Here is a 57,117-nt window from a genome sequence, read left to right on the forward strand (position 1 = left end):
AGTTGCAATTATAGGACCTTCTGGATCAGGAAAATCAACATTTTTACGTTGTATGAATATGTTAGAAGCACCAACGGATGGTCACATTTGGATTGGAACGGAAGAAGTAACGAATCCGAAAACGAATGTTATGCATGTTCGTGAAAATGTCGGTATGGTATTTCAGCATTTTCACTTATTTCCTCATATGACTGTATTAGAAAATATTACGTATGCTCCTATCAATGTAAAAGGGGTAACGAAGCAAGAAGCTGAAAAGAAAGCTGAGAAACTTTTAGAAAAGGTTGGATTAGTAGATAAAAAAAATACGTATCCGAATCGTTTGTCGGGAGGACAAAAGCAACGCGTAGCAATTGCAAGAGCGTTAGCGATGGAACCGGAAGTTATGTTATTTGATGAACCGACATCGGCGCTAGATCCAGAGATGGTGAAAGAAGTGTTAGAAGTTATGAAATCGTTAGTTACGACAGGAATGACGATGGCTATCGTTACACATGAAATGGGCTTTGCAAAAGAAGTGGCAGATCGTGTTCTTTTCTTGGACGGAGGAAAGCTTGTAGAAGATAGTGCGCCAGAAGAATTTTTTGCAGCGCCGAAAAGTGAACGTGCGCAACAATTTTTACAAAAAATATTGTAATATGAAAAGGTTATGTGAATAATAAGTAGAAAAGGATGACATTGTGTCATCCTTTTTTTATACTAGCTGTAAATACGTTTATACATATAGGAGCAATGATATGTTCAAAATTGGATACCGTACAGTAAAAACAGCAATAGGGACAGGCGCGGCAGTTTTTATTGCTCAGTTATTAGGATTAGAATTTTATAGTTCAGCAGGTATTTTAGTTATTTTATGTGTACAAAATACGAAGCGCAAATCGCTTCAAGTGTCGTTACATCGTTTTCTAGCGTGTGTATTATCAATGGTATTCGCGTTTTGTATTTTTGAAACGATCGGCTATACACCACTTGCAATTAGCATATTGTTACTTACATTTATTCCGACTGCAGTAATGCTTAAAATTCAAGAAGGTATTGTCACGAGTTCAGTTATTGTTATGCATCTATATTCATTGAAGCAAATTACATGGCTTATAGTTGGAAATGAAATTGCTATATTAACAATAGGAATTAGCGTGGCGTTATTAGTAAATATGTATATGCCGAGTAGTGAAAATAAGCTAAAAGAGTATCAGGATAAAATAGAGAGTAATTTTAAAACGATTTTGTTTGAAATGGTTGTGTATTTACGAAATCGAGAAAGTAGTTGGAGTGGAGCAGAACTCATTGAAACCGAGAATATGTTAAATGAAGCAAGAGATTTATCGTTTAAAAAACTTGAGAATGCATTTATGCGAGAAGATGATTATTACTATCGTTATTTTAATATGCGTATGCAACAATTTGAAATTTTAGAGCGAATGATACCATTAGCAGCTTCTTTATCGTGGACGTATGAACAAGCTGACATGATTGCAGATGTTGTTGAAAACATTGGTAATGCTATTAGCCCTGAGAGTACAGGCGTTATTTCCTTAAGGCAGCTTCAAGAAATGAGGGAATTATTTAGAGACATGCCATTGCCAGCTACACGCGAAGAATTTGAGATACGTGCGAAACTTGTTCAACTTGTGTATGAAATGGAACAATATTTACTCATTAAAAGTCGCTTTAAGGGAAAGGATAATATAAAAGAACTTATATAGAAGAACTTATATAGAAGAACTTATATAGAAGGTAGGAATTATCTATGCCGTATCTTCTCTCTATCATATTATGTCTTTCTTTATCGCCGATTTGGCCTCTTGGGGATAATCCACGTGCCGGAGATCCTTTTATTATTGTAAATAAAGCAACGAATAAATTAGCTTACATTGACGATGGAAAGATTCAAAAGGTTTTTCCAGTAGCGACAGGGAAAACGAATGAATTAACTCCAGAAGGAACTTTTGATGTTGTAATGAAAGCGAAGGATCCGTATTACATTGCGAAGGATATTCCAGGTGGATCGCCAAAAAATCCACTTGGATCAAGGTGGATTGGATTTAATGCAAGAGGAACTGATGGAAGTAAATATGGAATACATGGAACAAACCAACCGAGTTCAATTGGAAAGTATATTTCACAAGGATGTATAAGAATGAAGAAAAACGATGTGGAATATTTGTTTGATCGTATTCCAATTGGAACGAAAGTATGGATTGTGAAATCGAAAAAATCATTTCAGCAATTGGCAAAAGAAAAAGGAGCCGTTGCATATGAAGAAGCCAACGAAAAGGTTGGCTTTTTCTATTGTAATAAGTTGTCTTGACATGTGTACATAACCATGCGTTAATGAAAGTATAGAAAGATAAAATTAGATAAAGGGGTTGCTCATATGTACTTGAATCCAAAACTTTCGTATATGCAGTTTTTTATGGGATTTCTATTTGTTATTACATTCATATTGGCAACTTTTAATATATGTTCTTATCTTGTAGCGATTGTATGTATGGCATTACTTAATCTCACTTTTGTTATTGGGGCATTTCAGCAGAAACAATATACAAGTTTTGTAATAGCACTTGTAATGTCATTTTCCTTTAGTATTGTAGCGATTGTGTTTTATATAAAATAAACCATCTCGATGTCGAGATGGTTTATTTTGTCATGTGTAAAAAGTAAAAAAAGGACGAACACATCGCCCTTTTTACCAAAACATACTCGCGCCAGCAAGTAATGTTGTTACAAGCATAGAAATTAGCATCACATAAACCATAATTTTTTGAGCTTTTTTATGCATCGTTATACCTCCTTGCAAATCAGTACAATTTCATTGTAACGAGAAATGAAATTATGGACAAGGGGAGAGTAAGGACAAAATTCGGGAAGGGGTTGCAAAATATAACAGGAAATTTGAGTGTGTGTAGAGAATATAGTAAAAGGGTATATTGTTAATTTTTAGTTGGGCAAGCTGAAGAATGGAGATACGATGATGAAAATATACGAAACAGATCGTTTATATTTAAAGGAAATTGATGAGTCGTATGCTGAAACAGTTCTTCAATATTACGACAGAAATCGTGAGTTTTTAAAAGCTTGGGAAGAGTATAGACCGGATGATTTTTTTACGCTAGATTATCAAAAGAAAAAGTTGCAAAAGGATAGCAAAGAGTTCGAAGAAGGGAAAATCATCAGACTATGGATTTTTAAAAAGGGTGATGATACGAAAATAATTGGGTGTATTTCATTTAATTTAATCGTTCGTGGCATTTATCAATCTTGTGTACTCGGTTATAAATTAGATAAAGCAGAGTTAAACAAAGGGTATACGACAGAAGCACTTAGAAAAGCAATTCAAGTTGCTTTTGAGGGATTTCAGTTACATCGTATAGAAGCTCCGATTATGCCTCGTAATTTAGCATCTATACAAGTAGTGACGAAGATAGGCTTTCAATATGAAGGCGTGTCTAGGAAGATGTTAATGGTAAATGGCGTGTGGGAGGATCATATGCGCTGGGTATTGTTAAATGAGTAATAGAAAGCAGATGGTTATCTAGACATGTAAACCATCTGTTTTTTGTCTTGTATTTCGAAACTTTTGCGAAATTCTGTTATAATTAATAGTGTTACATACATAATGGTAGTGCAGGAGGCGCAGTCTTATGATTAATCAAGAACGTTTAGTAAATGAATTTATGGAATTAGTACAAGTAGATTCTGAAACGAAATTTGAAGCAGAAATCTGCAAAGTATTAACGAAGAAATTTACAGATTTAGGTGTAGAAGTATTTGAAGATGACACAATGGCTGTAACTGGTCATGGTGCAGGTAACTTAATTTGTACTTTACCAGCAACAAAAGATGGTGTTGATACAATCTACTTTACTTCTCATATGGATACAGTAGTTCCTGGTAATGGAATTAAGCCTTCTATTAAAGATGGATATATCGTATCAGATGGTACAACAATTTTGGGCGCGGATGATAAAGCTGGATTAGCATCAATGTTCGAAGCAATCCGTGTTTTAAAAGAGAAAAATATCTCTCACGGTAAAATTGAATTTATTATTACAGTCGGAGAAGAATCAGGTCTTGTTGGTGCAAAAGCTTTAGATCGTGAGCGTATTACAGCGAAGTATGGCTACGCATTAGATAGCGATGGAAAAGTTGGTGAAATCGTTGTTGCAGCTCCAACACAAGCGAAAGTGAACGCAATTATTCGCGGGAAAACAGCTCACGCTGGTGTAGCACCGGAGAAAGGTGTATCTGCAATTACTATCGCAGCGAAAGCAATTGCGAAGATGCCACTTGGTCGCATTGACTCTGAAACGACTGCAAACATTGGACGTTTTGAAGGTGGTACACAAACGAATATCGTTTGCGATCATGTACAAATCTTTGCAGAAGCTCGTTCTTTAATCAATGAGAAAATGGAAGCACAAGTTGCGAAAATGAAAGAAGCATTTGAAACAACTGCAAAAGAAATGGGTGGTCATGCAGACGTTGAAGTAAACGTTATGTACCCAGGATTTAAATTTGCTGATGGCGATCACGTTGTAGAAGTTGCAAAACGTGCAGCTGAAAAAATTGGTCGTACACCGTCTCTTCACCAAAGTGGTGGCGGAAGTGATGCAAATGTAATTGCAGGACACGGTATCCCAACAGTTAACTTGGCAGTTGGTTATGAAGAAATTCATACAACAAACGAGAAGATTCCTGTTGAAGAGTTAGCAAAAACAGCAGAATTAGTTGTTGCAATTATTGAAGAAGTAGCGAAGTAATAGAATAGAAAAAGCGTGTAAATCAATTGTGATTTACACGCTTTTTATTTTGATTCGATTGTTTTTACAAGGCGTATAAGCCAATACAAGAAAAATCATAGCAGTATATAATATTAGACGAGAGAAAAATTCAAACGTATTCATGTTGAAAATTGGAAGGAGTAAATAATTATGATGATTAATATAACTACAAGGAACATATAGTTAATTTCACCATAATCAGCCTCTTTCACATGTGTATCCTCTTTATATGGATTATAAAAAAGAACAAGTAATTATTATAACTATTGTGCAAAATTTGATATAATAAAAGAACGAACGTTCTGATTAGGGAGTGAGTACTATGCGAGAAATGTATCCGAAAAATGGTCGTGTAATTTTACATGTAGATATGAATTGCTTTTTCGCATCTGTTGAAATTGCTCATGATCCATCATTACAAGGAAAGCCATTAGCGGTTGCTGGAAATGAAAAAGAGAGAAAAGGAATTATCATAACATGTAGTTATGAGGCGAGAGAATACGGAATACGTACGACGATGCCCCTTTGGGAAGCGAAAAGGTTATGCCCGCAATTAGTTGTAAGGCGTCCTAATTTCACATTATATCGAGAAGCTTCATTTCAAATGTTTCAAGTCCTTTCCCGTTTTACAGAAAAGATACAACCAGTCTCAATAGATGAAGGATATTTAGATATTACAGATTGCTACGCACTTGGTTCTCCTGTTGAAATAGCAAAGATGATTCAACAAGCACTATTAACAGAGTTGCAGCTTCCGTGTAGTATTGGAATCGCTCCAAATCTTTTCCTAGCAAAGACCGCTTCAGATATGAAAAAACCACTTGGTATTACCGTGCTTCGAAAACGCGATATTCCAGAACTGATTTGGCCACGTCCAGTTGGAGCAATGCATGGAATTGGTGAGAAAACAGCTGAAAAATTAAATGATATTCATATACAGACAATTGAACAGTTGGCAAAGGGAGACGAGCATATCATTCGCGCTAAAATTGGCAAGCACGGTGTTGATTTGCAAAGGCGTGCAAAAGGTATGGATGATAGGGAAGTGGATCCGAGTCAAATGGGACAGCATAAAAGTGTCGGTAACTCGATGACTTTTTCAAAGGATATGGATGAAGAGAAAGAATTACTTGATATGTTAGAACGTTTATCAAAGTCAGTGAGTAAAAGGTTACAAAAGCGAACCCTTGTCAGCTATAATATTCAAATTATGATTAAATACCATGATAGACGAACAGTAACACGGAGTAAGCAATTGAAAAATGCGATTTGGGAAGAACGCGATATTTTTCAAGCAGCATCCCGTTTATGGAAGCAACATTGGGATGGTGATTCCATTCGTTTACTAGGTGTTACAGCTACTGAAATAGAGTGGAAGACAGAATCGGTGAAACAATTAGATTTGTTTTCATTTGAAGAGGATGCAAAAAAAGAACCGCTACTTGCTGTCATTGATCAAATTAATGATAAGTATGGAACACTGCTTTTACAACGAGGTAGTCAACTACTACGTAAGCAAGAGAAGTCGTTTCAACAAAAGTTAGAAAATAAATTTATGTAGAAGGTGTCATGAAGTAGTAAAAATCATGACACCTTTCCTATTTAACTCGCTTCTAAATCTAAAGAAGTCTTCCATCCAGCTCCAGTAACGCCAGATTTTAATAGCATTCTACTTACTATTTTTTCAATTAAGATAGCTGCATTTGTCTTGCAATGTAATATAGCCTGTATACAAACTTTTTGATTAGAATCTACATCTTCACTATACAACTCTTTTAAACTGAGCCCTTCTGTACTTACCATATGCATAAGTAAAAAACGAATATGTGCTTCAGTTTCTTCTGAACAAGTAAGGGAAAGTAAGTAGTTCGTTTGTTCAGGTGATTCTTCTTTTGATTTTTTATTCATAAAAAGAGCAATTGGGCGAAGAAGTATATTTGCTAGTAACACGCCGACTGCACCTAATATAGCTGCAACGAGGAAACCGGCGCCTGTAAGAGTACCGACAGCAGCTGCACACCATAAAGTAGCTGCCGTATTTAGCCCTCTAATACTAAAACCATCGCGGATAATAACGCCACCCCCTAAAAAACCAATGCCACTAACGACTTGAGCAGCAATGCGTGAGGGGCTAGCATCATGATCAAGCATGACGGATAATAAAACAAATATACAGGCACCAAGTGATACGAGAGCATTTGTCCGCAGCCCGGCCATTCGATGTCTCCATTGTCTTTCCATTCCGATGCAAGCTCCTACAATAATTGCTATAACTAATCTGAATATAATGTCGTACCATACCATCATGGTCACCTCCATATATAAATATGTGTTATGTCTTTTAGAATGAGCGGGGAATACCCACTCATTCTTATTTTTACAACCAGCTATGAAACTTTTTAATATAAAGCTTTTTCAGGAATTGTGTTAAAAAAGCGTAGTCTAATAGTATTCCTACTAACCAAGGGAAGTAGCTAAGTGGCAATGCTTGTAAACCAACGGCTGCACCAAGTGGTGAGAATGGAATATAAATCCCGATTGCCATAATAAGAGCGGTTAATAAAACGACGGGTGTTGATGCAGTGCTTTGAATAAATGGAATCTTCTGTGTTCGTATCATGTGAACAATTAAAGTTTGAGTTAACAATCCAACCACAAACCAACCGGACTGGAATAATGATTGCTCGCTCGGTGTATTTGCGCCAAATACATTCCACATGACTACGTATGTGATAATATCAAATATGGAACTAATTGGGCCGATACAAATAATGAAGTTTCGTAAGTTTGCAGTATCCCATTTTCGGGGTTTTTCTAGAAACTCTTTATCCATTTTGTCCCATGGAATAGAAAGTTGTGAAATATCATAAAGTAAGTTTTGAATTAAAAGATGAATGGCAAGCATCGGTAAAAAAGGAATGAAAGCACTTGCTACTAACACGCTAAACACATTACCGAAGTTAGAGCTAGCTGTCATCTTAATATATTTTAAAATATTTCCGAATGTAGTACGTCCTTCTACAATCCCGACTTCTAATATAGTTAAACTTTTTTCGAGTAGAATAATATCAGAAGCTTCTTTCGCAATATCAGTAGCAGTATCAACAGATATTCCGACATCAGCTTCACGTAATGCTACAGCATCGTTAATGCCGTCTCCCATGTAACCTACAGTGTGTCTGTTTCCTTGTAATGCGTGTATAATGCGAGATTTTTGCATTGGATTAAGCTTCGCAAATACAGTCGTTTCTTCAGCAAGTTTTGCTAATGCTTTATCTGGTAAAGAATCAATCTCGTAACCGAGGATTGGTTCGCCGATATCTAATCCAACTTCTTTACAAACTTTTCGTGTAACAATTTCGTTATCGCCAGTTAAAATTTTTACTTGTACACCATGCTTTTGTAATGCTTGAATTGCAGCTGCTGCAGATGGTTTCGGTGGATCTAAAAAGCCGATATATCCAGCGAGAATCATATCAGTTTCGTCTTTTACTGCGTACTCTTTATCATTTATGTTTCTATCTTTTTTATAAGCCACAGCAATAACCCGCATACCTTCACTATTCAATGTCTCGCTTAGTTTTTTGACATTTGAGCGTATTTCCTCAGTGAGTGTAACGATTTTTTTATCCACTTCAGTGTAGTTGCAAATTGATAAAATTTCTTCTACGGCACCTTTACAAACCATTGTATGTTCACCTGAAATATCTTTTACGATGACTGACATACGCCGGCGGGCGAAATCGAATGGAATTTCATCTAGCTTTTGAAAAGCTGATGGGTCAAATGTATTGTTTTCCTCTGTATGCTTAATAACAGCTTTATCTATTAAGTTTTTCAATCCAGTTTGATAGAAACTATTTAAATAGGCAAATTGCAAGACACGATTGCATTTATTTCCACTAGAATCTAAGTGACGAACAAGGACAACTTTATCTTCTGTTAAAGTTCCGGTTTTATCTGTACAAAGAATGTTCATAGCACCTAAGTTTTGAATAGAATTTAGCTGTTTTACAATTACTTTTTGTTTAGACATGTTAACGGCACCTTTAGCTAAATTAGTAGTTACAATCATTGGTAACATTTCAGGTGTAAGACCAACAGCAACGGCAATAGCGAAGAAGAAAGCTTCTTGCCAATCTCCCTTTGTGAATCCGTTAATGAGAAGGACGATAGGCGCCATAATAAGCATGAATGTAATTAAGAGCCAGCTTACTTTGTTTACACCTTTATCAAAGCTTGTTTCTACCCGCTTTCCGATTACCTTATTTGCTAAAGAGCCGAAATACGTATCAGTACTTGTTGAGATGACAACAGCTTTTGCGCTACCACTTACAATATTTGTTCCCATGAAGCAAAGGTTTTCCATATCGAGTGGATTGTAATTTTTTTTCATGTTTTTCGGTAAGATATGCTTATTTTCTGTATGGTAGCAGTTTTCGTATTTTTCTACAGGAAGTGCTTCCCCTGTTAAAGAAGATTGATTAACAAATAAATCTTTAGCGGATACAATACGCACATCGGCTGGAACGATATCACCTGCTGAAAGGGAAATAATATCGCCAGGTACAAGTTCCTCAATTGGAATTTCTGTTGTGTAATTTCGATTTAAATTCGTTACATTTTTTATTTCATGTACAAATCCATTTATTCTAAATACGCTCGCAGTTGTTCGAACCATAGCTTTTAATTTATCGGCAGCTTTTTGAGAACGAAATTCTTGGGAAAACCGAATCGTTGCACTAAGTAGGACCATTACAGATACGACAATTGTTCCTTGCATATCATCCGTGAAAAAGGAGAGTGCTCCAAGAGCTAATAAAACGAAAATAAATGGATTTTTAAATGCTAACAGAAGCTGAATGTACCACGGTGCCATTTTATTATGAGCTATTTCGTTCGGGCCATATAAAGAAAGTCTACGAGACGATTCTTGTTTAGATAATCCATCTTGAGATGTTTCTAAAAGTTTTAACGCAGAGCTTATATCTTGTGTTGCAACCTCCACTAATAATTCGTTATTTGTTTTCATGCTATCTTGCTCATAAGCATGCTTTGTTTCTTGTCTTTGTAAATTAAACATCGGTAGTTCCTCCTCTGTCATGAAGGAGGAAACAATCTGTTACCTAACTATTTGAAATGGTGAGGAACAGTTTCTTTCCTACCTACATGATGAAATATGAATGTAAAACGTATGGGTATCTGGGCCGAATCATCAATTGCCAACTGTTCCTCACCTCCGTACAATTTAGTAGTTTCTGAATATGCTATGTTTGTTTCATAGTAAGGTGCATATAGACGTAAAAAGACCTTTACTCAAAACGAGTAAAGGTCTGAATTCGCAGTTAAAAGAGTCCACAACAAAGACTGCTAGTAGACATAAATAAAAACAGTTTTTGTGTATGACAAAATACATGCACCTCTCCCTCGTTGAGTTTTAGCACTGTATAGCATAGGTACTGAAACCAGCTACGTTAAAAAAGGCCTTCATTCCGACCTTTCCTGTTGACCCATTGGCGTCTCTCGACATTTTTGGGCAGCAGCGTTTCTCTATACAGGAGCCTCACCTAACAGAGACCATATTCAATTACATGTTGAATGTTAGCACTGTAAAATCGTAGTGTCAATATCTTTTTTATCTGTGTTTTTAAAATATTAAATGGATTTATAATAGATATATGGGATGAAATGCATGATATTAATTATAAATAATGTGGAAAATAAATATTTTTATAAAAGGGGAATTTGTAATAGTACCACAAAATTTTATTATAAATATTGAGAATCAAAAGTGGTTGTTTAATGAGCAGGAAGATTTATGTTCTCACGGGGAAATTTATTTAAATGTGGATGGAACGATTATTACACAAACAGGTATGGATGAGGAATGGGGAATAAGTGAATCAGCTCTAGCTCTGTTACGAACTTTAGATAAAGAATATATTTGTGATATTGAAAATGAAGAGGGGCTTATTTTGCACGGATGTGGCACTATGCTCATGTTAGGATGCCCAATTTTAATTCATTGGACTATAAACCATATAGGTGAAAATGTGGTTTTAAAGGATTTTGTCAAAGTTATTTCTACTGATCAAAAGGCTATATACTATGAAGGGCTTCATATAGAAGTAAATGAAAATGAATATAGAAAACAAATTGTTTCTTTTGCGCTACAAGCAAAAGAATTATTCAATAAATCAAGTGAAAAGATAATTTTAGATGAGTTTGATCAAAGTATGTATACAGACTTTTGGACGGAATATAATCATTTGCTAAATAAGTATAAATAAAAAAGCACTGTAACCAGTGCTTTTTTATTATAGATTACGAGATTGTAGGGTTTTCAAAAATAACAATCTCTGAACTGTTTGTAGTTGAAACGCGTTGGGCGTAATATGTTAAAGCTGAAGAAATATATGCTGGTAACGTATCATTTGTATGTGATGTTGTATATTCATGGATTAATTCCTTTAAAGTTGTCCATTCTAATTGTGCTGGGTGATCAGACACGAAAGAACTTACCCAGCGATCAAATGAAGATGAAAAATCAGTTTGTAAACGAAATACTTCTTTCATAATAAAACGCTCCCTTAAAATGTAGTATAATCATTTTAACACAAAACACGAACGATTGCTAAATTTTTTAAGTATAACGTTCGTGTTATATAGTTGTCTAGATGATTGGTTATGTAAATTCAATTTGCCATTTGAAATAACATTCCGTAAGATGAGAGATAGAGTATATTTAGAGCTGGAGGAAAGAAAGTGGAATTTGTATTTTTAGGAACTGGTGCAGGTGTTCCTTCAAAAGGAAGGAACGTTTCAGCAATTGCTTTACAATTGTTAGAAGAACGAGGGCAAACTTGGTTATTTGATTGTGGCGAGGCCACGCAACATCAAATATTACATACATCTGTACGTCCGCGCCGCATTGAAAAAATATTTATTACGCATTTACATGGCGATCATATTTTTGGATTGCCTGGTTTATTAGGTAGCCGTTCATTTCAAGGAGGAACTACGCCTTTAACGGTGTATGGACCGAAAGGAATTAAACAATTTATTGAAGTGGCATTATCGGTAAGTACGACACATGTGAAATATCCACTTGAAGTTGTGGAGATAACAGAAGAAGGTACCGTATTTGAAGATAATGAATTTTATGTAGAAACGAAAAGATTGTCACACGGTATAGAATGTTTTGGATATCGTATTGTAGAGAAAGATATACAAGGTGCTCTTTTAGTTGATAAGTTGCTTGAGATGGGTGTGAAACCAGGTCCAATCTTTAAACGTTTAAAGGATGGAGAAGTAGTTGAATTAGAGGATGGCACGATATTAAATGGAAATGAGTTTATCGGCCCACCTCAAAAAGGAAGAATTATTACTATCTTAGGTGATACGCGATATTGCGAAGCAAGTAGGGAGCTTGCGCAAGATGCAGATGTACTTGTCCATGAAGCGACTTTCGCAGCAGAAGATGAGCAACAAGCGCATGATTATTTTCATTCCACATCTAAGCAAGCTGCGAGCATTGCACTTCAGGCAAATGCGAAGCGATTAATCTTAACTCACATTAGTTCTCGCTATCAAGGAGATACATATAAGGAATTATTGAAAGAGGCAAGAGAGTTGTTTTCTAATACAGAAATAGCGACAGATTTGAAATCATTCCCAGTAGAAAAATAATAATTTTGTAAAAAATGGTAACGGTGGGTTACCATTTTTTTATGTCTAAAAAAATTTAAAAATAAAACTGTTATTATTTTATACTTATACTTGGATGATACAGAAAATTAGAATGGTTTGAATATATACGATAAAAATACGAAATAATGATTATTTAGAAAAACTGTTATATAAGTCAGATGACATACAAGTGATACAAATAGCAGGAATGGACTTTTATTCAGAACTTTTAAAATTCAACAAAAGTAAGCGTTTTATAAAAAACAAGCTATAATGAGGGCAGATCATAATTTATGATAAGTCACATGCTTTTTAGTTATTATCGTAACAAGTGAAGTTGACTAAACCATGAGAGAGTAACATGAGAATTATAATAGGAAAGATATCGCTTGTTTATGCTATCCTTGCAATGGCTTCTGTGTTAAACTTTGGATTGCTACCAGACTTTATTGTGGATTATCTTATATCATTTTTTAATGAAAATAATGCTAAGATTCTTATGTATTATTATAACTGGTATTATTTCAGGTTATATTGGATTACTTTTATTTAAAAATTATCCAATTCATACAGCAGAACAAATTCGTGGTACAACTGGAAAAGCGACAGATGTAGCAGGTTAATAGAATAGTAGAATAAATTTTTGCATAGAGGTTTAGGGGGAGTTATGATGAAGTATCGCTCAGTATTTGATATTATCGGTCCAGTTATGATTGGACCATCAAGTTCACATACAGCAGGCGCGGCAAGAATGGGGCAAGTTGCTCGCCAGCTGTTTCGTCATGAACCAGAAAGAGTAAGCATTTCGTTATATGGATCATTTGCAAAGACGTATCGAGGGCATGGTACGGATGTAGCACTAATCGGTGGAATATTAGGATTTGAAACAGATGACTTACGTATTCCAGAGGCGCTAGAAATAGCAAAAGAGCGCGGAATTGAAGTGGAATTCATTGAAGAAGATGCCAATGCACCTCACCCAAATACAGCGAAAATTCGTTTGTATAAAGGTGAAGAAGAAATTGAAGTTGTTGCTTGCTCAATTGGTGGCGGTAAAATTGAAGTTGTAGAATTAAACGGATTCGATCTTCAATTATCAGGCACAAGTCCAGCACTACTTATTGTAAATAACGATCGCTTTGGTGCTATTGCAGCAGTAGCTTCAATCCTTGCTACAAACGAGATTAACATTAGTACAATGAGTGTTTCTCGTAAAGAAAAAGGAAGAAGAGCGCTTATGGTTATTGAAACAGATGAATTATTAGCAGATGAAGTGATTGAAGAAATAAAAGCGCAACAAAATATTTGTCAAGTAACTATTATGGATTAATTGCAGGGGGGACACACCATGTTTCGGAACGCAGCGGAACTAGTGGCGCAAGCTAAAGAACAAAATGTAAAAATCGCAGAAATTATGATTCAATGTGAAATGGAAACAAGAAGTATTTCACGTGAAGAAGTAATTGCTGGTATGGAAAAGAACTTAGTCGTGATGGAACAAGCAGTAGAACGTGGTATTCGCGGCGTGAAATCACCAACTGGTTTAACTGGTGGAGATGCTGTAAAAGTTCAAGCGTATATGAAGAGTGGAAAAGGCTTATCTGGAGATACGATTTTGGATGCAGTAAGCAAAGCTGTTGCAACAAATGAAGTAAACGCAGCGATGGGAATTATTTGTGCAACACCAACAGCAGGGTCTGCTGGAACAGTGCCAGGTGTACTGTTTGCGCTAAGAGAAAAATTGCAGCCTACACGTGAAGAAATGATTGAATTCTTATTTACAGCAGGAGCTTTCGGTATGGTTGTTGCGAATAACGCTTGTATTTCTGGTGCGGCAGGAGGATGCCAAGCTGAAGTTGGTTCAGCAAGTGGAATGGCGGCTGCAGCTGCAGTTGAGATGGCTGGTGGAACACAAGATCAAGCAGCTACAGCGATGGCAATTTCATTAAAGAACATGCTTGGTTTAGTGTGTGATCCTGTTGCAGGACTTGTAGAAGTACCTTGTGTAAAACGTAATGCAGCAGGAGCTGCAAATGCGATGATTTCAGCAGATTTAGCATTAGCTGGTGTAACGAGTACAATTCCATGTGATGAAGTAATTGAGGCAATGTTTAGAATCGGACAAACGATGCCAGTAGCACTTCGTGAAACAGCTGAAGGTGGACTTGCAGCAACGCCGACTGGTCGTCGCCTGCAAGAAGAGATTTTTGGGAAGAACAATAACTAAGTGTAATTATAGAAAAAGGAGCTCAAATAAACTTGAGCTCCTTTTTTTATTTTTCTTTTGTTAGTTGTTCTAATGTTTTTCCAAGATTATGTGATCGTTCCGTTGCCTGTGTAATACAAGAAATAAGTGCTTGTTGAAATTTATGTTCTTGTAATACTTCAATGCCTGCCTCGGTCGTTCCGCCAGGCGAAGTAATTTCCTTTCGCAAAACAGAAGGGTGTTTTTCGCTTGCTTTTAGCATTTCAGCAGCACCAATCATCGTTTGAAGAATAAGTGATTTTGCAACATCTTCTTTTAAACCAATTTTTTTTGCAGCTTCTTCCATAGCTTCCACTACGTAATAAATATAAGCAGGTCCACTTCCGGATAATGCAGTGACAGCATGCATATCTTCTTCCTCTACAACAGAGACGAGACCAATCGTTTCAAATAAAGATGTTGCAGTGCGAATATGTTCCGCTGTTGCATGTTTCGAAGGGGAGATAGCGGTAGCTGATTTTAAAATGGCTGCGGATGTATTTGGCATTGCACGAATAATTGGAACGTCTTTTTGAAGTAGTTTTCTAATTGAGTGAGTAGAAACACCTGCTAGTAATGAAATAATAAGCACGTTATTATTTATGTATTCTTTAAAAGGGATAAGCGCCTCTGCAACATCCTTTGGTTTCATTGCTAGAAAAAGAATATTTGCATCAGTAAGTAATTCTTTTTTATTATGAGTACCTTTGACACCGTATTTTTTATGTAGCTCTTGTAATCTTGTCTCGTTAGAATGATTACTTACAGTAATTTGTTCACATTTAACAACATTTGCATGTAACAAGCCACCAATAATAGCTTCAGCAATAGAGCCTGCACCGAGAAAGGAAATGTTTTGAATAGACATGATGTTCCTCCTTTAATTTTGGTTAGAAATTCTTATAAATGTACATACATTCGTTTTTTTATAGGAAACACCTCTTTTTATCTGAAAATAATGACAAATATATATAGAAGTTGTAAACTGAAGAAGTATTCATTTTTGAACCGGAAAGAGACAGGGGGGCTAAGCATGACGGCGATTCACCGAATGGAGATTCCTGTACCATTTGCAGTGGAAACTGTGAATGTGTTTTTAGTTGAGGGGGAGACATTAACATTAATTGATACAGGGACGAATACAGAAGAGGCAAGAAATGCGTTAGAAAGTCAATTAGGTACATTAGGACATACGATAGAAGATATTGAAACAGTAGTCATTACGCATCATCATGCAGATCATTGTGGACTTTTAAATATATTTTCTGAGAAGACGAATATTATTGGACATCCTTGGAATGAGCCTTGGATCACACAAAATCCAGAGTTTTTAAAGCGGTATCATGAATTTTTTAGAGAGACGGCCTTACAGTTTGGTGTGCCAGCAGCATTTTTGAAAGACGATTCGTTATTGACGACGAGGACACTTAAATATTCTTGTAATAGATCGTTAACGCATACTGTGAGAGAAGGAGATCGTATTAATTCTTTGCCTGGATTTACAGTGCTTGAAACACCAGGTCATGCTTCTACTCATATTTCTTTATATAGAGAATCTGATGGAATATTAATTGGTGGAGATGCTCTCATTAGTCATATTTCTTCGAATCCAATACTAGAACCACCATATGAAGGGCAAACAGAACGGGCACGCCCATTACTACAATATAATCAAACATTACAGCGTTTAAGCGAAATGAATATTTCACGCATTTTATCAGGGCATGGGGAAGATGTTCTAAATGTGAAACAACTTATTGAAACGAGATTACAAAAGCAAGAAACACGTGCTTTTAAAGTACTTGAGTTATTAAAGGAAAAACCAATGACAGCATTTGAAGTATGTGTAAAACTATTTCCGGTATTATATAAAGAACAATTACCACTTACTATTTCAGAAACGGTTGGACAATTGGACTATTTAGCATATAATCAACAAGTGATGATTGATGAGTCATCGCAACAATTGATTTATTATGCAAAGTAGGTGACAGCAATGACAGGACGTTTACAAAATAAAGTAATCGTCATTACAGGTGCTTCTAGTGGGATTGGTGAGCAAGTTGCAATGCAAGTTGCAGCACAGGGAGCGACTCCAGTATTAATGGCTCGAACAGAAGAGAAACTACAAGCGTTAGTAGACAAAATTAAAGAAACTTATAATACGCCTTGCTATTATTATGTATTAGATGTAAGTGAAGAGATGGAAGTACAGTCTGTTTTTTCAAAGGTATTACAAGAAGTGGGACGTATTGATATATTAGTAAACAATGCGGGATTTGGTATTTTTAAAACGTTTGAAGATGCATCAATGGGTGAAGTAAAAGATATGTTCCAAGTAAATGTATTTGGATTAGTAGCATGTACGAAAGCGGTACTACCTTATATGGTAAACAAGAATGAAGGACATATTATTAATATTGCTTCACTTGCTGGAAAAATTGCAACTCCGAAATCGAGTGCTTATGCAGCAACGAAACATGCCGTATTAGGATTTACGAATAGTTTACGCATGGAATTAGCGAATACAGATATTTATGTTACAGCAATTAATCCAGGTCCGATAGATACAAACTTTTTTGAAATAGCGGATCAATCTGGTACATATGTAAAGAATATGGGACGTTACATGTTAAAACCAACATACGTAGCAGAACAAATCGTAAAGTCGATGCACACGAAAAAACGTGAAGTAAACTTACCGAAGTGGATGGGAATTGGCCCGAAACTTTATGCTTTATTCCCAGGTTTATTTGAACGTGTAGCAGGTAAATCATTAAGTAAAAAATAGGAGATTTCCATATGGAAATCTCCTATTTTTTATTATTTTCCAGTTACATAATCATAAACAATATCCTCAATTTCAATATTTGAATGAGTCACCGTTTGAATATGTTTCACTAGCATTTCCTGATCTTCTTTTGATATTGGACTGCATTGATATTGTTGAAAACTTTTTATAATCATTTTCTCAATTAATTTTTCGTTCATATTTTTCCCCGCCTGTATGTACGTATGTATTGTTCTATTGTACTTGAAGTGAAATAAAAAAACTACTATGCACTATTTTTGTATAAAAATCCGGTTGAGTATATTGTTTTTCTAATAAAATTAAGTTTTTTTAGATTTAAAAATTTATAAATATTTAATTGACTCTATAAATATACAATATTATAATCATACTTAATTTAAAGAATCGATATGAGGAGGAACTTATGAAAGTCGCAATTATTGGAGCCACTGGATATGGGGGCATTGAGTTAATTCGTTTATTAGAACAACATCCATATTTTTCGATAGCATCTCTCCATTCTTTTTCACAAGTTGGTGAGTGTATAACAAATGTATATCCGCATCTTCGAAATGTCCTTTTTCATACGTTACAAGAGATTGATGTGGAGACGATAGGAAAAGAAGCAGAAATCGTATTTCTAGCAACCCCAGCAGGAGTATCGGCGGAGTTAACTCCCAAGTTATTAGCAGAAGGTTTAAAAGTAATTGACCTATCTGGAGACTTTCGTATGATAGATCCTTCGTCATATGAACTGTGGTATAAAAGGCCAGCAGCGAAAGAAGAAATTCTTAGAAAAGCAGTGTATGGGTTAAGTGAATGGAAAAGGACTGGGATTCAAAAGGCAAATTTAATTGCAAACCCAGGATGTTTTGCTACAGCCACATTGCTAGCGATAGCGCCGTTAGTACGTAGCGGCATGATTGAAGAAGATTCGATTATTATTGATGCGAAATCAGGGGTATCAGGAGCAGGTAAAACACCAACAACAATGACTCACTTTCCTGAGCTATATGATAACTTGCACATTTATAAAGTGAATGAGCATCAGCACGTTCCAGAGATTGAGCAAATGCTTACAGAATGGAATAGTGGATCACAGCCAATTACATTTAGCACACATTTAATACCGATATCACGAGGAATCATGATCACACTTTATGCAAAAGTAAAACAAAAGATGGAAATAAAGCAACTTCAAAAATTGTATGAAGAAACGTATGAACAATCGCCTTTCATCCGAATTTGTACGCAAGGGAAATTTCCAAGTCCAAAAGAAGTGAGAGGCTCAAATTATTGTGATATTGGCATAGCTTACGATGAAAGAGCTGAAAGAGTTACGGTCGTTTCTGTTATAGACAATATGATGAAAGGCGCGGCTGGGCAAGCGATTCAAAATGCAAACATAATAGCGGGACTAGAAGAGACAACAGGTTTACAACATATGCCGCTTTATGTATAAGGGGGACATGATGATTAAAGTAGCGTCTATTACAAAATTAGAAAATGGTTCAATTGTAACGCCGAAAGGCTTTTCGGCAATTGGTACTGCAAATGGTTTAAAAAAGGAGAAAAAGGATTTAGGTGCCATCGTTTGTGATGTACCAGCATCATGTGCCGCTGTGTATACAACGAATCAAATACAAGCAGCTCCTTTGCAAGTAACGAAGGATAGTATAACGGCAGAAGGGAAGTTACAAGCAATTATCGTTAATAGTGGAAATGCAAATGCTTGTACTGGAATGAAAGGATTACAAGACGCATACGAGATGCGCGCATTAGGGGCGGAACATTTTGGGATGAAAGAAAATTACGTTGCAGTAGCTTCAACAGGTGTAATTGGTGTTCCACTGCCGATGGATATAATCCGAAAGGGAGTTGCAACTCTTATACCGACGAAGGAAGAAAGTGAAGCATATTGTTTTTCTGAAGCAATTTTAACGACGGATCTTATAACGAAAGAAACTTGCTATGAAATGATTATTGATGGGAAGAAAGTGGCGATTGCGGGTGTTGCAAAAGGTTCAGGGATGATTCATCCGAATATGGCAACGATGCTTAGTTTTATTACGACAGATGCTCATATAGAGCATGACGTATTGCAAACAGCGTTATCACAAATAACGAATCATACATTTAATCAAATTACGGTAGATGGAGATACTTCTACGAATGATATGGTCATCGTTATGGCAAGTGGATTATCAGAAACAAGGCCGATAAATATGGAACATACAGATTGGGAAACTTTCGTAGGTGCTTTACAGAAGGTATGTGAAGATTTAGCGAAAAAAATTGCGCAAGATGGTGAAGGCGCTACGAAGTTAATAGAAGTAAATGTGCTAGGAGCTCAAACGAATGAAGAGGCAAAAAAAATTGCAAAGCAAATAGTCGGTTCGAGTCTTGTGAAAACAGCAATACATGGTGAAGACCCAAACTGGGGGCGAATTATTAGCAGTATTGGACAAAGTGAAGTAGTTATTAATCCGAACACAATTGACATTACTCTTCAATCTATATCGGTATTAAAAAATAGTGAGCCTCAAATATTTTCTGAAGAAGAAATGAAAGAGAGATTACAAGAAGATGAAATAGTGATTAATGTGTACTTACATTTAGGTGAAGAGACAGGATCAGCTTGGGGCTGTGACTTAAGCTATGAATATGTGAAAATAAATGCTTGTTATCGTACATAAGGAGAGAGAAGATGAGCGATTATATTGTAGTGAAATGCGGCGGTAGTATGTTGAATCAATTAAATGATGTGTTTTTTGATTGTATAAAGAAATTACAGCAGAAGTATAAAGTAGTGATTGTCCATGGTGGTGGGCCAGAAATTGATGCCAAATTAAAAGATTGTAACATCAACGTAGAAAAAAGAGATGGATTACGCGTAACACCAAAAGAAGTTATGGATGTTGTTCAAATGGTGCTATGCGGAAGTACGAATAAAAAACTCGTAATGAATTTACAAAAGCATAATTTACTTGCTGTAGGTTGTTCAGGGTGTGACGGCAATTTACTTCAAGTTCAACCTGTCAGCGAGGAGATAGGATATGTGGGAGAAGTAAGTTATGTCGAAACATCCTTATTAAAAGGGCTAATGAATATGAATTATATTCCTGTTATTGCTCCAATCGGGATAAATGGTAATGAAATTTATAACATAAATGCGGACAATGCTGCAGCTGGGATTGCGGCCGCGTTAGGGGCAAAAGAGCTTATTTTTATTACGGATGTAGATGGAATATTACATGAAGGGAATTTGGTAAAGGAAACGGATGAATCTGAAATTGCAACTTTTATAGAAACAGGTGTTATTACAGGTGGGATGATTCCGAAAGTACAGGCGGCACTAGCATCATTAAAAATGGGAGTGCAAAAGATAAGTATTGTGAATGGTACAAAAGATTTTACTGAGGTTACGGGAGAGTGTATTGGAACGACGGTAACGAAAGGTGTGAGTATTGCATGACGAGTCATCTTTTTCAAACGTATGGTAGAAGAACTATTGAGTTTGTAAAGGGAACTGGAACGAAAGTTATTGATAATAAAGGTAAGCAATATTTAGATTTTACATCAGGAATTGGCGTATGTAATTTAGGACATTGTCACCCTACTGTTCTCAAAGGTGTACAAGAGCAACTTGATGATATATGGCATATATCTAACCTGTTTACAAACAGCTTACAAGAAGAAGTTGCGTCATTATTAACAGAAAATAGAGCATTAGATTATGTGTTTTTCTGTAATAGTGGGGCAGAGGCAAATGAAGCGGCTTTAAAGTTAGCACGTAAGCATACTGGAAAATCTCTCGTCGTAACATGCCAGCAGTCTTTTCACGGTAGAACATTTGGAACGATGAGTGCAACAGGCCAAGATAAGGTAAAAGAAGGATTTGGTCCATTACTTCCATCTTTTTTACATATCCCTTTTAACGATATTAAAGCATTAGAGGAAGTAATGAATGAAGAAGTTGCGGCGGTAATGGTAGAAGTAGTTCAAGGAGAGGGAGGAGTAATACCTGCTGATCTATCTTTTTTGAAAGAGATTGAAACATTATGTAATAAGTTCGGTTCCTTATTTATTATAGACGAAGTACAAACGGGGATAGGAAGAACTGGAACACTATTCGCTTATGAACAAGTGCGAATAGAGCCTGATATCGTTACCGTTGCAAAAGCACTTGGGAATGGGATTCCTGTCGGAGCAATGATTGGCCGGAAAGAGCTCGGAACGTCGTTTACTGCAGGATCACACGGTTCAACTTTTGGCGGGAATTACATCGCGATGGCTGCAGCGAAAGAAGTATTGCAAGTAAGTAAAAGACCATTGTTTTTAAAAGAAGTACAAGAAAAAGGCGAGTATGTATTAGAGAAGTTGCAAGAGGAATTACAGCATGTCGAATGTATTCAAAATATACGTGGTAAGGGGCTTATGATTGGGATTGAGTGTAAGCATGAAGTTGCAAGTTTTATAGAACAACTAGAAAACGAAGGACTTCTCGTATTACAAGCAGGCCCTAATGTTATAAGACTATTACCGCCACTCATTGTCACGAATGAAGAGTTAGAACAGGCAGTATATATAATAAAAAAAGTAGTTTGTACAAAAAACGTATCAATCATATAAGGGGGAAGTTTCATGTCAACTTTACAAGTACCGAAATTAAATACGAAAGATCTTTTAACACTAGAAGAATTAACGAAAGAAGAAGTTATTTCTTTAATTGAGTTCGCTATATATTTAAAAAAGAATAAGCAAGAGCCTTTATTACAAGGCAAAATATTAGGGCTTATTTTTGATAAGCATTCAACTCGTACTCGTGTATCTTTTGAAGCGGGAATGGTACAACTCGGGGGACATGGTATGTTTTTAAGTGGGAAAGAGATGCAAATGGGAAGAGGAGAAACCGTTTCAGATACTGCGAAAGTATTATCGCAGTATATTGACGGGATCATGATACGTACATTCTCACACGCGGATGTAGAAGAGCTTGCAAAAGAATCGAGTATTCCTGTTATTAATGGATTAACGGATGACCATCATCCTTGTCAAGCATTGGCAGACCTCATGACGATATATGAAGAAACAAATACATTTAAAGGAATAAAATTAGCTTACGTAGGTGACGGAAATAATGTATGTCATTCATTGTTGTTAGCTAGTGCAAAAGTTGGAATGCATATGACTGTTGCAACGCCTATAGGGTATGAACCGAATGAGGAGATTGTAAAAAAAGCTTTAGCGATTGCCAAGGAAACAGGAGCTGAAATTGAAGTTTTGCATGATCCTGAATTAGCGGTGAATGAAGCAGATTTCATTTATACTGACGTTTGGATGAGCATGGGGCAAGAGGGCGAAGAAGAGAAATATTCTTTATTTCAACCTTACCAAATCAATAACGAACTTGTTAAGCATGCGAAACAAACATATCGTTTCTTACACTGTTTACCTGCCCATCGTGAAGAAGAAGTAACAGGCGAAATTATAGATGGACCACAGTCTATCGTATTTGAGCAAGCTGGTAATCGATTGCATGCTCAAAAAGCGTTATTAGTGAGTTTATTTAGAAATGTAGAAGAGCCTTCCTAAAAGGGAGGTTTTTTTATATTAAAATGTCGGATGTATATTTGGTTAACCATTTCGATATCATTTATAATAAAAGAGAAAACTAAATTTGTTTTTCAGAGTGTGTAAGGACATACTACATATAAAAATATAGTTAAAGAGATGATGAGGGTGAAAACAACTAAGAAAACATATTCGTTTTTTCAGCGGATGTGGAGAATATTAAAGTTTCAATATTATAAGTTGCTTCGATCGCCAGAAGGCGCAAAGAAAGTATCGTTAGGGTTTGCTATAGGATTCGGCTTAGAAATGTTAGTCATTTATACGGCATCGCTCGTATATGTAATATTTTATCCAATCGTCAGGTTAGCAAAGGGATCTTTTCCTGCGGCAGTTATTGGCAATATTATTGGGAAAATATCGTTTCTCCCAGTATTTTTATTTCCGCTTGCGTATGCGCTAGGAAAAATGATTTATCCATTCCATGTACAGAAAATTCATCATGAACCATTTACGATATCGGACTTGTTTTCAAGTCACATTTTTACGATATTAAAGAGCTTATTACAAAGTGAAGTGTATGTATTAATTGGAATGACGATTTTAGGAGTTGTGTTTGGTCTCATTTCGTATTTCGTTGTGCATTATTTATACGAAAAGAACCGTAAGTTACGCTTGAAGAAAAGGAAGAAACGAGTGAGAGAACCACTTGTACAATTATAAACAATGTCACATCCATTTTCTCCTTTGAATATGTTTAAGAAAAAGGAGGAGAGGATAATGTATTATTATTACGTACCTCAAGTATATCCATATGTAAATTATTATCCGGTTTATGATACGAGTAGACAATACGAATTATATCGGCAACAACAATTACAGCAATTATCACAAATACCACAATTACCACAACAACAGCCTACACAGGAAAAAAAACCATATTTAACAACATGGCCATATTCCAATGTGTACTATGGTAACTATTACGAATCATAAAGCTGCTTCTATTTAGAAGCAGCTTTATACGTTTGTTTTCAAAATTAAATTTTGAATGGTTTGAAGAGAATGAATGAGCTTTTCGCGCTCTTCCTCAGATAATGTTTGGAAATTTTCTTTTAGTTTGTCTAAAATGAATTGCTGATACTGATTTACTAATAATTTCCCTTCAGCTGTTAGGGAAATTAAAATGACCCGTCGATCTTTTTCGCTATAATGACGCTCTATTAGTTCTTCTTGAATAAGTTTGTTTAATAGAGGTGTCATGTTAGGCCGTGAAATCGCTAGCCGCTTGCCGATTTCGGAAACTGCTAATGTGCCGTTTTCATGCAAAAGCAGTAATACTTGTGTATGTGATGGCGGCATATGTCTTTGAGAAGAAAATTCTCCAGGAAGCATAAATTTGCGATAAAAAAGAGGCACTAGCGAAAGAAGATGATCAACAATACGTTCCCACTCGCGTGATTCCATATAAAGGCCCCCTTCCACTATCATTGTAACAAAAAAGACATGTTATAAAAATAGAATTGTTTCATGGGAATTTTAATATTTGTAGGCCAATACTTTTTTTGTAAATGAATCGGCAATAATCGTATAGCCTTTATCATTTGGGTGTACTTGGTCAAAGAGCAATTCTTTTTTATCATTCGATATTAATTTACGAATTGGCAAAACGATAGATGGTTGATTCACTTTTGCAATGGAATAAACGGATTCATTCCAGCCGTCTAAAAACATATCTGCATAACTTGCGATGGAGTCATCGAGTTGTAACGGGTTATAGAGTTCAGAAAGAATGAGTAAAGCATCCGGATTTTGATCTCGGACTGTCTTTACAATATTTTTTACATCCGCTTCAAAATGAGCTTTTTCTTTATTTAACATTTTAATACCGTCTATAACACCGACATCACGATTTAAGCGAAATAAATTATTTCCCCCAATATTAATTGTAATGATATTTGCTGCTCTAATTTTTTGCTTTACATCTTCTGATTGAACTTTTTTAGCGAGACGATCTGTTGTAAGACCGTTTATCCCAAGGTTTTCTACAGTAATTGGTTTATGAATTTGTGCTTCTATTTGTTTAGAGGCTAATTCAGCAAATCCACCTTGTGTTGATCCATATCCTTTGGCGAGCGAATCACCTAGTACGAGATGATAAAAGGAATCGTTTGTTTGCTTATCAATCCAACTTGGAGTAGATGTTTTTTCTGTTTTTTCTTCGGGTTCATTTTGTTTTGTCTCGTCGTTCTTTTCAAAATAAGAATAAGAAATGATCAGAAGGAGGAGACAAACAATTGTTAAGATGACTTTTTTCATAAATTCATCCTCCTTGTAATTGGTAATTGTATCATATTCAGCAGTATTAGCAATGTAAGGGCATATTATATGTTTATGAAAAGTTTATAATAACTTTACAGAAAATTTGTTGAAGTTTGTCAAAAAATATTGACGATAGGAAAGAACTTTATATATGATAATGTCAGATAAGGTGAAATTTTAATTAGTGGGAGCTTTATTTCCTATTAATTGTTAGTCTTCATCAATCGAGCGTTTAAGGGGACTACTCGTTAGCGCAGGGTGAAATGAAAATTGTGTCTCTAATAGAAGAAAAAAGGTATGTGGTTAGAGACAGATAGGGATTCATTTCATTATTTCTGGTAATTGTATAAGGGGGATTTTTTGTGAAAAAGTCAAAAAAAATGCTAGCTGGAGCAACTCTTGCGATTGGTGTTATAGCACCGCAAGTAATGCCAACAACAGCTCATGCAGATGAGAACACTGGGGAGAGTACAGTTAAGTTACGAATTCTAGAAACATCGGATATTCACGTTAACTTAATGAATTACGATTATTATCAAACGAAAACAGATAATAAAGTAGGCCTCGTGCAAACTGCAACACTCGTTAATAAAGCACGTGAAGAAGTGAAAAACTCTGTCCTATTTGATGATGGGGATGCATTACAAGGGACACCGCTTGGGGATTACGTAGCGAATAAAATAAAAGATCCGAAGAATCCTGTTGATCCTAACTATGTCCATCCATTATATCGTGTAATGAATTTAATGAAGTATGACGTCATCTCTCTTGGGAATCATGAATTTAACTATGGTTTAGATTATTTAAAGGAAGTGACTAGTAAAACAAAAATTCCGGTTATTAACTCGAATGTCTACAGAGATGACCATGATGGTAATGATGAGAATGACGAGCATTACTTTGATAGACCATATCATATTTTAGAGAAAGAAGTAGTGGATGAAGCAGGCCAAAAACAAATAGTGAAAATTGGTGTAATGGGATTTGTTCCACCACAAATTATGAATTGGGATAAAGCGAATTTAGAAGGACAAGTTAAAGCGAAAGATATAGTTGAAACAGCGAAGAAAATGGTACCAAAAATGAAAGCAGAAGGTGCAGATGTTATCGTTGCACTAGCTCATTCCGGTGTTGATAAAAGTGGATACAACGTTGGTATGGAAAACGCGTCGTATTATTTAACAGAGGTTCCTGACGTAGATGCAGTATTAATGGGACATTCACATACTGAAGTGCAGGATATATTTAATGGTGTTCCAGTTGTAATGCCTGGCGTTTTTGGCAGTAACTTAGGTATTATTGATATGCAATTGAAAAAGGTAAACGGAAAATGGGAAGTACAAAAAAAGGATCAACCTAAGCCAGCACTTCGTAAGATTGCTGATAGTAAAGGTAATCCGTTAGTACAGTCGGATCAAAAATTAGTTAATGAAATTAAAGATGAACATGAAAAGACAATCGAATATGTAAATACACCTGTAGGTGAAACGAAAGCACCAATTAATAGTTATTTTTCATTAGTACAAGATGATCCTTCCGTACAAATTGTGACAAATGCGCAAAAATGGTATGTAGAACAAGAACTTAAAAAACCAGAATACGAAAAGATTAAAGATATTCCAGTTTTATCTGCAGGAGCACCATTTAAAGCAGGTGGCCGAAACGGTGCGACATATTATACTGATATTCCAGCTGGAACGTTAGCAATTAAAAACGTTGCAGATTTATACGTGTATCCAAATACGTTATATGCTGTAAAAGTAAATGGGGCACAAGTGAAAGAATGGCTTGAAATGTCTGCAGGTCAGTTTAATCAAATTGATCCAAAGAAAACAGAAGAACAGCCGTTAGTAAATATAGGCTATCCTACATATAACTTCGATATTTTAGATGGCTTAAAATACGAAATTGATGTAACACAACCGGCGAAATACGATAAAGATGGAAAAGTTGTAAATGCAAATGCTAATCGTATTGTAAATATGACATATGAAGGTAAGCTAGTAGCTGACAAGCAAGAGTTTATCGTCGCTACAAATAACTATCGTGGAAGTAGCCAAACGTTCCCAGGTGTAAGTAAAGGGGAAGTTGTATACCAATCACAAGATGAAACACGTCAAATCATTGTGAAGTATATGCAAAAAATAAAAGATATTGATCCAGCAGCTGATCAAAATTGGACATTTAAACCGATTGTTGCAGATAAATTAAATACAACATTTGATTCTTCACCAAATGCACAAAAGTATATAAAGAAAGATGGAAAGATTTCATATGTTGGACCATCTGAAAATGAATTTGCGAAATATGCAATTGATATAACGAAGAAGAATGATGATAAAGAAACTGGTGAAGGAAATCCAACGACACCGCCAACAGGTGGTGGAGAAAATCCGACGACACCGCCAACAGGTAATGGAGAAAACCCAACACCACCAACAGAAGAAGGTAATAATGGTAATGAACCAAAGCAAGATGGAAATAATACCGGATCTGGACAAACTACAACAGATGATCAAAATACAAAAGAAACAACAACAACTGTAAGTGAAAATAAAGAAGCTGAAAAAGATGAACGTGATTTACCGAAAACAGGTGCAAGTATTGCTTCTACAATTGGAGCTGGTCTTGCGTTTGTTGGAGCGGGATTACTTATGTTATTTAGAAGAAAGAAAGCGAATAGATAGTCGAGAAATATAAAAAGGATTACCGATTTGGTAATCCTTTTTGTTATATTATGAAACTGGTACTGCTTTTTCTTTTTTCCATGAAAGGCCGAATCCAGTAAAGCCGACGATAATGGTTACGACTGGACACGCTAAACAGAAGATTGCGTATGGCAAGTAATCGAATGTTGGAACGCTAAGAACGTTTGTTAAGAATACGCCACTGACACCCCATGGTACGAGTGGATTAATTACTGTACCAGCATCTTCTAATACTCGTGATAAATTACGACGTTCTAAACCGACTTCATCGTATTTATTAGCGAATGCTTGTCCTGTTAAAACGATGGATAAGTACTGCTCACCAAGTAAGAAGTTTACACCAATTGCAGTTGAAGCAGTAGAAATAATTAAGCGTGTACTAGTTTTTACGAAGCTAGAGATAATATTCATCAGCTGCGCTATAATGCCCATTCCTTGTAATAATCCTCCCATACAAAGAGCTAGGAAAATAAGAGCAATTGACATCATCATACTTTGCAGGCCACCGCGAGATAATAAGCTATCAATATCTTTGATACCAGTTTTAGAAACGTAACCGTCTTGCATAATTTTCATTAAATCAGCTAAAGAAGTGCTAGGTTTAAAAATAAAGAGAATAATAATTCCTACCACAATTCCTGCAAGTAATGTTGGAACTGCGGGTACCTTTTTAAATGCGAATAGGAACAGTAATAAAATAGGAATAAGTGTAACGATAGAAATCGTTGCATTTTTTTCTAGTGTATTAATAAATGCTGAGAAATCAACGTTTCCACCAGATCCGCTTCCTAAAATGAAAAATGCGATAAATGCAATAATGAAAGCTGGCACTGTTGTCCAAAGCATGTTACGAATATGTTCAAATAAATCTACACCTGTTACAGCAGGCGCTAAGTTTGTTGTATCAGATAAAGGAGACATTTTATCTCCGAAGAATGCACCAGAAATAATTGCACCAGCAATAAGAGCTGGATCGTATCCAAGGGCAGTACCCATTCCCATAAAAGCAAGTCCTACAGTTGCAGCAGTTGTAAAAGCACTACCGATACTCGTTCCAACAATTGCACAAACAACAAAAACAGTTGGAACGAAAATTTTTGGAGATACAAGCTGGAAGCCGTATACCATTAAAGTCGGAATAGTTCCAGCTGCGATCCAAACGCTAATTAATACGCCTACAAGTAAGAAAATAAATATAGATGGAATACCAGCTGAAATACTACTAATCATCCCTTTCTCCATAGTAGACCAAGAGATTCTCTTCAGGAATCCAAATGCTAATAAAAGAACGATACCAAATAAAATTGGGATGTGTGGTGAAACTTCTAATTGAATAACACTAAAACCAATACAGAAAAAGATAAAAATTGTTAAAAGAACAGACTCAATTTTTGAAACCATTGTTTTCCCCTCCTAAGTAATGTAAAATAGCTCTTTTTTATATAAAATTCGCCAATATTGTATATTTCCTTCTAAAATTTAGAATTTTGTGACAAATTACCGGTAATTGTTAGTCCTTCTATATGATACGGAAATGATTGGATAAAAAAACGTCCCTGCATATAATTATGCAGGGACGAAGAAATCGCGGTACCACCCTAGCTTGTGAAATGAATGCGTCACAAAATAAAGGGTCATATGATATGCGCTTATAAAATAAAAAACGCCCCTGCAATATATGCAGGGACGAAAAATTCGCGGTACCACCCTAAATTGTGAAACAGTGTCGTTTCACCACTCTTTAGACATAACGGTCTATAACCGTCTTTCACTACTCCTCACGTTTCGTAAAAGAAGCTCCAGGGGGTAATTCATAATTCGCTCTGTACTGGTTCGCACCGACCACCAGCTCTCTGAAATCAGAAATCGAAATACTACTAAATCCTATCAACGCCGATTCATATGATGTTAGTTAAATTTTTATCATATTTTCATCTTACATGTCAATAAAAATATTAACTATTTTTTTAGGGAAATAAAGGAGAATTGTTTTTAACGCTGTAAAAATGTACGTTATAATGAATTTGAAAGGGGGAGGAAAGAGTGAAGAAAAAAATAATTCTTTTTACCACTTTATTAGTTATTGGAGGAAGTGCTGGAATTTACACAGCTTTTGCGGCTGAATCAGAGCAGTTGAAACAAAAGCAAATACAACAGTCAGAAGTGAAGAAAGTAAAAGAAATAGAAGAGAAGAAATCAATGGAAAAAGCAGCAGAAAAACTAGGAGTTTCTACTGAGGGGAAAACAAAAGAAGAGGTTACGAAAGAAGTGAATACCGCTAGGTTTGAGAAGCGTCATGATTTATTAATTGAGCACGCTAAGCAACTTGGAATTGATACAGAGGGAAAAAAAGATGAAGAAATTATTTTAGAAATTGGAAAGATACAGCATGGAAAGTAGAACAACTTATCGTATGATAAGTTGTTCTTTTTTAAGAACTATTTGATTTTAAAATAATTGACAGTCATTCGGATTTAATGTTAACTATATTTATAAACAAGTTAACATTAGGGGTGACAATTGTGACAATAAATAGTAGAACGATTGAAAAATCATCTTATACATATGAAGAATTAGCGGAGAAAAATAAAGCTTACGTATGGCACCCATTTACACAAATGAAAGATTATTTAGAAGAAGATCCTGTCATTATTGAACGTGGAGAGGGAAGAAAGCTATACGATGTAAATGGTAATGAATATTGGGATGGTGTTTCATCTATATGGTTAAATGTTCACGGACATCAAGTACCGGAATTAGATGAAGCAATTCGTGAGCAATTAAATAAAATTGCTCATTCTACTATGTTAGGACTTGCTAACGTTCCATCTATTTTATTAGCAGAAAAAATTATTGAGGTTGTACCAGATGGATTGAAGAAGGTATTCTATTCTGATTCAGGTTCTACCGCTGTTGAAATTGCAATTAAGATGGCTTTCCAATATTGGCAGCATAAAGGGAAACGAAAGAAACAAAGATTCGTTACATTAAAAGAAGCATATCACGGTGATACAATTGGAGCTGTTTCGGTAGGAGCAATAGACTTGTTTCACCAAGTGTATAGTTCGCTCTTATTTGATGCGATTAAAATGCCGTATCCATATACATATCGTTCTCCTTACGGAAATAATAAGGAGGAAATTGTAAAAAGCCATTTAGAAGAAATGGAAGAATTGTTGAAAGAAAAGCATGAAGAAGTAGCTGCCATCATTGTAGAGCCATTAATGCAAGGTGCTGGCGGGATGATTACAATGCCAAAAGGATATTTAAAAGGACTGCGCGATTTATGTACTAAGTACAATGTATTATTTATTACAGATGAGGTAGCGACTGGATTTGGGCGTACAGGGAAAATGTTTGCTTGTGAACATGAAAATGTGACGCCAGACATTTTAACTGCTGGGAAAGGTTTAACAGGTGGATATTTACCAATTGCAGTTACGGTAACAACAGATGAAATATATAATGCCTTCTTAGGAGAATATGAAGAACAAAAAACATTTTTCCATGGACATAGCTACACAGGTAATCCGTTAGGGTGTGCCGTAGCAATCGCGAATCTAGAACTATATGAAAAAACAAATTTAATAGAAGACGTGACACGTAAAACGGATTATGTGACAGCGCAATTAGAAAAGCTCTTTGCGTATAAACATGTAGGTGATATTCGTCAGTGCGGATTAATGGTTGGTATTGAGCTTGTGAAGAATAAGGAAACGAAAGAAGCGTTTGACTGGACAGAAAGAGTCGGTGTTCAAGTATGTAAACGCTCAAGAGAGCTGGGTATGATTTTACGACCGCTAGGTAACACGATTGTATTTATGCCACCACTTGCTTCTACTTTTGAAGAGATTGATGATATGTTACGCATTTTATATAAGGCAATCTCAGATGTTACGGAGGGAGAATAATGAGAGGTTTTTTCATAACAGCAACTGATACTGAAGTTGGAAAAACAGTAGTTGCAGGTGCTATAGCAGGTGTATTTAGAGAATTAGGATATAACGTAGGGGTATATAAACCGTTACAAAGTGGGCATGTTGCATCAAACCCTGAGGGAGATGCGGCAAGGTTAAAAGTACTATCAGGTGTACCGACACAAGAAAATGAAATTTGCCCTTATTCTATTGAAGAACCACTTGCTCCGAGACTTGCCATGAAAAGAGCTGGAAGAGTAGTAAAGTTAAAAGAAATTACTGATTGCTATAATGAACTATTAAAAGAGTTTAATAGCTTATTTGTAGAAGGAGCAGGTGGGCTTGCTGTCCCATATACAGAAGATGCTTTAGTAATTGATTTTGCAAAAGAATTACAGTTGCCTCTTATTGTAGTAGCTCGTCCTACATTAGGAACAGTAAATCATACAGTGTTAACGATTGCTTACGCAAAGGCGCATGGCTTAACCGTAGCGGGTGTCATTTTATCAGGTTGCAAAGAATGTGAAATGGAAAGAGTGCAAGAAAATAAAGAGATGATTGAAGAGCTGAGCGGGGTACCAGTTTTAGGATTATTACCATTCTTTGAAGGTGAGTTTACGAAAGAAGAAGTATTGGAATCTGCAAAAGAACATATTATGATTTCAAAATTAGAGGAGTTTATCCAAAATGAATCAAACGTGGCGGGCGCATCTTCAATCTAAATTACAACAATTACATGAGCAAGGGCAGTATCGAAATTTATATGTAACAGAGAAGGCAGAAGAGACTTGGCTTATTCGAGATAAAAAAAGGATGTTAAATTTAGCGTCAAATAATTATTTAGGGTTAGCTGGAGATGAAAGGTTAAAAGAAGCTGCTATTGCCTGTACAAAAAGATGTGGAACTGGAGCGACTGCCTCTCGTCTCGTTGTAGGAAATCATCCATTATATGAAGAGGTTGAGAGAAGCATATGTGACTGGAAAGGTACTGAAAGAGCTTTAATTGTAAATAGTGGGTATACGGCAAATATAGGTGCCATATCTTCTTTAGCCTCTCGGCACGATATTGTTTTTAGTGATAAGTTAAATCACGCAAGTATTGTTGATGGAATCATATTAAGCGGGGCAGAGCATAAAAGGTATCGTCATAATGATTTGGATCATTTAGAGAAGCTGTTGAAAACAGCGTCACCTGAAAAGCGGAAATTAATCGTAACTGATACCATTTTTAGTATGGATGGTGATACTGCTTATTTGAGAGATTTAGTACAGCTGAAAGAGAAATACGGGGCAATCATTATAGTCGATGAAGCACATGCGAGTGGAATATATGGAATCGGCGGAGCTGGGTTATCTCATATAGAAAAAAATCTTGCTCAAAAAATTGATATACATATGGGGACGTTTAGCAAGGCTTTAGGGTGTTATGGTGCGTATTTGACAGGTGATGAAATTTATATAGAGTATTTACAAAATATGATGAGAAGCTTTATTTTTACTACAGCTTTACCACCAAGTACGTTAGGAGCAGTGCAAAAAGCAATTGAAATTGTAAAAGAAGATAATGAAAGAAGAGAGAACCTTATAGCAAACGGAGAATACTTCAGAACTAAATTAAGGGATGCTGGTTTTGATATTGGGAATAGTTCAACTCATATTGTACCGATTGTAGTCGGTTCAAATGAACATGCTTTACGATTTAGTAAAAGGTTGCAAGAGGCAGGGATTGCGGCTATTGCAATTCGTCCGCCAACTGTGCCGGTTCATAGCTCTCGAATTCGCTTTGCAGTTACATCGCAACATACAATAGATGATTTAAAATGGGCTATTGACCGAATTATTCACATTGCGAAAGAAGAGGAGATTTTCGTATGAACGAGCTAAAGATTATTTTTATCCCAGGATGGGGAATGGAAGAGAATATTTGGGATTTAGTATTTCCGTATTTTAAAGGATACCCTGTTCAAAGCATAGATTGGCGTAATGTGAAAGAACGAAGTGAATTTGCGGAACGAATTGTAGATGTAGCGCATAATGACAACGTAATTTTAGTTGGATGGTCACTAGGAGCGTTAGCAGCAGTTGAAGCTTATAAAAAGATTCAGGCAAAAGGCATCGTATTAATTGGTGGTACTGCTAAATTTACAAATACGAGCGACTACAGTAACGGATGGAATGCTTTGCATGTAGAACGGCTGAAAAGGAATTTGGCGAGAAGGAAAGAAGATACGCTCAAGCGGTTTTATGAAAATATGTTTACGAAAGATGAGCTAAAAGAGAATAAAAACTTTGAAGACATTGTAAACCGTTTTAAAGGTGATTCTATTCAGTCTTTACAACTAGGTTTGGATTATTTAATAGAAACAGATATGAGAGAAGAACTAAAAGAAATTAAAGTACCTATACTACTTATTCACGGAGAACAGGATGTAATATGCCCATTGTCTGCGGCACGTAGTATGACGGAGAATAGCAGCAGCGAGCTGAAAGTAGTAAGTGATGCAGGGCATGCGTTATGTGTGACGAATTTTGAATATTGCGCAAATGAGATAATTCAATTTATAGAGGGGATACGACATGATCAACAAAACGTTACTACAAAAACGGTTTAATGGGGCAGCCGTATCTTACGATCGATATGCAAATGTACAAAAAAAGATGGCACATTCATTACTTTCAATCTTAAAGGAACGATATAGTGAAACGGCATCAATACGTATTTTAGAACTGGGGTGCGGGACGGGGTATGTAACAGAGCAATTATCAAAGTTATTTCCGAAAGCACATATTACAGCAGTTGATTTTGCTGAAAGTATGATTGCAATTGCGCAAACTAGACAAAATGTAAAAAATGTAACGTTTCACTGTGAAGATATTGAGCGATTACGATTAGAAGAATCATATGATGTCATTATTTCAAATGCTACATTTCAATGGTTAAATAATTTACAACAAGTGTTAAGAAATTTATTTCAACATTTGTCTATAGATGGGATATTACTCTTTTCAACGTTTGGACATGAAACATTTCAAGAATTGCATGCTTCGTTCCAACGTGCGAAAGAAGAAAGAAATATAAAAAATGAAACATCGATTGGTCAACGTTTTTATTCGAAAGATCAGTTGCTTCATATATGCAAGATAGAAACAGGGGATGTGCATGTTTCTGAAACATGTTACATAGAGAGTTTTACAGAAGTTAAGGAATTTCTACATTCTATTCGAAAAGTAGGAGCGACTAATAGCAATGAAGGATCATATTGTCAAAGTCCCTCACTCTTTCGTGCGATGCTGCGCATATACGAAAGAGACTTCACGGGAAATGAAGGGATAATGGCAACGTATCATGCTTTATTTATGCATATAACAAAAGAGGGGAAGAGATGAAATGAAACAAGTACAAACAAAAAGGGATTGGAAAAAACTTGCATACGACGTAGTGGAAGAGAAAATGATTACGAAAGAAGATGCAATAGCGATATTAGAAGCTGATGATACAGAAGTTTTAGAAATTATGAATGCAGCTTACATTATTCGCCATCATCACTTTGGTAAGAAAGTAAAATTGAATATGATTATTAATACGAAATCTGGATTATGTCCTGAAGATTGTGGATATTGCTCACAGTCTATTATTTCAGAAGCACCAATTGATAAATATGCATGGTTAACGCAGGAGAAGATTGTAGAAGGGGCACATGAAGCAATACGCCGTAAAGCAGGTACATATTGTATTGTAGCGTCTGGTCGTCGTCCGACGGATAAAGAGGTAAATCACGTAATTGGAGCAGTTAAGGAAATTCGTGAAACGACAGACTTGAAGATTTGTTGTTGTTTAGGTTTCTTAAATGAAGATCAAGCAGGACGTTTAGCGGAAGCGGGCGTGCATCGTTATAACCACAACTTAAATACACATGAAAATAATTACGATAGTATTTGTTCAACTCATACGTATGATGATCGTGTTGATACAGTTCAAAAAGCGAAACAAGCGGGCATTTCTCCATGCTCTGGAGCGATTTTTGGCATGGGAGAAACAATTGAAGAGCGTGCTGAAATTGCATTTGAATTACAACGTATAGATGCAGATTCTATCCCTTGTAATTTCCTTGTTGCTGTAAAGGGAACACCTCTTGAAGGACAAAAAGAGTTAACGCCAGTAGAATGTTTAAAAGTACTGGCAATGATGCGTTTTGTAAACCCGACAAAAGAAATTCGTATTTCAGGAGGACGTGAAATCAATTTACGTTCTGTACAGCCAATCGGTTTATTTGCAGCAAATTCTATTTTTGTCGGGGACTACTTAACGACAGCTGGACAAGAGCCGACTGCAGACTGGGGTATGATTGCAGATTTAGGATTTGAGATTGAAGAGTGTGCATTATAAGATAGATGAAAAAGCAAACTTGTAAAAGGGTTTGCTTTTTTTGTAAATAAAATGTAATAAATAGTTGTGAACGCTTGATATTATTGGTTTTTGAGCGGAAAAAAGAATTTTTGTGGACGAATTTTCCAAGCCCTAGTTGTACATAGTAAATATGTAATTTATATTGGGTTGGAGGATTTTACATGTACAAATACATATTAGCGATTATGACTTGTTTAATTTTAATAAAAGCAATAAGTTCTGATCCAGTTAAGGCTGCTGAAAATCCTGAACAAAAAGAGATGCAACAAAGAATCGAACAACACTTTCGAACGAAAGCTGAACATTTTGGATTGAAAACGGAAGGAAAAGATTTAAAGGAAGTTAGAAAAGAAATTACTATTATAGAAGAAGCGAAAAAAAGAGAGAATGTATGGAGAACAGCACAAGCTCTTCATATAAAAACAGAAGGAAAAACGATGAATGAATTAATAAAAGATGTACAAAAAAAGGTGAAAAAATAAAAAGAGGCCGAAGCCTCTTTTTTTATGCCCATTGTTTTGATAAGTGAGCCATTTCAATTGCAGCAACAGCTGATTCATATCCTTTATTACCAGCTTTCGTACCTGCGCGTTCAATCGCTTGTTCAATTGTTTCTGTCGTTAATACGCCGAAAATAACTGGGATGTCCATTTGTAGTGATAAAGACGCAACACCTTTTGCTACTTCATTACAAACGTAATCGTAGTGAGTTGTAGCACCTCGGATTACAGTACCTAATGTAATAACAGCATCATACTTTCCGCTACTAGCCATCTTTTTAGCGATTAAAGGAATTTCAAATGCACCAGGAACCCAAGCAACATCAATATCATTTTCTTCTACACCGTGACGCTTTAATCCGTCTAAAGCGCCGCCAAGTAACTTACTTGTAATAAATTCGTTAAAACGTCCAACAACAACTCCAACTTTTAATCCTGTACCAACTAAATGACCTTCGAATACCATAATAAATCTCTCCTTTAATTATAAGTTTAGTAAGTGTCCTAATTTGTTTACTTTCGTTTGTAAATACGATTTATTCTCTTCTTTTGCTGGCATTTGCAACGGTACACGCTCGACTACTTCTAAATCGTAACCTTGTAAGCCAGCAATTTTTCTTGGGTTATTCGTTAATAATCGTAAACTTTGTAAACCTAAATCTTTTAATATTTGTGCTCCGATACCGTAATCACGAAGATCAGCAGGGAAGCCGAGTTTTTCATTTGCTTCTACAGTATCGAATCCTTCTTCTTGTAATTTATAAGCACGAAGCTTATTAAGAAGCCCAATGCCTCTTCCTTCTTGTCTCATATAAAGAAGAACACCTTTTCCTTCACGCTCAATTTGAGCAAGTGCTGCATGGAGTTGTGGTCCGCAATCGCAGCGATGTGAACCGAATACATCTCCTGTTAAGCATTCAGAATGAACACGCACAAGTACCGGTTCACCTATTGAAATATCACCTTTTACAAGTGCGATATGTTCTTTCGTATCTAATGAGTTAGAATAGCCAATTGCGTGGAAAGTACCGAAATCTGTAGGTAATGTAATTTCCACCTCTCTCGTCACAAGTGTTTCATGATGGCGGCGGTAAGCAATTAAATCTTCTATTGTAATCATTTTTATATCAAATTGTTTTGCGCATTCTATTAAATCAGGTACACGTGCCATCGTGCCGTCCTCATTTATAATCTCGCAAATAACTCCAGCTGGTTCGGCACCGCATAGCTTCGCTAAATCAACAGCAGCTTCTGTATGACCTGCACGACGCAGGACACCGCCTTCTTTCGCAATTAATGGAAAGATATGTCCAGGTCGATTGAAATCAGCGCCTTTTGATGCGGGGTTTAACAATTCTTGTATCGTAGTTGCACGTTCGTGAGCGCTAATCCCTGTTGTTGTAGAAACATGGTCAATGCTCACTGTAAACGCAGTATGATGTGAATCTGTATTATGAGATACCATTGGTTCTAATTGTAGACGTTCTGCGTACCCTGCTGTAATCGGTACACAAACGAGACCACGGCCATGTGTAATCATAAAATTAATTGTTTCTGGTGTAATGTACTCTGCTAAAGCAATAAAATCGCCTTCATTTTCTCGGTTTTCATCATCACATACGATAACGACTTTACCTTGTTTTAAATCTTCTAGAGCTTCTTCAATACGATGAAACATTATGCTTCCCCCTTATAGAAATCCGTTTTCTTGTAAAAAGCTTTCAGTCATTGAACCTACTCGTTTTGTAGGTTTAGTAATAAAGCGTTCGATATATTTACCAATCATGTCACACTCAATGTTTACGATATCTCCGGCATTTTTTTCTCCAATGACAGATTCGCTTACTGTGTGCGGGATGAGTGAAATCGTTATGGAAGATTCGTCTATATCAAATATCGTTAAACTCGTTCCATCAACAGCAATGGATCCTTTATGCAAACAATAGCGCAGCAGTTCATAAGAAATTGCTATTTTGTAATAGACGGCATTGTAATGTTGTTTTTTATTTAAAATCGTTCCGATGCCATCAATATGTCCTGAAACGAAATGTCCACCGAATCGTCCGTTTGCAGCCATTGCTCGCTCTAAATTTACTTTAGAGTGCGGTTTAAGCATGCGAAGTGATGTCGACTGCATCGTTTCAGGCATTGCATCAACTGTAAATGAATTAGTTGTAAAGCTTGTTACAGTTAAGCAAATACCGTTCACCGCGATACTATCACCTAAGTGAACATCTGATAAAATTTTCTTTGCATGAATCGTTAATTTCATCGCTTCTCCGCTTTGTTGCATGTTTGCTATCGTTCCTAATTCGTCTACAATTCCTGTAAACATTCCGTCACCTCGTTTCGGGCATTCGCAACAATTTTTATATCATCACCAATTTGTTTCATCTCTTGAATTTTCAAGGAAAGCGCATCTTGTAATTTTGAAAAACCATTTCCTCCAAATAAAGTAGGAGCATCTTTCCCACCAATTAATTTCGGGCTTATATAGGTTACAATTTCATTAAAATTGTTTGTTTTTAAGAAACTTGCATGAATCGATTGGCCACCTTCAACGAATAGAGAAAGAATTTGTTTTTCTCCAAGAAAGGAAAGAAGGTCCTCAATTTCTATATGCTTCGTTTCCATTTGGAATATAGCTATATTTTTAGATTCATAAGAAGATATCTTCTCTTTCTTTACATCCTTACCGACAATAATCCATGTCGGTGCTAAACCATCTGTTATAACATGAGAAGATGGTGGTGTTCGTAAATGGGTATCTAAAACAACGCGAATAGGATGTTTCCCACCATTTGGAATTCTTGTTGTTAAATGAGGATTATCAGCTATAACTGTATTCACTCCAACAAGAATTGCATCATGTATATGGCGATATTGGTGAACATCAGCACGTGCTTCTTCACCTGTAATCCACTTACTTTCACCAGTTACAGTTGCTGTTTTTCCATCTAAGCTCATCGCTGTTTTGATTGTTACAAAAGGGCGTTTCGTTTTCATGTAGTGAAAAAAGTAGCGATTTAATAAAACTGCTTCTGCTTCAAGAACACCGGTAGTTACTTCAATTCTAGCTTCCTCTAATCTTCTTTTTCCGTTACCAGAAACGAGCGGATTACAATCGAGAGTAGCAATTACAACACGCTTAACTCCTTTTTCGATGAGCAATTCACAACAAGGTGGTGTTTTTCCAAAGTGGCTACACGGTTCCAGTGTTACATAAACGGTAGCGTCTTTGGCGTTCTGACCAGCCATTTGAAGGGCATGAACTTCTGCGTGTTCTTCACCAGCCCGTAAATGAGCCCCCATACCAACGATGTTTCCATCTTTTACAACAACAGCACCAACCATAGGATTTGGACTTGTTTGTCCTGATGTTCCTTCTGCTAACTGCAGGGCAATCCTCATATATTCTTGATCTGTCATTTTCTTCACCTCTCCTAAAAAAATCAAAAAACCCCAAGGATTTAATATCCTTGGGGTTTGGGAGACGTGATTTCTAGAAATATAGTTTGAATACGAAAGCATAGGAAAGAAACCTAACGATAATTGATATTTCTGCATAAGGAAAAAACCTAGCAAAATATCGAATTTTTAAACGCTAGTTGTCTCTTTTTATTTCAGTATAAAAAATAAGTATAGAAAATTAAACATATATAAAGAATCAAAATGAATCTTTAAAAATATGCATACTGAAATAAAAGTGTATTCACTATATAAAAAACTAGAAACATATCCTTCTCCCATCCAGACTATACTGTCGGCCCTAGAGTTTCACTAGATCCACCGTTTTCGAGTTGAAAACGGGTCACGGACTTAGAAGTTTTCACTTCATCACCGCCGGTTGGGAATTTCACCCGACCCCGAAGGATGCTGTTTGCTCAAATTATAGCACAAAAAAAATAAAAGGCTAGTAAAAAATATTCGAATGTGAAGAATTGTGTGAAAATATATGCAGGCTGGAATGGAAATAAAAGTATTAGAAATGTTGTAAGGAGAAGGGATATAACGGAGTTGCTAAAAAGAAAAAACATGCACAAAAAAATGTGCATGTCACATGTAAAATTATTCTGCCTCTGGTGCTCTAACAACAGACTCGAATTTACCTTTATGCGAAGCGTCGCAATAAGGCATATTTTTTGATAAACCACAACGGCATAAAGAAAATGCCGGTTTTGCTGGGAATACATTCCCTTGTGAGTCGACTAATTCCACGTCCCCTGTAACGCGAAAAGAGCCATTATCATTTACTTTAATTTGTACTTTTGCCAACGTTATCCCTCCTTCCCAAACGCTTAATTTCATCATATAATCAAGGGAAGTGCTTGGCAATATAAAGTGAAACTTTAATTAGTGGGGGAGGCATCCCCCACTAATTATTATTTGAACCAATCGGGCTTTTAGGGGCAGTTAATCTCCCGCCTAACTTCTTTGTTTCAGCCGAATTTTGAGGTGGGAGTTTTACTGCCCACAAATAGCGGGGAAAAAAGAGCACTTTGTTTGAGAAAGAAGAGAGTGTTATAATAGTTTTCATAACTGACTAGAGTAAGGTGACGAGAGATGGATAAACAATTACATACATTACGAAACATTGCAAATGAGCGCACGTGGGCATCATTTTTGAATGATAATCATCCATATAGTTTGTTACATTGGTCCATTGCAGGTGTAGGGCAAGAGGTAAAGGATGTTTGGTTACTTCAAGATGAAGTAACATTTCAAACGACAGAATTTCCAACGTTAGATGATGCAATGCAATGGATTTCTGAAAATATGGAACAAGTTACAGACGTTTTAGCGCAATAAAAAAACAGGCTTATGCAAGCCTGTTTTTTGTTTCTTTCACATATGTGTTTAAAAATTGATCGATGGCTGCTTCGTACTCTTCTTTATTTTCGTTATAAGAGCAAGCGTGTGCACCGTGTTCTGCAATATAAAGTTGCTTATTATTTTCTTTCGCTTCATATAACGCTTTTGTCATATCAGCTAAAATATAGTCGTCATCTTTACTATGAATAAAGAGAACGGGATTGTTAATGTTTTTTATACAGTCGATTGGTGAAACTTCACGAATTGTATAACCGTCACGAACTTTTAAAAATGCGTTTGCTAAAGGTAATAAAGGCCATTTTGGTAAATGGAATTCAACCTTTAAACGGTGCTGTAATTGTCCGTGAAAATCAGAGAAAGGACAATCTGCAATATAGAAATCAGCGCCATCTTCTACAAGTCCTGCGTATTGAAGAATTGTTGCGGCTCCCATAGATTCACCATGAATACCAAGTGTAATATTGGTTCCAAAACGGTTTTTTAGCCAGTCAACTACGGATTTCAAATCATGCTTTTCATAGTATCCATAGCTTGTTGTTTTTCCGCCAGTTTTACCATGACGACGATGATCGTAAATGAGGACATTATATCCCCTTTTTAAGAATAAGTTTGCATATTTTACAGAGTTTATTTTATTTACAGTTACACCGTGGCAAAAAACCATAAACTTATTGGAATGACCAGCAGGAATGTAATATCCGTGAAGGTCGTATCCGAATTGTGAAGGGATATGAATTTCTTCTTTATGAAGAGCATCAAAATCCTCTATACGAAAATGTTTTTTCGTTTCTCTTTCGAGTACTTCTTCCTCTGTTTTTTTCTTTAAGTACATCACTTTATTTGTAAAGAAAATCCCAAGGGCAGTTATTGCACCTAGTATAGTAAACAATGCTGCAAAAAAACGTTTCATACTTTACCTCATCCTCCAAATACCGTTACATGTGATACACTTATATTGTATCACAATGATATAAAAGGGGAGAAATAGGAAATGCTGCATATACAAAAAATTACGCCAGCGATGAAAGAAACAATCCGAATGTTCATGTGTAAGAACTGGGGAAGTTCATTGATGGTTTCACGTGGTAAGGGACATCAGTTAGAAGAGTTGCCAGGATTTGTTGCGCTCTCAGATGACAGAATAATCGGAATTATAACGTATGAAGTGACCGGAAATATGTGTGAAATTGTATCGCTAGATAGCTTTGAAGAAAGAAAAGGAATAGGGACGAAACTTGTGGATTGTGTATTACAAGTTGCAGAAGAAGAGCGGTGCAGACAGGTTTGGCTTATTACAACAAATGATAATATGAATGCGTTACGATTTTACCAAAAACGTAATTTTGTAATGACTAATTTATATGTGAATGCGGTAGAGGAGGCACGAAAAATAAAGAAAGAAATTCCACGTATTGGATATGATAATATCCAAATTTTACATGAAATTCAGTTGGAGTATCATTTAGTTAAATGATGTAACAATTTTCAGAAATATGAGTTATTAATCTTGACGGATAGTGTAATTTAGGTTACCGTAAAATTGTAATCTATTACCATATTAAGGGGTGACGATGTGGCAACTATACGTGATGTTGCAAAATTGGCAGGTGTTTCAGTCGCAACCGTTTCACGAGTTATTAATGAAAAAGGATACGTTCATGAGGACACAGTAAAACAAGTAAAGGAAGCAATTGAAGAATTACGTTATAGGCCAAACAGTGCAGCGAAGCCACTATTTAAAGAGAATTCAACGATAATTGCATTACTTGTAGATAATTTATGTAACCAATCAAACATCACTTTGCTACATTGTATTGAGGAAATAGCATATAAAGAAGGCTATCAAATCATTATTTGTAATATAGAGAATAAAGATAGATACATACATATGCTGGAGCAAAATAACATTGCAGGTGTTATTTTGACGAGAGCAGTTTTTAAAAGTGTAGGAGAAATTCCATTTCCGTTTGTTGTGATCGATGAGCAACAATCACATAGAAATTATTATGAAAGTGGACAGAGAGCTGTTTCTTTATTAAAAGAGAAAGGGTGTCACTTTCTTGCATATTTCGGTGAGGGAGAAGAAAGTGAAGAAATGGAAGATTATATAGCAGGGTTTTTAGACGCTGTTTGGGATGAAGGAATCTCTTATCGAGAAGAATGTGTACAAGGGTATACAAATAAACAATTTATTACATTATTGCAAAACAATCCGTATATAGATGGAATTGTAACCTCAAGTGATCAGATTGCTATTGAGTTAATTCGGTCAGCGAGATTTCTAAATATACATATACCAGATAAATTAAAAATTGTTGGACCTAATGGGAGCATAGAGTGTGAATGGATAGGTTCATCACTACCGGCAATTGAAAGCTATGTCAAAGATAATGGAAAATTAGCTTTTCAACAATTAAAAGGAAAAATAAAAAAGTAAAAGGTGCGTTTTATACGCACCTTTTTATAATGTAATTGCGGCAATAAAACCAAATATAAGTAACGGTATATTGTAATGTAGAAAAGTGGGTACACATGTATCCCATATATGATGGTGCTGACCATCAGCATTTAAACCGGATGTTGGTCCAAGGGTACTATCCGATGCTGGAGATCCTGCGTCACCTAGCGCTCCGGCTGTACCGATAATAGCAATTGTGGCCATTGGACTAAATCCAAGCTGAATGCAAAGAGGTACAAAAATGGTTGTTAAGATAGGGATGGTTGAAAAGGATGAACCAATTCCCATCGTAACGAGAAGTCCAATAACGAGCATAAGAAATGCAGCGAGTGGTTTATTATTTCCGATTATATGTGCACTCGTTTGCACCAGAGATTCAACATGTCCTGTTTTTCGAAGAACAGCGCCGAATCCAGCGGCAGCAATCATAACAAAGCCAATAAAGGACATCATACGCATTCCGCTTGTTAATATCGCATCTGCTTCTTTAAGTGGTAGACTGCCGCTAACCGATAAGACGATAATACCTGCTAAAGCACCAAAAATCATTGATTCTGTTGTTAATTGAACAGTTAATGTAGCAATGATAGATAATAACCCGAAAGTAATGCTACGTTTTGTATAGGGAACGATTTCATTTTCGGTAGTATGAATTTGTTCTGTTTCATACGTACGAGGTTTTCGGTACGTAATGAATACCGCTACACATAATCCAATAATCATACCAATTGCTGGAATAGTCATTGCTTTTGGAATAAGTGTGACATCAAATGTAAGGCCGCTTTGCGCAGCGTTGGTTTGTAATACGTCATGATAAATTTTTCCGAATCCTGCAGGGATCCACATATAAGGAGTAATCAATCCAAATGTAATAATACATGTGACAAGTCTGCGATCCACTTTCAGCTCATTTAATACTTTTAAAAGTGCTGGAATTAAGATGGGGATGAAAGCAATGTGAACAGGAATCACATTTTGTGAGAAACAAGCCATCGTTAAAATAATGAATAAAATAAGTATTTTAGAATAAACTTGTTTTTTCGTGTCTTGTTCATTGCCAATCCATTTTAATGCAGTTTGAATCATAGCATCTGGAAGTCCTGTTTTGGAAAGGGAAATAGCGAAACCACCAAGCATTGCATAACTTAAAGCGATTGGAGCACTGTTTCCAAGACCAGTTGTAAAAGTGTTAATCGTTTCTGAAATACCGAGTCCGCCGATAATTCCGCCTGTTAAAGCTCCAACAATGATGGCGACAATGACCTGGACACGTAACAAACTAAGCAATAGCATAATTGCTACTGCGACGAGTACAGCGTTCATAATAAATGTAATCTCCCTAAATTTTTATTCTGTTAAGACAAGTAAATATGAAACATTTTGCGATGTTTATACATACTTGCGACATATTATTATAAAATGTTTTCTATGAAATGTAAAAGAGCCTTTTGTTACTAATGCTGAAAAGCTAGCTCTTGTTTAATTGATTGCAAAGAATTAGCGAATAATTCTGGTTCTTCTAAATCAGGAGAATGTGCTGAATTTGGGAACCAAATCATCTTTTTTATAGGCGCTTCAATAAGATCGCAATATTCCTGAACGAGTGCATAAGGAGTTTGATAATCATAGCGACCAGAACAAAAATAAACTGGAATAGATAAACTTGAGATAGAAGAAAAGAAATCGATTGTCAGCATTTCTTCCCATAAAATTCCAGATTTTAAATTTCCTACGAGAAACTTGAACCAATCTAATAGCGTATACTCAGGAGAAAAGAACCCTTTTCGTATGAAAGAAAAGGAAGATCCGTTTTGGATTGCGCCTCCAAATGTGCCAAGCCACTTTCTTTGAATAATGAGACGTCTCGTATCTAAAAATGGTGGTTTGCCTAATTTTAAAAGGGAAGCTAATGCTTTTTTATGATCATGTTTTTTTGCAGAATGAATTAAATGTTGATATAGCAATTCTTCATTTTGTTTCATATGTACAATTTGCCCAATACCGATGTAAGCCTCGATATACTTTGGATATTGATGTGCTATGTTAAGCCCAATAATACTTCCCCAAGAATGACCAGCGAGAAATAGTTTTTGTTTGTTGAACCTTTTAAGTACATATTGAATCACTTCTTTTGCATCGGAAACGAATTGTTCAATTGTGAAATTTGCTCCGAAATCTTTCATTGAAAAGGATTTACCAGCCCCGCGCTGATCCCAATTAATAACAATAAATTGCTTCTCTAATTCTTTTTGAAAATGGCGAATAAATCCGATTTGTGCCATCCCAGGTCCGCCGTGACAGCATAATAAAATAGGTTGCTCTACGTTTTGTCCACGCATAAGGAGAGTTTGTTTTCGATTATTTATCATAACGCTTTCTATCGTAGCGATACTATTAGGAATGAGTTGTTTGTTTTCGTTATAGAACTGAGGGGTGTAGCTACGAAAAAGCATATTGAAAACCTCCTTTTGTGAAATCGTATGAATCGCACAGGCTATTCATTTTGCATATACTGTTAGAAAATCATTGTAACATACCATACTAGTGTCATTTCAACACGGGAGGAGGGAAATTGTGACGATTGGAGAAATTATAGATGGTTTAAACAGACGTGAATCCATCGCTATTATAGCAAAACGTCTTGAAATAAGCCCGTATACATTATCGAAGAAATTAAGATTGATTGGATACGAATATGATGGAGAGCAGAAGAAACGTATTTTTGTAGGAGATGGAGAAGAACCACGTCACTTACAACTCCAAGAAGCGACCGCCCTTCAATATGAGAAAACAGATTATCAATTATTAATTTACGAGCAATTACAAAGCATTTATGAGTTACTAAGAAAAAGAGGCGAAGTAATTGCACCAATTATGAGTAAGAGTACAGAGAAAAAGAGACGAACCTTTTCTATTAATACAGAAATATTAGCAAGATTGGACCTTATATCAGAATCGAAAGGAATTCAAAAGTCTAAACTTGTAGAAGAGGCGTTGCAACAATTTTTACAGCAATATGAAGTTGACAAAACATCACATTTTGATAACTAAAGAAAAGGATACTATGTTCATTGGAAGAACGAGTATCCTTTTTATGATGTATATTACGTATAAAATAGAGGATCAGTACAAATCCTTTATGGCGTGAAAAATAAAATTTATTATTAGAGAAACACTTAATTTACTTTTTGAATTCTTCCATCAATAACTGGCTGAATTGGTTCTTTTAATTGTTTTACGTAATCGACTAACGCTTCAAAGTCGTTTGGACCAGTTTCTGCATTTTTACCATTTTTAAATGATACGAATCCGTCACCGCCAGAAGCTAAGAAGGCATTTGCAACTACGCTATACGTTTTAGATGGAGATAATTCTTCTCCGTTTGTTAAACGTATATTTGTAACTTTTTCACCGTTTGTTTTATTTGCATCCCACGTATATTGAATACCTGAAATTTGAAGCATTCTTGTTGTTCCTTTTTGCCATTGCTGATTTAAAATATCGCGAATGTCTTGACCTGTTAAATCTACTTTAATCAATTGATTTCCAAAAGGTTGAATGCCGTATAACTCACCCCACGTAATATCACCAGCATCTAAGTCATTACGAATGCCACCAGGATTCATGAGGGCGATTTGAGTTTGCATCGTTTGACGCTGAGCATCGGCAACTAAATTTCCAAGAGTGGACTCACCAGCATCATTTTGTTTACGGTCGATAGGTGCTGTAGATTTTCCGACCACTTCATTTACAAGTGGTGCGATTTTTTCTTTATATTGATCTAGTTTTTTCTTTACTTGTTTATCAGGTTCTACACCTTCATGATACGTTGTAACAACTGCAGCTTTTTTCTTTACAATATCCTTTGTTTTACGATCAATTGTTACATCCACGTCTGAGAAAGCCGTTCCGTATGAATTTGCTTGGACAATTAGTTTATTATTTACTGTACCATTTACATACGTATGACTATGTCCACCGAAAATAACATCAACTTCTGGGTCTGTTTCATTTGCAATTCGAGTAAGATCGCCATTTGTTACCCCAGACTCATCGGTTGTTCCACCGACATGAGCAAGAACGACGATCGATTTAACGCCGAGGCGTTTTAATTGTTGTGTTGATTTATTAATTGCTTCTACTTCATCAGTAATTTGTACATTTTTAAGCATCGTAGGCATAACAACATTTGGTGTATCAGTTGTAACAACACCAATGAATCCAACAGGAACACCATCTACCATTTTTACAGTAAATGGTGGTAAAAATAAGCGGCCAGTTGATTTGTTATAGAAGTTAGCAGCTACATAGGGGAAGTTAGCCCCTTTGAAATTCCCTGTTTTTTCATGATATCCACCGTAAATGAGGCGTTTCATTTCATCAATGCCTTCATCAAATTCATGGTTTCCGATTGTACCAACATCAAATTTTAAATCATTTAAAAATTCAATCGTCGGTTCATCTTGTAATAATGCTGAAACTGGTGGACTAGCTCCGACGATATCACCAGCATGTACAAGAAGTGTATTAGGGTTTTGTTTTTTATGTTCTTTTAAATAAGTAGCTAAGTAATCAGCGCCACCAGCTTCTTTATTATTGATTTTTTTAACAGTATCTAGTTGTCCATGGAGATCATTAATACCAAGCATTTGTACGTCTATGTAGCGGTTTTGTTCAGCTGGATTCTGAGATGGGGGAGCGGCAAATACGCTTGAAAAAGTAATGGTGCTTAAAACAGCAACGGCAGGAATAATTTTTTTCCACATAATATAATTCTCCTTTTTTTATAATCTGACATCATACGACATAATTTTAATAGATTCATAGGATTATAGCTACATAAAAATTTAGTCTTTTCGAAAAATTAACATATTTACAAAAAGTGAATAATAGAGTAAAGACCCTTTTTTATTGTCGATTTCATTGTGTATCTACTATAATGGAGAAAAAAGTAAAAGGTGAGTAGCATGAAGAAAAAGAAACAAAGACAAATGCAAAGACAATCACAAGTGAATCAACCAAAGAAAGAAACACTTACATTAGGCGATCAATTAAATGATTCACTCATGCAACAATTAAAGAGTAAGAAGAAAGAGTTGCAAGTGAGGGAAGAGGAAAAAGAGGCAGCTGAACTGGAAAGAAAGCGCCAAGAACAAAAAGAACGTGAAAAGAATAAATCATTTGAAGAACTGCTAAGTGAAAGTAACCTTACTTGGAAAGACTTTAAATAATAAAAAAATGATCAGTGAAATACCACTGGTCATTTTTTGACGAGCTTGTAAGAAAAGGGGAGTTAGAATGAGAAAAATTGTCGTTGTTCCACATGAAAACCATTGGAGTGAAAAATTTCAAGTGGAGGCTAAAAGATTAAAATCAGCGATGCCAGAAACGGTAAAAATTCATCATATTGGAAGTACGTCAGTTCCCGGACTGGCAGCTAAACCTATTATTGATATGATCATGGAAGTAGAAAATATCGAAAGAGTAGATGGGTGGAATGAACGATTTATAGAGCTTGGTTACATCGTAAAAGGGGAAAATGGTATTTCAAGACGCCGATATTTTATTCATGGAACTGAAGAAAAACGCTCGTATCATTTACACGTGTTTGAAAAAGGAAATCCAGAGATAGTAAGGCATTTAGCATTTCGTGATTATATGATGGCTCATTGTGAAGAAGCAGAGGCATATGCAACCTTAAAGAAAGAATTAGCCGAAAAGTATACATATGATGGCGCGTTATATACGGAAGGAAAAAATGAGTTTGTGCGCAATGTGGATGAAAAAGCGAAAGAATGGAGAAAAAATAACGTGAATGAATGAGTTCACGCTATTTTTTAGCTATATAAAAGTGTTATGTAAACTGTACGTATGTTTTGACTTTTGGGATGAATCTTGTTGAAATAAAATTGTGGCTTATAAAAAATGTAACAATGAAAGGGAGACGACTGTGCATATTCCAACAACTACACTTCATAATGGCGTGAAAATGCCGATGATTGGTCTAGGCGTATATAAAGCGAAAGAAGGAGACGAAGTAAAGCAAGCAGTAAAAACAGCGTTAGAAGTTGGATACCGTTCGATTGATACAGCAACTGTATATGAAAATGAAAGCGGTGTCGGAGAGGCGATACGTGAATCAGGAATTCCAAGAGAAGATATATTTATTACAACAAAAGTATGGAACGACGATCAAGGATATGAGGAGACACTCGAGGCGTTTGAAAAGAGTTTGAAAAAATTACAAATGGACTATGTAGATTTATATTTAATACATTGGCCGGTAAGAGGGAAGTATGTTGATACGTACCGAGCTTTAGAGAAATTGTATGAAGAAGGTAAAGTGCGTGCGATTGGTGTTTCTAATTTTCATAAACATCATTTAGAACTATTATTACCAAATTGCAAAGTGAAGCCGATGGTAAACCAAGTGGAACTTCATCCGATGTTGACGCAATTTGAGTTGCGTAATTTCTGTCAAGGTGAGCAGATTCAAATGGAAGCATGGAGTCCATTAATGAGAGGCGGAGAAGTATTTCAGCACCCGATTATTCAGGCTATTGCTACTAAATATGAAAAAACACCTGCGCAAGTTATATTAAGGTGGGATATTCAAAGCGGGATTGTGACGATTCCTAAATCTGTTACACCATCTCGAATTAAAGAAAACTTTACTATTTTTGATTTTGCACTAAATGAAGAAGAGATACGTCAAATTAACACGTTGAATCGTGATTTACATGTAGGAACGAATCCTGATAAATATGATACGTTATAAAAAAGACTGTCTCCTAATACTGGAGGCAGTCTTCTGTTTTATCGGTAATTCGATATTTTTAACGATGCAAAGCATATGTTTCATATTTAACAATCTTTTGAAGTTGTATATATTCTTCTTTTGTTAAAGGTAACTGTTGGCTAGCTCGTATATTTTCCTGTAATTGTTGAAGAGAGCTTGCACCAGGTATAACAGCTGCAACAGTCTTATTATGTAAGCAATATTGAATAGCTGTTCCTGTTAAAGAGCGTTCTCCAATCATTTCTTTTACACTTGCTAGAGTTGCATGTAATTCATCGTAAGAATAAGAGAGATAATCCTTTTCCTTTACTCTTTCTATCTTTCTTGCATTATTGTTAGTTAAAATTCCTTTTGCAAGTGGCCCGCGGGCAATGACGCTAATTTGGTGTTCATTTAGAAGGGGGAACCATTCTTCTGGACGACGATTTAAAAGGTTATATTCCATTAGTACACTAACGATGTTTGAGCGTTTTGCATATTCACGAACGACATTTGGGCGTATAGAAGAAATACCGTAATGGCGAATAATACCTTCCTTTTTCAATTCTTCAAAAGCTTCAATTGTTTCATCTATTGGATCTTCAATTGTTCCGCCATGAAGTTGGTAAAGGTCAATATAATCAGTTTGAAGTCTACGTAAACTTTCCTTTACTTCAGTCTTTATGTAAGCTTTAGAAGGATCCCAAGACCAGCCATTTTTTTCTTCTGTCCAACGATTTCCAACCTTCGTTGTAAGTACAATTTGGTCTCTTCTTCCCTTCAAGGCTTTTCCAACAAATTCTTCATTTAATCCGTAATCATATAAATCTGCTGTATCAAAAAAATTAATTCCTAAATCGATAGCTTCATCGATAATATGCATAGCTTCTGTTTCAGATGTACCGAGAGACATACAGCCAAGGCCCATTTCTGTAACAAACAAATCTGAGTTTCCTAATTGACGTTTTTTCATAGGTCAACCTCCTTACCTTTATTGTACGAGAGGGAAAAGAGGTTGACAAACGTTTACTTTCCGCTTCGCATTAACTGCCCGTAAAAGCATGATTAATGTTTCACTTTATTTGCTGTAATCCACTCTTGTACAGTTGTATACTCTTTGCTATATTGCTTTAGCTTATGGCGAATTTGCCATGCTTTTCCGACTAAAGTGACGCGATTTGGTAAAATATAAACTTTCATTTCTATCACGCTCCTTTCAATGTGGTAAAATGTATGAGGAAAGAATAGGAAATAGAACAGGGAGATGAAGTAGTATGAGTAATCTTGCAGAGAGAACAGTAAAAACTGAGCCAATTTTTGATGGTAGAGTTATAAAAGTTCGTGTTGATGATGTAGTATTACCAAATGGAGCAATGAGTAAACGTGAAATTGTAAATCACCCTGGTGCAGTTGCTATTATTGCTATTACTGATGAGGGGAAAATTGTGCTTGTTGAGCAGTATCGTAAAGCACTTGAAAAGGCGATTATAGAAATTCCGGCTGGCAAGTTAGAACCTGGTGAAAAACCTGAGGTAACAGCAGTTCGTGAATTAGAAGAGGAAACAGGATATGTTTGTGAAAATATGGAGCTCATTACTTCTTTCTATACATCTCCAGGATTCGCAGATGAAATTTTATATGTATATAAAGCGACAGGTTTGACAAGAAAAGAAAATAAAGCTGAGTTAGATGAAGATGAGTTTGTGGAATTAATGGAAGTATCGTTAGAAGAAGCGATTACTCTTATGAAAGATCTTCGTATTCATGATGCGAAGACGATGTTTGCAGTACAATATTTACAACTACAAAAATAAACACTCGCCAAAGGCGAGTGTTTTTTAATTGATTTTTGCATATACACGTGCATCACGTAAGCTACCATCTGGTGCTAGGAAATCATTTTCCATTGTCCCTTCTAGAATGAATTCTAGACGTTCTGCTAAGCTACATGCATTTATATTTGTTGCATCAGTACGAATTTCAATTCTTCTAGCGCCTAGTTTATCAAAGGCGAACTGAATTGCACCTTTAACAGCTTCGGTCATATAGCCTTGTTTTGTATAGGCACTATGTAGCCAGAAGTGAAGTGAAAACTTTGGAATATCCCAGTTTTCAGGCTTTAGTGTAATTGCTCCGATGAATGTACCAGATACTTTATCGTATAAGTGAAAATCAAGTGTTTCACGAAGTAAAAACTGTCCGTGAGCTTCGCGAACAATTTCTTCAGCACTCTCTTCTGTTTCAGCGTTAATTGGTATCCACGGTACTAAGTCTTCTAGAGAAGCTTGGATTGCTTCATATACTTCTGCACCATCACCTGGAAATGGTTTACGAACTTGCAAGCGTTCAGTTTGAAATAATGTTGGAAAATCTAATAATAATGGTTTCAAGAGAAATCCCTCCTATTCTCTACTTTTTAGTTTAGCAAAGTAGAGCGGAATTTCAATGTTAATTCGTCATACTTTTTTCTTTCTTTCATACATTTTTAATAAGAGTGTGAACGGAGGGAAGAAAAATGTGGCGAAAAAATTGGCAAGACCGTGTAATGTCTCACATACAGGAAAACTCTTCATTATATATATTTAACGCTGTTTTATTATTGATGGGAGTAATATTCGGAGCCATTCTCGTGAATAGTTTACAAATCAATCAAAAACAAGATTTATCATTTTATTTACAACGTTTTTTTGGACAAGTCTCTAAAGGAGAATTTGCCATTGCGGGCGAAATGTTTCGAGAAAGTTACTTTTCGCAATTAAAATACATCGGATTTATTTGGATTTTAGGAATTTCAATTATTGGATTACCACTTATTTTTATTTTATTATTTGTAAAAGGAGTTGTCGTTGGATTTACAGTTGGTTTTTTAGTAAGTCAGCATGGATGGAATGGACTATTATTAGCATTTGTATCTGTTTTGCCACAAAATTTAATTATCATTCCAGTCTTTCTCGTTATGACAACCATTGCTGCAAGTTTTTCTTTACGGATGATTAGGCATCAATTTATTAGAAAAATAACCGAGCCACTATTACCATTATTAATCCGTTATACATGCTTCTTTCTCGTAATTGGAGTGGTGTTAGCACTTGCTTCTAGTGTGGAGGCTTACGCATCACCAGTTTTAATGAAAGAAGTCGTTGAGGCTATTAATAAAAAATAAATACTTTTTGAGAATAATTATCAATTTGTTTTTATTGTTTTTTCTTTTGACAGAAGCCCTTCTTCTGATATAATGGTGTAAGAGTGGCGAGGAGGGAGTAGTACCGAATGGAAGAAAGAATTGAACGAATTAAGAAGCAATTACATGCAGCGAGCTACAAATTAACACCGCAACGTGAAGCAACAGTTCGTGTGCTGCTAGAAAATGAAGAAGATCATTTAAGCGCAGAAGATGTTTACCTCCTTGTAAAAGAAAAGTCGCCAGAGATCGGATTAGCAACCGTCTATCGAACTTTAGAACTATTATCTGAGTTAAAAGTTGTCGATAAGATTAACTTCGGAGACGGTGTTTCACGCTATGACTTACGCCAAGAAGGTGCGCAGCGTTTCCACCATCATTTGATTTGTACACAATGTGGTGCTGTACAAGAAATACAAGAAGATTTACTTGGTGAAGTGGAAAGGAAAGTAGAACGAGACTGGAGCTTTAAGGTGAAAGATCATCGTTTAACATTCCATGGGATTTGTAAAAACTGTCAAGAAAATGAAACGGATGAAAAATAACCTTTTCCTATTTATCTAGGAAGAGGTTTTTTATTTGAATAAGGTATAAATTGGTGAAAGCTTGGCATATGTTGTAATAACTTATATTTTGGAGGAATTTACAATGCGCCGAGCTTTAAAATTAACTTTTGATGGAATAAAAGTATTTTTATTATTTACAAGTTGTACGATTTTGTTTTATTTCGCTATACTATGGATAAATGAAGAATATGAAAGCTATCATCGTTATGAAAAACCTAAAGAAGAGACTGTAGAAAAAGTATCAGGGAATGAAGAACCGGCAAAGGATGCTTTCGTAAATAGAATGATGTTTTTCTATGAAAATGGGGAGTAGTGTAGAGTGGAAGATCAATTAAAAGATTTTATTCATTATATGGTTGTCGAAAAAGGATTAGCAAAGAATACAGTAGTATCTTATGAACGGGATTTAAAAAGCTACGTAAAGTATTTGCAAAATGTGGAACAGACGAAAACTTTTCATGAAGTCACCCGTTTACACATTGTTAACTTTTTGCAGTATTTAAAAGAAAACGGAAAATCTTCGAAAACATTGGCGCGTCATATCGCATCAATTCGTTCGTTCCACCAATTTTTACTTCGTGAACGAGCAGTAGAACACGACCCATCCGTACATATTGAAACGCCACAAGGGGAACGGAAATTACCAAAAGTATTATCAGTTGATGAAGTAGAGGCGTTACTTCAAACACCAAAAATGACAAGTGCTTTTGGGATTCGTGATAAGGCGATGCTAGAGTTACTGTATGCGACAGGACTTCGTGTTTCAGAATTGATTGCACTCAATTTAGAAGATGTACATTTAACGATGGGATTTGTTCGTTGCATAGGGAAAGGGAATAAAGAAAGAATTATTCCACTAGGAAGTTTAGCAACGGAAGCGATTCAAAAGTATATTGAAAAAGGAAGAAGAGAATTAATGGGGAAAAAAGTAGTAGATGCACTCTTTTTAAACCATCATGGTAATCGATTATCAAGACAAGGATTTTGGAAAATATTAAAACGATTAGCGAAAGAAGCAAATATTGAAAAAGAGCTTACACCTCATACGTTGCGTCACTCGTTTGCTACGCACTTATTAGAAAATGGAGCAGATTTACGTGCTGTACAAGAAATGCTTGGACATGCAGATATTTCAACGACGCAAATCTATACGCACGTTTCAAAAACTAGATTAAAAGATGTATATAAACAGTTTCATCCGAGAGCATAGTTACTATGCTCTTTTTTTCATAGATTAAGAGGGGAAGAGTGTTTCACAGAAACTTCACAAACATTTCGTATATTGTTTTCAGCAGAAGACTGGAATATTACAATGTATTTCCTCTATACTAAATAGAGTATAAAGGAGGAAATGATGATGAAAAAACTGATTATAACTTTATTTATCGCGATGCTAGCGTTGGCTGGCTGTAATACAAACAAAGAAGAACCGAAAAAAGAACAGAAACTTGAAGCTATAAAAGTAGCAGTCCAAACAAATCCGAAAGAAATTAAACCAGGTGAAAAAACAGAAGTACAAGCACTTGTTACACAAGGAAAAGAAAGAGTAACGGATGCTGATGACGTAAAGTTTGAAATTTGGAAAGATGGCGACGAGAAACACGAGATGTTAGATGGTAAGCATAAAGGAAAAGGTGTTTATGCAGTCGAGAAAACATTTGAAACTGATGGAGTATATCATATTATTCCTCATACAAATGCACGTGAAATGCACGTTATGCCAGAAGTGAAAGTTGCTGTAGGAAATGCGAAAGTAGAAGATGCGAAAAAAGAAAATAGTGATCACAGTGCAGGACATGGAGATCATAAAAGTGACACAATGATCCATCTTATGGCTGGAGACATAAAGGCAAATGCTGAATCTACAATGAAAGTTCATTTAAAGCAAAAAGAAGAAGCATTAACTGGTGCTGAAGTACAACTAGAGATTTGGAAAGATGGTGTTGAAAAACACGAATTTATTCCAGCGAAAGAAGGGAATAAAGGAGAGTATGAAACGAAACATACTTTCAAAGAGAACGGTGCTTACAAAGTGAAAGTACATGTAAGAAAAGGCGAATTGCATGAACATGAAGAAGAAACAATAGAAGTAAAATAAAAAGTAGCTCTTTAGAGCTACTTTTTATTTTTAATATGAAGAAATAAATCATAAAAAAATTAGCACTTCGTTGCAGAATGGATTACAATAGAAGTGTGAAGAAAATGAGAAATTCTACGAAAATGTATTAAAAAGAAAGCGTAAACATGTTATGATATCAGTATCAGATGTCTGACATCTGACTTAGAAAAAACTAGAAATGTTTTTGAATCGTTTCAAGTAAACGAAATAGGTTAGAAAATGATTTAAAGAAGTACTGTTTGACAAT

At 35.8% G+C, this 57,117-nt stretch carries 64 protein-coding genes, 2 riboswitches and 1 other annotated feature (1 of these 67 cut by a window edge); of the genes, 43 read left to right on the forward strand and 21 right to left on the reverse strand.

What is annotated here, in order from left to right:
* The 4 genes from OXT04_RS15505 to OXT04_RS15520 form a co-directional block, all read left to right on the forward strand.
* Positions 1–637 carry the 3' portion of an amino acid ABC transporter ATP-binding protein gene (locus tag OXT04_RS15505; RefSeq protein WP_000590203.1) on the forward strand. It extends 86 nt beyond the left edge of the window, so the window shows 637 of its 723 coding nt (coding positions 87–723); its start codon lies off the left edge, out of view; its stop codon occupies positions 635–637.
* A gap of 100 nt (positions 638–737) precedes the next feature.
* Entirely contained in the window at positions 738–1,706 is a 969-nt protein-coding gene (locus OXT04_RS15510; RefSeq protein ID WP_000472671.1) for an aromatic acid exporter family protein, read from the forward strand.
* Between the two features lie 44 nt (positions 1,707–1,750).
* The gene (locus OXT04_RS15515) at positions 1,751–2,311 is read left to right on the forward strand and encodes a L,D-transpeptidase (protein ID WP_001146564.1); all 561 of its coding nucleotides are present in this window, start codon (positions 1,751–1,753) and stop codon (positions 2,309–2,311) included.
* A gap of 66 nt (positions 2,312–2,377) precedes the next feature.
* Positions 2,378–2,617 (forward strand): DUF3894 domain-containing protein, encoded by a 240-nt coding sequence (locus tag OXT04_RS15520; protein WP_000281167.1) that lies wholly within the window; start codon positions 2,378–2,380, stop codon positions 2,615–2,617.
* A 72-nt stretch (positions 2,618–2,689) separates the two neighbouring features.
* Here the strand turns inward: OXT04_RS15520 and prli42 are convergent, their stop codons facing one another.
* Positions 2,690–2,782 carry a stressosome-associated protein Prli42 gene (prli42, locus tag OXT04_RS15525; RefSeq protein WP_000549037.1) on the reverse strand — a complete coding sequence of 31 codons (93 nt, stop codon included), beginning with the start codon at positions 2,780–2,782 and terminating at the stop codon, positions 2,690–2,692.
* Between the two features lie 189 nt (positions 2,783–2,971).
* Here prli42 and OXT04_RS15530 point away from each other — a divergent pair, with 189 nt between their 5' ends.
* The 3 genes from OXT04_RS15530 to OXT04_RS15540 all read left to right on the forward strand — a co-directional run bounded on the left by OXT04_RS15530 (position 2,972) and on the right by OXT04_RS15540 (position 6,345).
* Entirely contained in the window at positions 2,972–3,517 is a 546-nt protein-coding gene (locus OXT04_RS15530) for a GNAT family N-acetyltransferase (protein WP_100910393.1), read from the forward strand.
* A 127-nt stretch (positions 3,518–3,644) separates the two neighbouring features.
* Complete coding sequence (locus tag OXT04_RS15535) at positions 3,645–4,763, forward strand: tripeptidase T (RefSeq protein WP_000609816.1); 1,119 nt, start codon at positions 3,645–3,647, stop codon at positions 4,761–4,763.
* A gap of 343 nt (positions 4,764–5,106) precedes the next feature.
* Positions 5,107–6,345, forward strand: coding sequence for a DNA polymerase IV (locus tag OXT04_RS15540; RefSeq protein ID WP_016512327.1), 1,239 nt, complete (start codon positions 5,107–5,109; stop codon positions 6,343–6,345).
* Between the two features lie 41 nt (positions 6,346–6,386).
* On the opposite strand, the gene OXT04_RS15545 is transcribed toward OXT04_RS15540, so the two are convergent.
* Positions 6,387–7,088: an MgtC/SapB family protein gene (locus OXT04_RS15545; protein WP_267415726.1), complete on the reverse strand. Its 702-nt coding sequence runs from the start codon at positions 7,086–7,088 to the stop codon at positions 6,387–6,389.
* 73 nt (positions 7,089–7,161) lie between these two features.
* The gene (mgtA, locus tag OXT04_RS15550; RefSeq protein ID WP_267415728.1) at positions 7,162–9,867 is read right to left on the reverse strand and encodes a magnesium-translocating P-type ATPase; all 2,706 of its coding nucleotides are present in this window, start codon (positions 9,865–9,867) and stop codon (positions 7,162–7,164) included.
* Between the two features lie 331 nt (positions 9,868–10,198).
* A riboswitch (M-box (ykoK) riboswitch) is annotated at positions 10,199–10,366 on the reverse strand.
* 168 nt (positions 10,367–10,534) lie between these two features.
* On the opposite strand from mgtA, the gene OXT04_RS15555 reads away from it, so the two are divergent.
* On the forward strand, positions 10,535–11,074 hold the full coding sequence (locus OXT04_RS15555) for a hypothetical protein (RefSeq protein WP_048563888.1): 540 nt from the start codon (positions 10,535–10,537) through the stop codon (positions 11,072–11,074).
* A gap of 34 nt (positions 11,075–11,108) precedes the next feature.
* On the opposite strand, the gene OXT04_RS15560 is transcribed toward OXT04_RS15555, so the two are convergent.
* Positions 11,109–11,360, reverse strand: coding sequence for a DUF3932 family protein (locus OXT04_RS15560; protein WP_000665709.1), 252 nt, complete (start codon positions 11,358–11,360; stop codon positions 11,109–11,111).
* Between the two features lie 189 nt (positions 11,361–11,549).
* On the opposite strand from OXT04_RS15560, the gene rnz reads away from it, so the two are divergent.
* The 4 genes from rnz to sdaAA all read left to right on the forward strand — a co-directional run bounded on the left by rnz (position 11,550) and on the right by sdaAA (position 14,700).
* Entirely contained in the window at positions 11,550–12,473 is a 924-nt protein-coding gene (gene rnz / locus OXT04_RS15565; RefSeq protein WP_000397454.1) for a ribonuclease Z, read from the forward strand.
* A gap of 485 nt (positions 12,474–12,958) precedes the next feature.
* A complete protein-coding gene (locus OXT04_RS15570; RefSeq protein ID WP_000943432.1) occupies positions 12,959–13,096 on the forward strand; it encodes a hypothetical protein in 138 nt (45 codons plus the stop codon).
* A 47-nt stretch (positions 13,097–13,143) separates the two neighbouring features.
* Entirely contained in the window at positions 13,144–13,803 is a 660-nt protein-coding gene (sdaAB, locus tag OXT04_RS15575; RefSeq protein ID WP_000877449.1) for an L-serine ammonia-lyase, iron-sulfur-dependent subunit beta, read from the forward strand.
* 18 nt (positions 13,804–13,821) lie between these two features.
* On the forward strand, positions 13,822–14,700 hold the full coding sequence (gene sdaAA, locus OXT04_RS15580; RefSeq protein WP_000489461.1) for an L-serine ammonia-lyase, iron-sulfur-dependent, subunit alpha: 879 nt from the start codon (positions 13,822–13,824) through the stop codon (positions 14,698–14,700).
* A 46-nt stretch (positions 14,701–14,746) separates the two neighbouring features.
* Here the strand turns inward: sdaAA and proI are convergent, their stop codons facing one another.
* On the reverse strand, positions 14,747–15,586 hold the full coding sequence (gene proI / locus OXT04_RS15585) for a pyrroline-5-carboxylate reductase ProI (RefSeq protein WP_097822482.1): 840 nt from the start codon (positions 15,584–15,586) through the stop codon (positions 14,747–14,749).
* 165 nt (positions 15,587–15,751) lie between these two features.
* Here proI and OXT04_RS15590 point away from each other — a divergent pair, with 165 nt between their 5' ends.
* Together OXT04_RS15590 and OXT04_RS15595 are read left to right on the forward strand one after the other, a co-directional pair.
* Complete coding sequence (locus tag OXT04_RS15590) at positions 15,752–16,705, forward strand: MBL fold metallo-hydrolase (protein WP_000125133.1); 954 nt, start codon at positions 15,752–15,754, stop codon at positions 16,703–16,705.
* Between the two features lie 9 nt (positions 16,706–16,714).
* Entirely contained in the window at positions 16,715–17,509 is a 795-nt protein-coding gene (locus OXT04_RS15595; protein WP_000147794.1) for an SDR family NAD(P)-dependent oxidoreductase, read from the forward strand.
* 32 nt (positions 17,510–17,541) lie between these two features.
* Here the strand turns inward: OXT04_RS15595 and OXT04_RS15600 are convergent, their stop codons facing one another.
* Positions 17,542–17,709 (reverse strand): YqzH family protein, encoded by a 168-nt coding sequence (locus tag OXT04_RS15600; protein WP_267415742.1) that lies wholly within the window; start codon positions 17,707–17,709, stop codon positions 17,542–17,544.
* 224 nt (positions 17,710–17,933) lie between these two features.
* Between OXT04_RS15600 and argC the strand changes: the two genes are divergently transcribed.
* The 7 genes from argC to OXT04_RS15635 all read left to right on the forward strand — a co-directional run bounded on the left by argC (position 17,934) and on the right by OXT04_RS15635 (position 24,076).
* Positions 17,934–18,971, forward strand: a complete 1,038-nt coding sequence (gene argC, locus OXT04_RS15605) for an N-acetyl-gamma-glutamyl-phosphate reductase (protein WP_000861239.1) — start codon at positions 17,934–17,936, stop codon at positions 18,969–18,971.
* A gap of 10 nt (positions 18,972–18,981) precedes the next feature.
* Positions 18,982–20,205, forward strand: a complete 1,224-nt coding sequence (argJ, locus tag OXT04_RS15610; protein WP_000598386.1) for a bifunctional glutamate N-acetyltransferase/amino-acid acetyltransferase ArgJ — start codon at positions 18,982–18,984, stop codon at positions 20,203–20,205.
* A gap of 11 nt (positions 20,206–20,216) precedes the next feature.
* Positions 20,217–20,984, forward strand: a complete 768-nt coding sequence (gene argB / locus OXT04_RS15615; RefSeq protein ID WP_016512331.1) for an acetylglutamate kinase — start codon at positions 20,217–20,219, stop codon at positions 20,982–20,984.
* Complete coding sequence (locus OXT04_RS15620) at positions 20,981–22,141, forward strand: acetylornithine transaminase (RefSeq protein WP_000200545.1); 1,161 nt, start codon at positions 20,981–20,983, stop codon at positions 22,139–22,141. Before argB ends, OXT04_RS15620 begins: the two co-directional genes overlap by 4 nt.
* Positions 22,142–22,153: 12 nt before the next feature.
* The gene (gene argF, locus OXT04_RS15625; RefSeq protein WP_000105795.1) at positions 22,154–23,104 is read left to right on the forward strand and encodes an ornithine carbamoyltransferase; all 951 of its coding nucleotides are present in this window, start codon (positions 22,154–22,156) and stop codon (positions 23,102–23,104) included.
* 138 nt (positions 23,105–23,242) lie between these two features.
* Positions 23,243–23,803, forward strand: coding sequence for a DUF2062 domain-containing protein (locus OXT04_RS15630; protein WP_002005691.1), 561 nt, complete (start codon positions 23,243–23,245; stop codon positions 23,801–23,803).
* A 57-nt stretch (positions 23,804–23,860) separates the two neighbouring features.
* On the forward strand, positions 23,861–24,076 hold the full coding sequence (locus OXT04_RS15635; protein WP_000291956.1) for a hypothetical protein: 216 nt from the start codon (positions 23,861–23,863) through the stop codon (positions 24,074–24,076).
* Between the two features lie 24 nt (positions 24,077–24,100).
* Here OXT04_RS15635 and OXT04_RS15640 read toward each other — a convergent pair whose 3' ends face one another.
* Together OXT04_RS15640 and OXT04_RS15645 are read right to left on the reverse strand one after the other, a co-directional pair.
* Positions 24,101–24,547: a MarR family winged helix-turn-helix transcriptional regulator gene (locus OXT04_RS15640; protein ID WP_000445819.1), complete on the reverse strand. Its 447-nt coding sequence runs from the start codon at positions 24,545–24,547 to the stop codon at positions 24,101–24,103.
* A gap of 72 nt (positions 24,548–24,619) precedes the next feature.
* Complete coding sequence (locus OXT04_RS15645) at positions 24,620–25,399, reverse strand: GDSL-type esterase/lipase family protein (RefSeq protein ID WP_000755838.1); 780 nt, start codon at positions 25,397–25,399, stop codon at positions 24,620–24,622.
* 365 nt (positions 25,400–25,764) lie between these two features.
* Between OXT04_RS15645 and cpdB the strand changes: the two genes are divergently transcribed.
* Positions 25,765–28,089 carry a bifunctional 2',3'-cyclic-nucleotide 2'-phosphodiesterase/3'-nucleotidase gene (cpdB, locus tag OXT04_RS15650; protein ID WP_267415753.1) on the forward strand — a complete coding sequence of 775 codons (2,325 nt, stop codon included), beginning with the start codon at positions 25,765–25,767 and terminating at the stop codon, positions 28,087–28,089.
* Positions 28,090–28,137: 48 nt separating this feature from the next.
* On the opposite strand, the gene nhaC is transcribed toward cpdB, so the two are convergent.
* Positions 28,138–29,511, reverse strand: coding sequence for a Na+/H+ antiporter NhaC (nhaC, locus tag OXT04_RS15655; RefSeq protein WP_000253737.1), 1,374 nt, complete (start codon positions 29,509–29,511; stop codon positions 28,138–28,140).
* Positions 29,512–29,789: 278 nt separating this feature from the next.
* Positions 29,790–30,010, reverse strand: a binding site (T-box leader).
* Positions 30,011–30,153: 143 nt separating this feature from the next.
* Between nhaC and OXT04_RS15660 the strand changes: the two genes are divergently transcribed.
* From OXT04_RS15660 to OXT04_RS15695, 8 genes are all read left to right on the forward strand, one after another.
* A complete protein-coding gene (locus OXT04_RS15660; protein ID WP_000726902.1) occupies positions 30,154–30,510 on the forward strand; it encodes a hypothetical protein in 357 nt (118 codons plus the stop codon).
* Between the two features lie 77 nt (positions 30,511–30,587).
* A complete protein-coding gene (gene bioA, locus OXT04_RS15665; RefSeq protein ID WP_139213261.1) occupies positions 30,588–32,021 on the forward strand; it encodes an adenosylmethionine--8-amino-7-oxononanoate transaminase in 1,434 nt (477 codons plus the stop codon).
* The gene (gene bioD / locus OXT04_RS15670; protein ID WP_267415766.1) at positions 32,021–32,749 is read left to right on the forward strand and encodes a dethiobiotin synthase; all 729 of its coding nucleotides are present in this window, start codon (positions 32,021–32,023) and stop codon (positions 32,747–32,749) included. Before bioA ends, bioD begins: the two co-directional genes overlap by 1 nt.
* Positions 32,715–33,902 (forward strand): 8-amino-7-oxononanoate synthase, encoded by a 1,188-nt coding sequence (bioF, locus tag OXT04_RS15675; protein ID WP_001077298.1) that lies wholly within the window; start codon positions 32,715–32,717, stop codon positions 33,900–33,902. Before bioD ends, bioF begins: the two co-directional genes overlap by 35 nt.
* The gene (locus OXT04_RS15680; RefSeq protein WP_090977115.1) at positions 33,899–34,639 is read left to right on the forward strand and encodes an alpha/beta fold hydrolase; all 741 of its coding nucleotides are present in this window, start codon (positions 33,899–33,901) and stop codon (positions 34,637–34,639) included. The genes bioF and OXT04_RS15680 overlap by 4 nt, the downstream gene beginning before the upstream one ends.
* Positions 34,605–35,414: a malonyl-ACP O-methyltransferase BioC gene (bioC, locus tag OXT04_RS15685; RefSeq protein WP_000608912.1), complete on the forward strand. Its 810-nt coding sequence runs from the start codon at positions 34,605–34,607 to the stop codon at positions 35,412–35,414. Before OXT04_RS15680 ends, bioC begins: the two co-directional genes overlap by 35 nt.
* Position 35,415: 1 nt before the next feature.
* Positions 35,416–36,414 (forward strand): biotin synthase, encoded by a 999-nt coding sequence (bioB, locus tag OXT04_RS15690; protein ID WP_000815858.1) that lies wholly within the window; start codon positions 35,416–35,418, stop codon positions 36,412–36,414.
* 182 nt (positions 36,415–36,596) lie between these two features.
* Positions 36,597–36,917 (forward strand): hypothetical protein, encoded by a 321-nt coding sequence (locus OXT04_RS15695; RefSeq protein ID WP_000280032.1) that lies wholly within the window; start codon positions 36,597–36,599, stop codon positions 36,915–36,917.
* A gap of 22 nt (positions 36,918–36,939) precedes the next feature.
* Here OXT04_RS15695 and ribH read toward each other — a convergent pair whose 3' ends face one another.
* The 5 genes from ribH to OXT04_RS15720 form a co-directional block, all read right to left on the reverse strand.
* On the reverse strand, positions 36,940–37,401 hold the full coding sequence (gene ribH / locus OXT04_RS15700; RefSeq protein ID WP_000230895.1) for a 6,7-dimethyl-8-ribityllumazine synthase: 462 nt from the start codon (positions 37,399–37,401) through the stop codon (positions 36,940–36,942).
* 18 nt (positions 37,402–37,419) lie between these two features.
* Positions 37,420–38,613: a bifunctional 3,4-dihydroxy-2-butanone 4-phosphate synthase/GTP cyclohydrolase II gene (gene ribBA, locus OXT04_RS15705; RefSeq protein ID WP_000468981.1), complete on the reverse strand. Its 1,194-nt coding sequence runs from the start codon at positions 38,611–38,613 to the stop codon at positions 37,420–37,422.
* 12 nt (positions 38,614–38,625) lie between these two features.
* Positions 38,626–39,270: a riboflavin synthase subunit alpha gene (gene ribE, locus OXT04_RS15710; protein WP_267415773.1), complete on the reverse strand. Its 645-nt coding sequence runs from the start codon at positions 39,268–39,270 to the stop codon at positions 38,626–38,628.
* Positions 39,252–40,364, reverse strand: coding sequence for a bifunctional diaminohydroxyphosphoribosylaminopyrimidine deaminase/5-amino-6-(5-phosphoribosylamino)uracil reductase RibD (ribD, locus tag OXT04_RS15715; protein WP_000131984.1), 1,113 nt, complete (start codon positions 40,362–40,364; stop codon positions 39,252–39,254). The genes ribE and ribD overlap by 19 nt, the downstream gene beginning before the upstream one ends.
* Before the next feature lie 305 nt (positions 40,365–40,669).
* Positions 40,670–40,813, reverse strand: a riboswitch (FMN riboswitch).
* 190 nt (positions 40,814–41,003) lie between these two features.
* The gene (locus OXT04_RS15720; protein WP_001151582.1) at positions 41,004–41,210 is read right to left on the reverse strand and encodes a CDGSH iron-sulfur domain-containing protein; all 207 of its coding nucleotides are present in this window, start codon (positions 41,208–41,210) and stop codon (positions 41,004–41,006) included.
* A gap of 288 nt (positions 41,211–41,498) precedes the next feature.
* On the opposite strand from OXT04_RS15720, the gene OXT04_RS15725 reads away from it, so the two are divergent.
* Positions 41,499–41,744 carry a DUF2552 family protein gene (locus OXT04_RS15725; RefSeq protein WP_000360796.1) on the forward strand — a complete coding sequence of 82 codons (246 nt, stop codon included), beginning with the start codon at positions 41,499–41,501 and terminating at the stop codon, positions 41,742–41,744.
* Positions 41,745–41,754: 10 nt separating this feature from the next.
* Here the strand turns inward: OXT04_RS15725 and OXT04_RS15730 are convergent, their stop codons facing one another.
* A complete protein-coding gene (locus OXT04_RS15730) occupies positions 41,755–42,678 on the reverse strand; it encodes an alpha/beta hydrolase (protein WP_000819228.1) in 924 nt (307 codons plus the stop codon).
* An 81-nt stretch (positions 42,679–42,759) separates the two neighbouring features.
* On the opposite strand from OXT04_RS15730, the gene OXT04_RS15735 reads away from it, so the two are divergent.
* Positions 42,760–43,242, forward strand: a complete 483-nt coding sequence (locus tag OXT04_RS15735; protein ID WP_098532726.1) for a GNAT family N-acetyltransferase — start codon at positions 42,760–42,762, stop codon at positions 43,240–43,242.
* A gap of 99 nt (positions 43,243–43,341) precedes the next feature.
* On the forward strand, positions 43,342–44,205 hold the full coding sequence (locus tag OXT04_RS15740) for a LacI family DNA-binding transcriptional regulator (RefSeq protein ID WP_000201343.1): 864 nt from the start codon (positions 43,342–43,344) through the stop codon (positions 44,203–44,205).
* 24 nt (positions 44,206–44,229) lie between these two features.
* Here OXT04_RS15740 and OXT04_RS15745 read toward each other — a convergent pair whose 3' ends face one another.
* A complete protein-coding gene (locus OXT04_RS15745; protein WP_000994810.1) occupies positions 44,230–45,549 on the reverse strand; it encodes a Na+/H+ antiporter family protein in 1,320 nt (439 codons plus the stop codon).
* Positions 45,550–45,680: 131 nt separating this feature from the next.
* Positions 45,681–46,679 carry an alpha/beta fold hydrolase gene (locus OXT04_RS15750; protein ID WP_000898974.1) on the reverse strand — a complete coding sequence of 333 codons (999 nt, stop codon included), beginning with the start codon at positions 46,677–46,679 and terminating at the stop codon, positions 45,681–45,683.
* 121 nt (positions 46,680–46,800) lie between these two features.
* On the opposite strand from OXT04_RS15750, the gene OXT04_RS15755 reads away from it, so the two are divergent.
* Positions 46,801–47,277: a ribbon-helix-helix domain-containing protein gene (locus OXT04_RS15755; protein ID WP_000151933.1), complete on the forward strand. Its 477-nt coding sequence runs from the start codon at positions 46,801–46,803 to the stop codon at positions 47,275–47,277.
* Between the two features lie 125 nt (positions 47,278–47,402).
* On the opposite strand, the gene OXT04_RS15760 is transcribed toward OXT04_RS15755, so the two are convergent.
* Positions 47,403–48,992 carry a bifunctional metallophosphatase/5'-nucleotidase gene (locus OXT04_RS15760; RefSeq protein ID WP_267415786.1) on the reverse strand — a complete coding sequence of 530 codons (1,590 nt, stop codon included), beginning with the start codon at positions 48,990–48,992 and terminating at the stop codon, positions 47,403–47,405.
* 201 nt (positions 48,993–49,193) lie between these two features.
* On the opposite strand from OXT04_RS15760, the gene OXT04_RS15765 reads away from it, so the two are divergent.
* The 3 genes from OXT04_RS15765 (at position 49,194) to OXT04_RS15775 (ending at position 51,004) form a co-directional block, all read left to right on the forward strand.
* Positions 49,194–49,457 carry a YqkE family protein gene (locus tag OXT04_RS15765; protein WP_000727561.1) on the forward strand — a complete coding sequence of 88 codons (264 nt, stop codon included), beginning with the start codon at positions 49,194–49,196 and terminating at the stop codon, positions 49,455–49,457.
* A 67-nt stretch (positions 49,458–49,524) separates the two neighbouring features.
* Entirely contained in the window at positions 49,525–50,049 is a 525-nt protein-coding gene (locus OXT04_RS15770; RefSeq protein ID WP_097822477.1) for a GrpB family protein, read from the forward strand.
* 127 nt (positions 50,050–50,176) lie between these two features.
* Complete coding sequence (locus tag OXT04_RS15775) at positions 50,177–51,004, forward strand: aldo/keto reductase (protein WP_000547989.1); 828 nt, start codon at positions 50,177–50,179, stop codon at positions 51,002–51,004.
* A 58-nt stretch (positions 51,005–51,062) separates the two neighbouring features.
* Here OXT04_RS15775 and OXT04_RS15780 read toward each other — a convergent pair whose 3' ends face one another.
* Both OXT04_RS15780 and mciZ read right to left on the reverse strand, forming a co-directional pair.
* Positions 51,063–51,977, reverse strand: coding sequence for an aldo/keto reductase (locus OXT04_RS15780; RefSeq protein ID WP_267415795.1), 915 nt, complete (start codon positions 51,975–51,977; stop codon positions 51,063–51,065).
* 92 nt (positions 51,978–52,069) lie between these two features.
* Entirely contained in the window at positions 52,070–52,204 is a 135-nt protein-coding gene (gene mciZ / locus OXT04_RS15785) for a Z-ring formation inhibitor MciZ (RefSeq protein ID WP_000870302.1), read from the reverse strand.
* 74 nt (positions 52,205–52,278) lie between these two features.
* On the opposite strand from mciZ, the gene OXT04_RS15790 reads away from it, so the two are divergent.
* Positions 52,279–52,818 carry an NUDIX hydrolase gene (locus tag OXT04_RS15790; protein ID WP_000067042.1) on the forward strand — a complete coding sequence of 180 codons (540 nt, stop codon included), beginning with the start codon at positions 52,279–52,281 and terminating at the stop codon, positions 52,816–52,818.
* Between the two features lie 24 nt (positions 52,819–52,842).
* Here the strand turns inward: OXT04_RS15790 and OXT04_RS15795 are convergent, their stop codons facing one another.
* Positions 52,843–53,394 (reverse strand): GNAT family N-acetyltransferase, encoded by a 552-nt coding sequence (locus tag OXT04_RS15795; protein ID WP_000803479.1) that lies wholly within the window; start codon positions 53,392–53,394, stop codon positions 52,843–52,845.
* A gap of 155 nt (positions 53,395–53,549) precedes the next feature.
* On the opposite strand from OXT04_RS15795, the gene spoIIM reads away from it, so the two are divergent.
* The 5 genes from spoIIM to OXT04_RS15820 all read left to right on the forward strand — a co-directional run bounded on the left by spoIIM (position 53,550) and on the right by OXT04_RS15820 (position 56,849).
* Positions 53,550–54,167, forward strand: a complete 618-nt coding sequence (gene spoIIM / locus OXT04_RS15800) for a stage II sporulation protein M (protein ID WP_013142149.1) — start codon at positions 53,550–53,552, stop codon at positions 54,165–54,167.
* A gap of 107 nt (positions 54,168–54,274) precedes the next feature.
* On the forward strand, positions 54,275–54,730 hold the full coding sequence (gene fur / locus OXT04_RS15805; RefSeq protein WP_000392657.1) for a ferric iron uptake transcriptional regulator: 456 nt from the start codon (positions 54,275–54,277) through the stop codon (positions 54,728–54,730).
* Between the two features lie 103 nt (positions 54,731–54,833).
* Positions 54,834–55,064 (forward strand): YqzK family protein, encoded by a 231-nt coding sequence (locus OXT04_RS15810; RefSeq protein WP_001250432.1) that lies wholly within the window; start codon positions 54,834–54,836, stop codon positions 55,062–55,064.
* Positions 55,065–55,070: 6 nt separating this feature from the next.
* Positions 55,071–55,961 carry a site-specific tyrosine recombinase XerD gene (gene xerD, locus OXT04_RS15815; protein ID WP_000390088.1) on the forward strand — a complete coding sequence of 297 codons (891 nt, stop codon included), beginning with the start codon at positions 55,071–55,073 and terminating at the stop codon, positions 55,959–55,961.
* Positions 55,962–56,105: 144 nt separating this feature from the next.
* On the forward strand, positions 56,106–56,849 hold the full coding sequence (locus tag OXT04_RS15820) for a FixH family protein (RefSeq protein WP_142317853.1): 744 nt from the start codon (positions 56,106–56,108) through the stop codon (positions 56,847–56,849).
* Positions 56,850–57,117 lie beyond the last annotated feature (268 nt).

It is taken from the genome of Bacillus sp. GC_Bacil_1, from assembly GCF_026540675.1.
Taxonomy (GTDB): domain Bacteria; phylum Bacillota; class Bacilli; order Bacillales; family Bacillaceae_G; genus Bacillus_A; species Bacillus_A cereus.

Bases quoted from the DNA above. Each gene is read 5' to 3' on its own strand.
- OXT04_RS15810 (WP_001250432.1), top strand. From the start codon at position 54,834: ATGCGCCGAGCTTTAAAATTAACTTTTGATGGAATAAAAGTATTTTTA.
- bioF (WP_001077298.1), top strand. From the start codon at position 32,715: ATGAATCAAACGTGGCGGGCGCATCTTCAATCTAAATTACAACAATTA.
- prli42 (WP_000549037.1), bottom strand. From the start codon at position 2,782: ATGCATAAAAAAGCTCAAAAAATTATGGTTTATGTGATGCTAATTTCT.
- OXT04_RS15535 (WP_000609816.1), top strand. From the start codon at position 3,645: ATGATTAATCAAGAACGTTTAGTAAATGAATTTATGGAATTAGTACAA.
- spoIIM (WP_013142149.1), top strand. From the start codon at position 53,550: ATGTCTCACATACAGGAAAACTCTTCATTATATATATTTAACGCTGTT.
- nhaC (WP_000253737.1), bottom strand. From the start codon at position 29,511: ATGGTTTCAAAAATTGAGTCTGTTCTTTTAACAATTTTTATCTTTTTC.
- OXT04_RS15620 (WP_000200545.1), top strand. From the start codon at position 20,981: ATGACGAGTCATCTTTTTCAAACGTATGGTAGAAGAACTATTGAGTTT.
- OXT04_RS15770 (WP_097822477.1), top strand. From the start codon at position 49,525: ATGAGAAAAATTGTCGTTGTTCCACATGAAAACCATTGGAGTGAAAAA.
- OXT04_RS15510 (WP_000472671.1), top strand. From the start codon at position 738: ATGTTCAAAATTGGATACCGTACAGTAAAAACAGCAATAGGGACAGGC.
- OXT04_RS15730 (WP_000819228.1), bottom strand. From the start codon at position 42,678: ATGAAACGTTTTTTTGCAGCATTGTTTACTATACTAGGTGCAATAACT.
- sdaAA (WP_000489461.1), top strand. From the start codon at position 13,822: ATGTTTCGGAACGCAGCGGAACTAGTGGCGCAAGCTAAAGAACAAAAT.
- OXT04_RS15645 (WP_000755838.1), bottom strand. From the start codon at position 25,399: ATGAAAAAAGTCATCTTAACAATTGTTTGTCTCCTCCTTCTGATCATT.
- argF (WP_000105795.1), top strand. From the start codon at position 22,154: ATGTCAACTTTACAAGTACCGAAATTAAATACGAAAGATCTTTTAACA.
- bioA (WP_139213261.1), top strand. From the start codon at position 30,588: ATGTTAACTATATTTATAAACAAGTTAACATTAGGGGTGACAATTGTG.
- argJ (WP_000598386.1), top strand. From the start codon at position 18,982: ATGATTAAAGTAGCGTCTATTACAAAATTAGAAAATGGTTCAATTGTA.
- fur (WP_000392657.1), top strand. From the start codon at position 54,275: ATGGAAGAAAGAATTGAACGAATTAAGAAGCAATTACATGCAGCGAGC.
- OXT04_RS15745 (WP_000994810.1), bottom strand. From the start codon at position 45,549: ATGAACGCTGTACTCGTCGCAGTAGCAATTATGCTATTGCTTAGTTTG.
- OXT04_RS15680 (WP_090977115.1), top strand. From the start codon at position 33,899: ATGAACGAGCTAAAGATTATTTTTATCCCAGGATGGGGAATGGAAGAG.
- OXT04_RS15765 (WP_000727561.1), top strand. From the start codon at position 49,194: ATGAAGAAAAAGAAACAAAGACAAATGCAAAGACAATCACAAGTGAAT.
- OXT04_RS15530 (WP_100910393.1), top strand. From the start codon at position 2,972: ATGATGAAAATATACGAAACAGATCGTTTATATTTAAAGGAAATTGAT.
- OXT04_RS15515 (WP_001146564.1), top strand. From the start codon at position 1,751: ATGCCGTATCTTCTCTCTATCATATTATGTCTTTCTTTATCGCCGATT.
- OXT04_RS15545 (WP_267415726.1), bottom strand. From the start codon at position 7,088: ATGGTATGGTACGACATTATATTCAGATTAGTTATAGCAATTATTGTA.
- bioD (WP_267415766.1), top strand. From the start codon at position 32,021: ATGAGAGGTTTTTTCATAACAGCAACTGATACTGAAGTTGGAAAAACA.
- bioB (WP_000815858.1), top strand. From the start codon at position 35,416: ATGAAACAAGTACAAACAAAAAGGGATTGGAAAAAACTTGCATACGAC.
- OXT04_RS15540 (WP_016512327.1), top strand. From the start codon at position 5,107: ATGCGAGAAATGTATCCGAAAAATGGTCGTGTAATTTTACATGTAGAT.
- OXT04_RS15820 (WP_142317853.1), top strand. From the start codon at position 56,106: ATGATGAAAAAACTGATTATAACTTTATTTATCGCGATGCTAGCGTTG.
- OXT04_RS15750 (WP_000898974.1), bottom strand. From the start codon at position 46,679: ATGCTTTTTCGTAGCTACACCCCTCAGTTCTATAACGAAAACAAACAA.
- ribE (WP_267415773.1), bottom strand. From the start codon at position 39,270: ATGTTTACAGGAATTGTAGACGAATTAGGAACGATAGCAAACATGCAA.
- OXT04_RS15630 (WP_002005691.1), top strand. From the start codon at position 23,243: ATGATGAGGGTGAAAACAACTAAGAAAACATATTCGTTTTTTCAGCGG.
- ribD (WP_000131984.1), bottom strand. From the start codon at position 40,364: ATGACAGATCAAGAATATATGAGGATTGCCCTGCAGTTAGCAGAAGGA.
- OXT04_RS15695 (WP_000280032.1), top strand. From the start codon at position 36,597: ATGTACAAATACATATTAGCGATTATGACTTGTTTAATTTTAATAAAA.
- OXT04_RS15780 (WP_267415795.1), bottom strand. From the start codon at position 51,977: ATGAAAAAACGTCAATTAGGAAACTCAGATTTGTTTGTTACAGAAATG.
- ribH (WP_000230895.1), bottom strand. From the start codon at position 37,401: ATGGTATTCGAAGGTCATTTAGTTGGTACAGGATTAAAAGTTGGAGTT.
- argC (WP_000861239.1), top strand. From the start codon at position 17,934: ATGAAAGTCGCAATTATTGGAGCCACTGGATATGGGGGCATTGAGTTA.
- OXT04_RS15600 (WP_267415742.1), bottom strand. From the start codon at position 17,709: ATGAACGAAAAATTAATTGAGAAAATGATTATAAAAAGTTTTCAACAA.
- bioC (WP_000608912.1), top strand. From the start codon at position 34,605: ATGATCAACAAAACGTTACTACAAAAACGGTTTAATGGGGCAGCCGTA.
- mciZ (WP_000870302.1), bottom strand. From the start codon at position 52,204: ATGAAAGTTTATATTTTACCAAATCGCGTCACTTTAGTCGGAAAAGCA.
- sdaAB (WP_000877449.1), top strand. From the start codon at position 13,144: ATGAAGTATCGCTCAGTATTTGATATTATCGGTCCAGTTATGATTGGA.
- OXT04_RS15725 (WP_000360796.1), top strand. From the start codon at position 41,499: ATGGATAAACAATTACATACATTACGAAACATTGCAAATGAGCGCACG.
- mgtA (WP_267415728.1), bottom strand. From the start codon at position 9,867: ATGTTTAATTTACAAAGACAAGAAACAAAGCATGCTTATGAGCAAGAT.
- OXT04_RS15590 (WP_000125133.1), top strand. From the start codon at position 15,752: ATGACGGCGATTCACCGAATGGAGATTCCTGTACCATTTGCAGTGGAA.
- OXT04_RS15560 (WP_000665709.1), bottom strand. From the start codon at position 11,360: ATGAAAGAAGTATTTCGTTTACAAACTGATTTTTCATCTTCATTTGAT.
- argB (WP_016512331.1), top strand. From the start codon at position 20,217: ATGAGCGATTATATTGTAGTGAAATGCGGCGGTAGTATGTTGAATCAA.
- OXT04_RS15570 (WP_000943432.1), top strand. From the start codon at position 12,959: ATGCTAAGATTCTTATGTATTATTATAACTGGTATTATTTCAGGTTAT.
- OXT04_RS15520 (WP_000281167.1), top strand. From the start codon at position 2,378: ATGTACTTGAATCCAAAACTTTCGTATATGCAGTTTTTTATGGGATTT.
- OXT04_RS15640 (WP_000445819.1), bottom strand. From the start codon at position 24,547: ATGGAATCACGCGAGTGGGAACGTATTGTTGATCATCTTCTTTCGCTA.
- OXT04_RS15790 (WP_000067042.1), top strand. From the start codon at position 52,279: ATGAGTAATCTTGCAGAGAGAACAGTAAAAACTGAGCCAATTTTTGAT.
- OXT04_RS15760 (WP_267415786.1), bottom strand. From the start codon at position 48,992: ATGTGGAAAAAAATTATTCCTGCCGTTGCTGTTTTAAGCACCATTACT.
- proI (WP_097822482.1), bottom strand. From the start codon at position 15,586: ATGTCTATTCAAAACATTTCCTTTCTCGGTGCAGGCTCTATTGCTGAA.
- ribBA (WP_000468981.1), bottom strand. From the start codon at position 38,613: ATGTTTCATCGTATTGAAGAAGCTCTAGAAGATTTAAAACAAGGTAAA.
- OXT04_RS15635 (WP_000291956.1), top strand. From the start codon at position 23,861: ATGTATTATTATTACGTACCTCAAGTATATCCATATGTAAATTATTAT.
- OXT04_RS15735 (WP_098532726.1), top strand. From the start codon at position 42,760: ATGCTGCATATACAAAAAATTACGCCAGCGATGAAAGAAACAATCCGA.
- OXT04_RS15595 (WP_000147794.1), top strand. From the start codon at position 16,715: ATGACAGGACGTTTACAAAATAAAGTAATCGTCATTACAGGTGCTTCT.